This window comes from Caballeronia telluris, assembly GCF_001544495.1.
Lineage (GTDB): Bacteria > Pseudomonadota > Gammaproteobacteria > Burkholderiales > Burkholderiaceae > Caballeronia > Caballeronia telluris.
Window position 1 is genome coordinate 57,672 of record NZ_FCNZ02000004.1, and the last position, 57,184, is coordinate 114,855.

At 65.6% G+C, this 57,184-nt stretch carries 52 protein-coding genes (1 of these 52 running past the window's edge); 30 read left to right on the forward strand and 22 right to left on the reverse strand.

Annotated features, from left to right (window positions below):
* Positions 1–2,127: a hybrid sensor histidine kinase/response regulator gene (locus AWB66_RS06520; RefSeq protein WP_235021013.1), complete on the forward strand. Its 2,127-nt coding sequence runs from the start codon at positions 1–3 to the stop codon at positions 2,125–2,127.
* A gap of 32 nt (positions 2,128–2,159) precedes the next feature.
* Here AWB66_RS06520 and AWB66_RS33600 read toward each other — a convergent pair whose 3' ends face one another.
* On the reverse strand, positions 2,160–2,297 hold the full coding sequence (locus AWB66_RS33600; RefSeq protein ID WP_159462883.1) for a hypothetical protein: 138 nt from the start codon (positions 2,295–2,297) through the stop codon (positions 2,160–2,162).
* Between the two features lie 39 nt (positions 2,298–2,336).
* Here AWB66_RS33600 and AWB66_RS06525 point away from each other — a divergent pair, with 39 nt between their 5' ends.
* From AWB66_RS06525 to AWB66_RS06545, 5 genes are all read left to right on the forward strand, one after another.
* Entirely contained in the window at positions 2,337–2,606 is a 270-nt protein-coding gene (locus AWB66_RS06525; RefSeq protein WP_087629468.1) for a hypothetical protein, read from the forward strand.
* Positions 2,607–2,834: 228 nt separating this feature from the next.
* Positions 2,835–3,929: an ABC transporter substrate-binding protein gene (locus AWB66_RS06530; protein WP_087629469.1), complete on the forward strand. Its 1,095-nt coding sequence runs from the start codon at positions 2,835–2,837 to the stop codon at positions 3,927–3,929.
* Complete coding sequence (locus AWB66_RS06535) at positions 3,926–4,852, forward strand: ABC transporter permease (RefSeq protein WP_087629470.1); 927 nt, start codon at positions 3,926–3,928, stop codon at positions 4,850–4,852. Before AWB66_RS06530 ends, AWB66_RS06535 begins: the two co-directional genes overlap by 4 nt.
* Complete coding sequence (locus AWB66_RS06540; protein ID WP_087629471.1) at positions 4,849–5,718, forward strand: ABC transporter permease; 870 nt, start codon at positions 4,849–4,851, stop codon at positions 5,716–5,718. The genes AWB66_RS06535 and AWB66_RS06540 overlap by 4 nt, the downstream gene beginning before the upstream one ends.
* A 35-nt stretch (positions 5,719–5,753) precedes the next feature.
* The gene (locus AWB66_RS06545; protein WP_087629472.1) at positions 5,754–6,827 is read left to right on the forward strand and encodes an ABC transporter ATP-binding protein; all 1,074 of its coding nucleotides are present in this window, start codon (positions 5,754–5,756) and stop codon (positions 6,825–6,827) included.
* 480 nt (positions 6,828–7,307) lie between these two features.
* Here AWB66_RS06545 and AWB66_RS06550 read toward each other — a convergent pair whose 3' ends face one another.
* The 6 genes from AWB66_RS06550 to glcC all read right to left on the reverse strand — a co-directional run bounded on the left by AWB66_RS06550 (position 7,308) and on the right by glcC (position 13,663).
* Complete coding sequence (locus AWB66_RS06550) at positions 7,308–7,715, reverse strand: DUF3331 domain-containing protein (protein WP_087629473.1); 408 nt, start codon at positions 7,713–7,715, stop codon at positions 7,308–7,310.
* Between the two features lie 239 nt (positions 7,716–7,954).
* Entirely contained in the window at positions 7,955–8,620 is a 666-nt protein-coding gene (locus AWB66_RS06555) for a response regulator transcription factor (protein ID WP_087629474.1), read from the reverse strand.
* On the reverse strand, positions 8,610–10,805 hold the full coding sequence (locus AWB66_RS06560; RefSeq protein WP_087629475.1) for a PAS domain-containing sensor histidine kinase: 2,196 nt from the start codon (positions 10,803–10,805) through the stop codon (positions 8,610–8,612). Before AWB66_RS06560 ends, AWB66_RS06555 begins: the two co-directional genes overlap by 11 nt.
* A gap of 204 nt (positions 10,806–11,009) precedes the next feature.
* Positions 11,010–11,390, reverse strand: a complete 381-nt coding sequence (locus AWB66_RS06565; protein WP_235021014.1) for a response regulator transcription factor — start codon at positions 11,388–11,390, stop codon at positions 11,010–11,012.
* Positions 11,391–11,558: 168 nt separating this feature from the next.
* Positions 11,559–12,614, reverse strand: a complete 1,056-nt coding sequence (locus AWB66_RS06570; protein WP_087629477.1) for an aldo/keto reductase — start codon at positions 12,612–12,614, stop codon at positions 11,559–11,561.
* A 281-nt stretch (positions 12,615–12,895) separates the two neighbouring features.
* The gene (gene glcC, locus AWB66_RS06575; RefSeq protein WP_087629478.1) at positions 12,896–13,663 is read right to left on the reverse strand and encodes a transcriptional regulator GlcC; all 768 of its coding nucleotides are present in this window, start codon (positions 13,661–13,663) and stop codon (positions 12,896–12,898) included.
* 233 nt (positions 13,664–13,896) lie between these two features.
* On the opposite strand from glcC, the gene glcD reads away from it, so the two are divergent.
* The 4 genes from glcD to AWB66_RS06595 all read left to right on the forward strand — a co-directional run bounded on the left by glcD (position 13,897) and on the right by AWB66_RS06595 (position 19,143).
* The gene (gene glcD, locus AWB66_RS06580; protein ID WP_087629479.1) at positions 13,897–15,396 is read left to right on the forward strand and encodes a glycolate oxidase subunit GlcD; all 1,500 of its coding nucleotides are present in this window, start codon (positions 13,897–13,899) and stop codon (positions 15,394–15,396) included.
* Positions 15,396–16,463, forward strand: coding sequence for a glycolate oxidase subunit GlcE (gene glcE / locus AWB66_RS06585; protein WP_087629480.1), 1,068 nt, complete (start codon positions 15,396–15,398; stop codon positions 16,461–16,463). Before glcD ends, glcE begins: the two co-directional genes overlap by 1 nt.
* A 12-nt stretch (positions 16,464–16,475) precedes the next feature.
* Positions 16,476–17,693, forward strand: a complete 1,218-nt coding sequence (glcF, locus tag AWB66_RS06590) for a glycolate oxidase subunit GlcF (RefSeq protein WP_087629481.1) — start codon at positions 16,476–16,478, stop codon at positions 17,691–17,693.
* A 133-nt stretch (positions 17,694–17,826) separates the two neighbouring features.
* Complete coding sequence (locus AWB66_RS06595) at positions 17,827–19,143, forward strand: MFS transporter (RefSeq protein ID WP_087629482.1); 1,317 nt, start codon at positions 17,827–17,829, stop codon at positions 19,141–19,143.
* Between the two features lie 67 nt (positions 19,144–19,210).
* Here AWB66_RS06595 and AWB66_RS06600 read toward each other — a convergent pair whose 3' ends face one another.
* Positions 19,211–19,717, reverse strand: coding sequence for a CBS domain-containing protein (locus AWB66_RS06600; protein ID WP_087629483.1), 507 nt, complete (start codon positions 19,715–19,717; stop codon positions 19,211–19,213).
* Between the two features lie 98 nt (positions 19,718–19,815).
* Positions 19,816–20,127 (reverse strand): TFIIB-type zinc ribbon-containing protein, encoded by a 312-nt coding sequence (locus tag AWB66_RS06605; protein ID WP_087629484.1) that lies wholly within the window; start codon positions 20,125–20,127, stop codon positions 19,816–19,818.
* Between the two features lie 130 nt (positions 20,128–20,257).
* Between AWB66_RS06605 and nhaR the strand changes: the two genes are divergently transcribed.
* The 8 genes from nhaR to AWB66_RS06645 all read left to right on the forward strand — a co-directional run bounded on the left by nhaR (position 20,258) and on the right by AWB66_RS06645 (position 29,576).
* Positions 20,258–21,151: a transcriptional activator NhaR gene (nhaR, locus tag AWB66_RS06610; RefSeq protein WP_087629485.1), complete on the forward strand. Its 894-nt coding sequence runs from the start codon at positions 20,258–20,260 to the stop codon at positions 21,149–21,151.
* Positions 21,152–21,757: 606 nt separating this feature from the next.
* Positions 21,758–22,780 (forward strand): glycosyl hydrolase, encoded by a 1,023-nt coding sequence (locus AWB66_RS06615; RefSeq protein WP_087629486.1) that lies wholly within the window; start codon positions 21,758–21,760, stop codon positions 22,778–22,780.
* Between the two features lie 206 nt (positions 22,781–22,986).
* Complete coding sequence (gene fae, locus AWB66_RS06620) at positions 22,987–23,520, forward strand: formaldehyde-activating enzyme (protein ID WP_087629487.1); 534 nt, start codon at positions 22,987–22,989, stop codon at positions 23,518–23,520.
* Positions 23,521–23,611: 91 nt separating this feature from the next.
* Positions 23,612–24,115, forward strand: coding sequence for an SLATT domain-containing protein (locus AWB66_RS06625; RefSeq protein ID WP_087629488.1), 504 nt, complete (start codon positions 23,612–23,614; stop codon positions 24,113–24,115).
* A gap of 19 nt (positions 24,116–24,134) precedes the next feature.
* Complete coding sequence (dinB, locus tag AWB66_RS06630; RefSeq protein WP_087629489.1) at positions 24,135–25,307, forward strand: DNA polymerase IV; 1,173 nt, start codon at positions 24,135–24,137, stop codon at positions 25,305–25,307.
* 215 nt (positions 25,308–25,522) lie between these two features.
* Positions 25,523–26,470: a histone deacetylase family protein gene (locus AWB66_RS06635; RefSeq protein ID WP_087629490.1), complete on the forward strand. Its 948-nt coding sequence runs from the start codon at positions 25,523–25,525 to the stop codon at positions 26,468–26,470.
* A 351-nt stretch (positions 26,471–26,821) separates the two neighbouring features.
* Complete coding sequence (locus AWB66_RS06640) at positions 26,822–27,865, forward strand: ABC transporter substrate-binding protein (RefSeq protein ID WP_087629491.1); 1,044 nt, start codon at positions 26,822–26,824, stop codon at positions 27,863–27,865.
* Between the two features lie 43 nt (positions 27,866–27,908).
* On the forward strand, positions 27,909–29,576 hold the full coding sequence (locus AWB66_RS06645; RefSeq protein WP_087629492.1) for a GMC family oxidoreductase: 1,668 nt from the start codon (positions 27,909–27,911) through the stop codon (positions 29,574–29,576).
* 24 nt (positions 29,577–29,600) lie between these two features.
* Here the strand turns inward: AWB66_RS06645 and AWB66_RS06650 are convergent, their stop codons facing one another.
* Positions 29,601–30,587: a LysR substrate-binding domain-containing protein gene (locus AWB66_RS06650; RefSeq protein ID WP_087629493.1), complete on the reverse strand. Its 987-nt coding sequence runs from the start codon at positions 30,585–30,587 to the stop codon at positions 29,601–29,603.
* A 101-nt stretch (positions 30,588–30,688) separates the two neighbouring features.
* Between AWB66_RS06650 and AWB66_RS06655 the strand changes: the two genes are divergently transcribed.
* The 6 genes from AWB66_RS06655 (at position 30,689) to AWB66_RS06680 (ending at position 37,055) form a co-directional block, all read left to right on the forward strand.
* Positions 30,689–31,765, forward strand: coding sequence for an ABC transporter ATP-binding protein (locus AWB66_RS06655; RefSeq protein WP_087629494.1), 1,077 nt, complete (start codon positions 30,689–30,691; stop codon positions 31,763–31,765).
* A gap of 79 nt (positions 31,766–31,844) precedes the next feature.
* Positions 31,845–32,558 (forward strand): HAD-IA family hydrolase, encoded by a 714-nt coding sequence (locus AWB66_RS06660; RefSeq protein WP_087629495.1) that lies wholly within the window; start codon positions 31,845–31,847, stop codon positions 32,556–32,558.
* Between the two features lie 4 nt (positions 32,559–32,562).
* Positions 32,563–33,882 (forward strand): NAD(P)/FAD-dependent oxidoreductase, encoded by a 1,320-nt coding sequence (locus AWB66_RS06665; protein ID WP_087629736.1) that lies wholly within the window; start codon positions 32,563–32,565, stop codon positions 33,880–33,882.
* 20 nt (positions 33,883–33,902) lie between these two features.
* Positions 33,903–34,808, forward strand: a complete 906-nt coding sequence (locus AWB66_RS06670; RefSeq protein ID WP_087629496.1) for an ABC transporter permease — start codon at positions 33,903–33,905, stop codon at positions 34,806–34,808.
* On the forward strand, positions 34,805–35,602 hold the full coding sequence (locus AWB66_RS06675; protein WP_087629497.1) for an ABC transporter permease: 798 nt from the start codon (positions 34,805–34,807) through the stop codon (positions 35,600–35,602). The genes AWB66_RS06670 and AWB66_RS06675 overlap by 4 nt, the downstream gene beginning before the upstream one ends.
* Before the next feature lie 25 nt (positions 35,603–35,627).
* A complete protein-coding gene (locus AWB66_RS06680; protein WP_087629498.1) occupies positions 35,628–37,055 on the forward strand; it encodes an aldehyde dehydrogenase family protein in 1,428 nt (475 codons plus the stop codon).
* A 56-nt stretch (positions 37,056–37,111) separates the two neighbouring features.
* Here the strand turns inward: AWB66_RS06680 and AWB66_RS06685 are convergent, their stop codons facing one another.
* The 11 genes from AWB66_RS06685 to AWB66_RS06735 form a co-directional block, all read right to left on the reverse strand.
* Positions 37,112–37,444, reverse strand: coding sequence for a helix-turn-helix domain-containing protein (locus AWB66_RS06685; protein ID WP_087629499.1), 333 nt, complete (start codon positions 37,442–37,444; stop codon positions 37,112–37,114).
* A complete protein-coding gene (locus tag AWB66_RS06690; protein ID WP_087629500.1) occupies positions 37,444–38,595 on the reverse strand; it encodes an NAD(P)/FAD-dependent oxidoreductase in 1,152 nt (383 codons plus the stop codon). The genes AWB66_RS06685 and AWB66_RS06690 overlap by 1 nt, the downstream gene beginning before the upstream one ends.
* On the reverse strand, positions 38,592–39,974 hold the full coding sequence (locus AWB66_RS06695; protein WP_087629501.1) for an FAD/NAD(P)-dependent oxidoreductase: 1,383 nt from the start codon (positions 39,972–39,974) through the stop codon (positions 38,592–38,594). Before AWB66_RS06695 ends, AWB66_RS06690 begins: the two co-directional genes overlap by 4 nt.
* Positions 39,959–40,270, reverse strand: a complete 312-nt coding sequence (locus AWB66_RS06700; protein ID WP_087629502.1) for a (2Fe-2S)-binding protein — start codon at positions 40,268–40,270, stop codon at positions 39,959–39,961. Before AWB66_RS06700 ends, AWB66_RS06695 begins: the two co-directional genes overlap by 16 nt.
* The gene (locus tag AWB66_RS06705) at positions 40,267–42,096 is read right to left on the reverse strand and encodes an ABC transporter ATP-binding protein (protein WP_087629503.1); all 1,830 of its coding nucleotides are present in this window, start codon (positions 42,094–42,096) and stop codon (positions 40,267–40,269) included. The genes AWB66_RS06700 and AWB66_RS06705 overlap by 4 nt, the downstream gene beginning before the upstream one ends.
* A complete protein-coding gene (locus AWB66_RS06710; protein WP_087629504.1) occupies positions 42,096–43,049 on the reverse strand; it encodes an ABC transporter permease in 954 nt (317 codons plus the stop codon). The genes AWB66_RS06705 and AWB66_RS06710 overlap by 1 nt, the downstream gene beginning before the upstream one ends.
* Complete coding sequence (locus AWB66_RS06715) at positions 43,046–44,002, reverse strand: ABC transporter permease (RefSeq protein WP_087629505.1); 957 nt, start codon at positions 44,000–44,002, stop codon at positions 43,046–43,048. The genes AWB66_RS06710 and AWB66_RS06715 overlap by 4 nt, the downstream gene beginning before the upstream one ends.
* Before the next feature lie 67 nt (positions 44,003–44,069).
* Positions 44,070–45,689, reverse strand: coding sequence for an ABC transporter substrate-binding protein (locus AWB66_RS06720; RefSeq protein ID WP_087629506.1), 1,620 nt, complete (start codon positions 45,687–45,689; stop codon positions 44,070–44,072).
* A gap of 73 nt (positions 45,690–45,762) precedes the next feature.
* Complete coding sequence (locus tag AWB66_RS06725; protein ID WP_087629507.1) at positions 45,763–47,037, reverse strand: NAD(P)/FAD-dependent oxidoreductase; 1,275 nt, start codon at positions 47,035–47,037, stop codon at positions 45,763–45,765.
* A 25-nt stretch (positions 47,038–47,062) separates the two neighbouring features.
* Positions 47,063–47,731, reverse strand: coding sequence for a haloacid dehalogenase type II (locus AWB66_RS06730; RefSeq protein ID WP_087629508.1), 669 nt, complete (start codon positions 47,729–47,731; stop codon positions 47,063–47,065).
* A 195-nt stretch (positions 47,732–47,926) separates the two neighbouring features.
* Entirely contained in the window at positions 47,927–49,405 is a 1,479-nt protein-coding gene (locus AWB66_RS06735; RefSeq protein WP_087629509.1) for an aldehyde dehydrogenase family protein, read from the reverse strand.
* 241 nt (positions 49,406–49,646) lie between these two features.
* On the opposite strand from AWB66_RS06735, the gene AWB66_RS06740 reads away from it, so the two are divergent.
* The 4 genes from AWB66_RS06740 to AWB66_RS06755 all read left to right on the forward strand — a co-directional run bounded on the left by AWB66_RS06740 (position 49,647) and on the right by AWB66_RS06755 (position 53,733).
* Positions 49,647–50,528, forward strand: coding sequence for a GNAT family N-acetyltransferase (locus tag AWB66_RS06740; protein WP_235021015.1), 882 nt, complete (start codon positions 49,647–49,649; stop codon positions 50,526–50,528).
* Positions 50,529–50,531: 3 nt separating this feature from the next.
* On the forward strand, positions 50,532–51,458 hold the full coding sequence (locus AWB66_RS06745; protein ID WP_087629510.1) for a 2-hydroxyacid dehydrogenase: 927 nt from the start codon (positions 50,532–50,534) through the stop codon (positions 51,456–51,458).
* A 308-nt stretch (positions 51,459–51,766) separates the two neighbouring features.
* Complete coding sequence (locus AWB66_RS06750; RefSeq protein ID WP_087629511.1) at positions 51,767–53,176, forward strand: aspartate aminotransferase family protein; 1,410 nt, start codon at positions 51,767–51,769, stop codon at positions 53,174–53,176.
* 59 nt (positions 53,177–53,235) lie between these two features.
* Positions 53,236–53,733 (forward strand): Lrp/AsnC family transcriptional regulator, encoded by a 498-nt coding sequence (locus AWB66_RS06755; RefSeq protein WP_087629512.1) that lies wholly within the window; start codon positions 53,236–53,238, stop codon positions 53,731–53,733.
* Positions 53,734–53,752: 19 nt separating this feature from the next.
* On the opposite strand, the gene AWB66_RS06760 is transcribed toward AWB66_RS06755, so the two are convergent.
* On the reverse strand, positions 53,753–54,667 hold the full coding sequence (locus AWB66_RS06760) for a LysR substrate-binding domain-containing protein (protein ID WP_087629513.1): 915 nt from the start codon (positions 54,665–54,667) through the stop codon (positions 53,753–53,755).
* Positions 54,668–54,761: 94 nt separating this feature from the next.
* Here AWB66_RS06760 and AWB66_RS06765 point away from each other — a divergent pair, with 94 nt between their 5' ends.
* Positions 54,762–55,844, forward strand: coding sequence for a tartrate dehydrogenase (locus AWB66_RS06765; protein ID WP_087629514.1), 1,083 nt, complete (start codon positions 54,762–54,764; stop codon positions 55,842–55,844).
* Between the two features lie 16 nt (positions 55,845–55,860).
* A protein-coding gene (locus AWB66_RS06770; RefSeq protein ID WP_087629738.1) for an NAD-dependent succinate-semialdehyde dehydrogenase crosses the window boundary here: on the forward strand, positions 55,861–57,184 show its 5' portion. Its footprint extends 149 nt past the window's final position; the window shows 1,324 of its 1,473 coding nt (coding positions 1–1,324); it begins with the start codon at positions 55,861–55,863; its stop codon lies off the right edge, out of view.

Below are 57,184 nucleotides of genomic sequence, written 5' to 3' on the forward strand. Positions count from 1 at the left end.
ATGTTGATGGCCGCACTGGTTGCATCCATTGTCACACCCCTGCTTTTTCTGGTGACTTACGGTTATTTCGGTTATCAGACGCGCGTCGCCGATTCGTCGGAGGTAATCGATCGCCTCGCACGGGTCGCCGAAGAGCAAGCGGTAAAGATTCTGGACGTCGATCAGGAAATGTCGTTGCGCGTCATGTCCATGCTCGGAACGGACGGCGACGCGCAAATTCGCGCGCGCCAACAGCAGCTTCACCACTTTTTGCAGGAAACGGCGCAGCGCCTGCCGCCGGTTGCGTCGATCGCCCTGTTCGGCAAAAAAGGCGATTTGCTCGTCAGCAGCGGCACCTATCCGGTCGGGATTCTGTCGATCGGCGATCACGCCGAGTTTCGCCCCGCGCAAGTTCCCGATGCCGCCGCGATCGAGGTTTCACTGCCGGAGCGCGCGCCGGCCACGAGTGTCGACGTGTTCAATACGAGCACGCCACGCTACGACGCGAATGGCCGCTTTCTCGGCGTCATCTATATTTCGCTGCGCCGGGATGCCTTTCTCTCTTTCTATGAACAACTCACGTCGCACGACCGCGCGCTGACGCTCGGATTGTTCAGGAAGGACGGCGCGATTCTCGCCCGCTCGCCGCCGCCCAAGGCCCGCCGCGCACCGACGAACAATCAGCCGCTCGTCGACGCCATTCGCGTCAGCAACCGCGACGGCCGAATCAGGATCAATTCGACGCTCGATGGCGTCGAAAAGCTCCTGGTCTATCGGAAAGTCGGCGCTTACCCGCTCTACGTGACGGCCGGCATTCCGGTCTCGGCCGTCACTTATCGCTGGATCAAGCAAGACGGGCTCATTGCCGTCGCTACCTTGCTTCCCTGCTGCGGTATCTGGCTTCTCGTGCTCTTCAGCTTGCGCCGCCTCAAAGCGGAGCGAATCGCGTGGGAAAGATGGCGGGCCGAGTTCGGAATGCGATTATCGGCGGAGGCGACCGGCCGGCAAATGAAGCGAATGAGCGCGCTCGGCAATCTCGTGGCGAACGTCGCGCACGACTTCAATAATCTGCTCATGGTCGTCAAGGCCAATATGGAACTCGCGCGGCGCAAAGGCTTCAACGGACTGGAAAAGGAAGTGATGGCCGTCGAACGCGCGTCCGCCGGAGCGGAAGTGCTGGCTCGCAGGCTCTTGAGCGTCGCTCGCAAGCAGCCGTTGCGACAGGAGGAAATCAACCTGCAGCGCTGGTTCGAAGACGACGCCGCGCTGATCCGCACCTCGCTCGGCGACCGTGTCAGCCTGAGCATCTCGTCGTTCGCGGACATCTGGCCCGTCCACGTCGATGCCAGCGAGTTGCAGTCGGCCTTGATCAACCTCGCGGTCAACGCCAAGGATGCGATGCCCGATGGCGGCGAGTTCATCATTCGCGGGGAAAATATCGAGGTGGCGCACGCGTCGGGCGGCCTCAAGGCGGCTGAATACGTGGTCATAGCCTGCACGGATACCGGCGTCGGCATGACGCGTTCCGTCGCGCAGCGCGCTTTCGAGCCGCTCTTCACGACGAAGACCGCGAGCGCCGGGACGGGGCTCGGTCTCGCACAGGTCATCGCGATGTGCGAGCAGGCGGGCGGCACGGCGCGGATCGAAAGCGTCGTCGGCGAAGGCACGACGATTCGCCTCTATCTTCCAAGACGGGCCGCACAGACGGAGACCGGAACGCGCGTCATGCCCCCGTCGCAGGCTCCGGCGAAGGCGTCGGGAAAAGGCTCGATCCTGCTTGTCGAGGACAACGAGGAAGTCGCAGCCGGGCTCGCGGCCGTGCTGGAAGTGTTCGGCTGGCGAGCGCAGCATGAACTGACCGGCGATGCCGCGCTCAGGCTGCTGGACGACGGAAAGACCTTCGACCTCATTCTCTCGGACATCCAGATGCCGGGCGTGAACAATGGCATCGACGTCGCGGAAAAAGTCCGGCGCCGGTGGCCCCGGCAAGCCGTTGCCCTGATGACGGGCTACGCGGATGAACTGGAAAGAGCGAAGCACGCGGGCGTCGCGATCCTGTCCAAGCCGTTCAATATCGACGATCTGCAGGCGCTGCTGCAAAGCGTACACGTCGCGGCGTCGCCCGTGGCCGGGTCGGGCAAGGCCTGACGCTCACGGCGATCCCGGCTAAAACCGGAAGCTCAATCGACGGGCGGCGCCCGATCCACCTCTTCCGGTCCGCGCAGCATGTCCAGAAACGCGCGCACCTTCGCGCTCAACAAGCGGCGCGAACTGTAGAGCGCCCAGACCTCGACGGGCGGCCCCGCATCCCTTCCCAATACGCGCGTCCCGACGCCGACGCACTCGATGCCACGAGCATGTGCGCCATCTGGAGCGAAGTGCTGAAGCGGCCGATCCGCTACGCGGGCAATGATCTCGACGCGCTCGAAGACGGCCTGAAGCACGCCGCGCCCGCCTGGCTCGCCTACGACATGCGACTCATGATGCGCCGCTACCAGCAGGACGGCGCAGTGGCGAAGGCGGCGGACGTCGAACGGCTCGCGGCATTGCTCGGCCGGCCGTTGCGCTCGTATCGCGAGTTCGCGACGTCGATGGCGGCCGAGTGGGCGGATCAGCCGGCGTCGTGACGGCGACGGCAGTTGCAGCAGGCGCATCGTTCGGGGAACGGGCGGCGGCATCGCACGGCGCCCGACAGCAGGCGCGGGCGTCGTTCATCGAATGCCGGCGCCGCGCGCTCGTATGAGCGCCACACATGCCTCCCATGCAGAGATTTCGTTGGTGACGGTATTTTGACGCGCCTACAGTGCATTCACGCGCATCAGTGAACGTTCCTTCGATCACCACGGGAGACCGCCATGCAGCACATCAAGAAAAGCAGAAGGCAGGCCATCAAGGCAATCGGTACGGCGCTCGCGGCCTCTGCCCTCCCGATGCCCTTCGTCAATCTGAGGGCGCAGGAACAGAACTTCTCCGGCAAGACGCTGCGCCTCTTGACGTGGTCCGACGATACGGGCGCCGCCGCGCTGCGCAATATCGCGGGGACCTTCTCCGCCAAGACCGGCGCCAAGGTGATCGCCGACCGCGCCGACGGTACGTCCGGCATGGTCGCCAAGCTGAAGGCGGCGGGTGACCGTCCGACCTACGACGTCATCACGCTGGCGGGCGTGGGCGCCGCGGGCCTCGCGGATGCGGGCCTCCTCGTCAAGCCCGATCTCGACAAGCTGCCGAACCTCAAGGAAGTCGCGCCGCAGTACCGCACGGGCGCCAACGGCTTCGGCGTGGGTTATCTGCTGTGGTCCGACGGGCTCATCTACAACACGTCGACCGTCAAGACGCCGCCGTCGTCCTACGAAGCGCTGTGGGATCCGAAATACGCGGGGCGCCTGTTCCTGCCGCCGCCCGAGTGGGCCGAAGCGGTCGACCTCGCGATCATCGCCGCGAAACTGGCGGGCGGCTCGCAGCAGAACATCGAGCCCGGCTTCAAGAAGCTGATGCAGCTAAAAGACCACGTGATGACGCTGGGCGAAAACCCGAACCAGGTGGCCGACCTGTTCCGGACCAACTCGCTCGATATCGGCGGCATCTATTCGCCCGCGTTCTTCCCGGCCCAGATTCGCAAGCCCGAGTACAAGATGGGCGTGACCTACGGGATGAAGGAAGGCTTCGCCACGCAGTTGATGTTCACGGTGATCCCGAAGTCGCATCCCGGCGACAGCGACCTGATCCATGCCTTCATCAATCATTCGCTCGATGCCGGCGTGCAGGGCCGCATGGCCGCCGACGTGCTGAACGGTCCGGTCAATTCGAAAGCCGTGATTCCGGCCGAAAGCCGCGCGTTCGTGCCGAGCGCACAGCAGATCGCCGAGAAGGCCGTGCTGCACGACGACAAGGCGCTCGCCGCTGTACAACCCGCCTGGATCAAGCGCTACACCGAGATCTTCTCGGCATGACCACGATGCGCACGCGCTTTTCGCGGCGCCCTTCCGGCACGTTCGACGAACTCGCGTCCGCGCCGCCGGGCGCGGCGCTGGCGAAGGCGCGTCCGTGGCTGTTGCTCGCACCGATCCTGCTGTTCCTGCTGATCCTCGCCGCGGCCGCGCTCGTCGTGCTGCGCATGAGCTTCGGCACGCCGGGCGCCGAATGGCGCGGCTTTACGCTGCACAACTACGTCGAACTGGGCGATGGCTATTTCCTGAAGTCGCTCTGGCTGACGCTGCGGCTCGCGTTCCAGAGCATGATCTGCGCCGTGTTGCTGGCGATTCCCGTCGCGCTTGCGATGGCGCGCACCGAATCGCGTGTCGCGCGGCGGCTGTTGCTGGCAGGCGTGCTGTTGCCGCTGCTCGTCAATCTGCTGCTGCAGGGCTATGGGTGGCTCATCATCCTCGGGCCGGCCGGCCTGCTCAATCACGGGCTGCTTGCGAGCGGCCTCGTCGAGCGGCCGGTCATGTGGCTGTATCGCGAGCATGGCGTGCTGCTCGGCCTGATCCAGACGGCCTTCCCGCTCGCGGTGCTGCCGTTGTCGAGCGCGATGCGCGCCGTCTCGCGTTCGTATGAGGAAGCCGCCGCGACGCTCGGCGCGAGCCGCTGGCAAATCCTGCGCGACGTGATGCTTCCGCTCGCGATGCCGGGTCTCGTCTCGGGTGCGTTGCTCGTGTTCGCGTACAACGCGAGCGCCTTTGCCGTCCCGCTGCTGCTCGGCGGACGCCGCGTGCCGATGCTCGCGGTACTCGTCCACGATCAGGTCGCGCCGCTCTTGAACTGGCCTGCCGCATCGGCATCGGGCATCGTGCTGATGGCCGCGACGCTCGCCGTGATGGCGATTTCACAGCGTCTGGTACGCCGCACGCGCCGTATCGAGGAGCCGTCCGCATGAGTACGCCCGCCCCCCTGCTGCGCCCGCGCGCGTGGCGCCTGCCCGCGTCCATGCCCGGCCAGCTCGGCAAGCCCACGGCACTGCTCGCCGCGATCGTCCTGTTGCTCGCCGCGCTGCCGATCCTGACGATGATCACGATGTCATTCAGCGCCGCGGGCACGCTCGAATTCCCGCCGCCGAGCTACAGCCTGCAATGGTATCGGGCGGCCTGGCACACCTTCATCGCGCCCGATGCGAACGGTGCGCTCTCGATGGGCGATGCGCTCGCGAACAGCATGATCGTCGCGGTCTCGACGATGCTCATCGCCACGCTCGTCTCGGTGCCTGCCGCTTACGCGCTTTCCCGTTACCGGTTCCGGGGCAAGTCGGCGGTCGAGCAACTGGTCGCGCTGCCGCTCGTCTATCCGCTCGTGATGCTCGGGCTGTCGCTGCTGCTGGTGTTCAACGTGCTGCCGGTCGAACTCGGCCTCGTTCGTTTGATCATCGCGCACGTGATCCTGGCGTTGCCGTTCACCGTGAAGAACTGCGCGGCGTCGGTGGCCTCGATCGGCCCGGAATTCGAGGAAGCGGCCTGCGTGATGGGTGCAAGCCCGGGGCGCGCGCTCATCGACGTGGTGCTGCCGCTGATGCGTCCAGGCATTCTCGCGGGCATGCTGTTCGCGTTCATCGTGTCGTTCAACGAGTTCACCGTGACGTTCTTCCTGTACGGCATCGACACGATGACCTTGCCGGTCTGGCTCTATAGCCGCACGGTTTCGTCGCTGGACCCGACCGTGTTTTCCTTCGCGGTCTTCATCGTCGTCATCGACTTCGCGCTGATCTGGATGCTCGAAAAGCTCGTCGGCGATGCGGGCGTGGCGCTCTGACTTCGCATCCGCATTCGTATTTCCAGGGGCATTCGATGACTCATCTGACCTTGCAGGCCGTCACCAAGCGTTTCAATGCGGCATACGCCGTCGATCACGTCGACCTGAGCGTCCCCGACGGCAAGCTCGTCTCGTTCCTGGGCCCGTCCGGCTGCGGCAAGACCACGCTGCTGCGCATGATCGCCGGGCTTGAGACGCCGACGTCGGGCAGCGTGACGTTCGCGGGCCGCGACATCACGCACGTGCCGGCCAACCGCCGCGACTTCGGCATGGTGTTCCAGTCGCTCGCGCTCTTTCCGCATATGACCGTGGCCGAGAACATCGCCTATCCGCTGCGGCTGCGCAAGACCGACAAGGCCGCGCGCACGCGCCGCATCGCCGAGTTGCTCGAACTGATCCAGTTGCCGCACATGGCGAACCGGCCGGTGACGCAACTGTCCGGCGGGCAACGTCAGCGCGTTGCGATTGCACGCGCGATCGCGTCGTCGCCGAAACTGCTGCTGCTCGACGAACCGCTGTCCGCGCTCGACGCCAAGCTGCGCGAAGCGATGCAGGTCGAGATCCGCCTGCTGCAACAACGTCTCGGCATCACGACGATCATGGTCACGCACGATCAGCGCGAAGCCATGACGATGGCCGACGAGATCGTCGTGATGGAGAAGGGCCGCATTGCGCAGGTGGGCAAGCCGCTCGACATCTATCGTGAACCCGTCAGCGAGTTCGTTGCGGACTTCATCGGCCTCGGCAATATCCTGCCCGTGACCTACGACGGAAGGGACAGCGTGAGCCTGCCGGGCGGCCAGCAGATCGTCGTCACGCGGCCGGCACGCGCGCCCGATGCGAGCACGGACATCCGGCTGCTGATCCGTCCCGAGGACGTCTGCGTAAAGCCTGTTTCGATGGGCGCCGGCCCGAACCGGCTGAGCGGCACGGTAACGTTCATACGCGATGTGGGGGCATCGGTCGAAGCGACCATCGACTGCGCGGGCTTTACGCTGACTGTCGCGACCACATCGCGCGAGACGCCGGGGCTCGTGCCCGGCATGGCGGTCCTCGCGGAATTGCCCGCCCAGGCGTGCAAGCTCGTGGCGGCGCGTCAGGCACATTGAAGTCTGGTTCGTTAGCGGTACGCCCACGCACGCGACGGCGGATCACACCCAGGTATGAGTGCGTCATGCGATCGGCTGGCGCATCGAGTCGTTCGTAGAATGGTCCGCGCGCCTCGTCTCTTCTAAGCTGACTCCATCGCCCCGTCACTTCGATGAGGCGCAAGGAGCGCACATCATGAACGTCATACGAGCGATACGGTCCCGATCGGGTTTGGCAGCGGTCGCCGCTTGCCTCGCAATGACCGCATGGTGCGGCGCAAGCGCGCCGGGCTATCGGCACGCACTCGACGACGTGGGCCGCGACGCCCAGTTGCCGCTGGAACGCATCGCCGTATCCGGCACCGACCGCGCCAAGCCTGAATCGGCCGCGCACGTCGTAACGGCGGTGAGGCTTCTATCTATCGATCCGACATGCGAAGTACTGCAAAACAAAATCCGCTGCATGATTCATGCAGCGGATTTTTTTATCGCACGAGCAGATCAAAGCGTGGGTGCTTCTTCGAGCACGGAGCGAAGGATCATCGCGTCGCTATTGATCGGCATCGGGCGGCACGCACGCGGCCTGTAGATCGCATCGCCCGGGCGGATCGGGCGCCCGCTCATCGCGCACACGCCCGCCACGTGCGCACGGCTCGTGCGCCAGAGCTGATCGCCATAGCAGCAATGCCTCGGGTCGCGCCACTCGATCGTCGCGGTCGAGCGCGATGGACGGTCGATCAGGCGGACCTGCACGCCCTCCAGCCGTGTCGCGACCTGCGGCCGGCAAGCCGGCTGCCGTCCTTCGCTCGCCGCAGCGCGCCTGCTGCCGGCACCGCTGGCACTCGACAGGAGCGAGAGCAAGCCGATGGTCTGCATCCACGGATCAATGAAATTCGCGTTCGGCTGCATCTTCGCACTCCTTGTACTCGGTCAGAAATCCGGTTGGTCTTCGAGTCATCAGCGCTTCGAAGCGAGCGCCGCATGACTCGAAGTTATCGCGCCGCCACGCGCCCGACCAGCCGTACATAGGGTTGCGCTTTGTATCCGATGGTTGGGTCGTCTCATATCAAGGTTTAAGAGCGCCGTGCGACGGACGCGCGCTCGCAAGGCTCATGCATGCGCATGAGCCTGCAGTCATCGTGGGATATTCAGTTGCGCTGCGTGCGCGCTGGCGTCGTGGCGCCTTCCGGCATCTTCACGCCGAGCGCTTCGGCCTTCAGCACGAAGTCGGCAAGCGAGCGAGCACCCATCTTCTTCATCGCCTGTCCGCGATGAATCTTCACGGTGATCTCGCTCAGGTTCAGCTCGGCGGCGATCTGCTTGTTCATCAGGCCGGAAGCCACGTAAGCCATCACCTCGCGTTCACGCGGCGTGAGCGACTCGTAGCAACGGCGCAAGTCGGCGACGGAGCGGCTGGCCGCGCGCCGTTGTTCGTCGCTCGCGAGCGCATGCTCAACGGCATCGAGCATGTCCTGGTCGCGAAAGGGCTTTGCGAGAAAATCCTTCGCACCCGCCTTCATGGCCTTGACGGTCATCGCGATGTCGCCGTGCGCGGTCATGAAGACGATCGGCAGGCCGAGCTCGCTCGCGGCAATCTGTTCCTGCACCGCAAGCCCGCTCTGCCCCTTGAGGCGAACGTCGAGAATCAGGCAGCTCGGCACATCGGGCATGTCGAACGCGAGGAACTCGTGCGCGGACGCGAAGGTCTCGACGCTCAGTCCCACCGAGCGCAACAGCATGCGGACCGCGTCGCGCATCGACTCGTCGTCGTCCACCACGTAGACGATCGCGTTGCTGATCTTGTCACTGCTCATCACATGTCTCCCCGACCGGCAGCACGAACTGCAGCCGCGCGCCGCCTTCTTCCGGCGATTCGGCCCAGATCCGTCCGCCATGCGCCTCGACGATCGACCGGCAGATCGACAGCCCCATGCCCATGCCTTCGGCCTTCGTCGTAAAGAACGCATCGAAGAGCCGGCTCGCGTTGTCTTCCCGGATGCCCATGCCCGAGTCCTGCACGATCACCTGCGCGTGCCGGGCATCGAAGCGGCGCGTCGCGATAGAGAGCCTGCGCGGACCGTTCACCTCGGACATCGCCTGCGCGCCATTCATCAGCAGATTGATGAGGACCTGCTGCAACTGCACGCGGTCGCAGCACACCACAGGCGTCGGCGTCGCGAGATCGACCTGCACCTCGACGCGATGACGCTCCAGTTCGCGCCGCACCAGTTCGACCGATTCGCCGACGATCTCGTCCAGATCGAGCGTCGCGGGCAGACTGTCATGCTTCTTCGCCATCGCCCGGATGCGCCGGATCACATCGCTCGCGCGCTTGGCGTCGCGGATCATCTGCGCAATGGATTGCTGCGCTTCGGCCAGTTCCGGGCTCGGGCGGTTGAGCCAGCGCAGCGCGGCGTCGCCGCACGTCACGATCGCGGCGATCGGCTGCGTGACCTCGTGCGCAATCGACGCCGCCAGTTCGCCGAGCATTGTGATACGCGTCACGTGCGCGAGTTCGGCGGTCGATCGCGCGAGCGCTTCTTGCGCGCGCTTGGTCTCGGTGACGTCCATCAGCGCGCCGACATACTCGATGCCCTCCGCCGCCGGCACCGCGAGATGCGCGACGTAGTGCACATACTTGACGCTGCCATCGGGCATCGCGAGGCGGTGTTCGACATCGACGTGCATCGCGCCGCCGATCGACTGCCGGTACGCGCCCTGCACGATCGCGAGGTCGTCGGGATGGGTGCGCGCAAGGATCAGTTCCATCGACGGCACGACGTCGCGCGCGTAGTCGAAGATCCGGTAGGCTTCGTCGGACCACCACATGTCGCCGTCGGGCAGGCGCATCGCGATGCTGCCGGTGCGGCTCAGGCGCTGCGCGTCGAGCAGAAACGCCTCGCTGCGTTCGAGTGCCTGCTCCGCCTGCTTGCGTTCCTCGATGTCGGTGTTCACGCCGTACCAGCGGCAAATCGCTCCCGTGCTGTCGCGCAACGGCTCGGCGCCGATATGCATCCAGCGATAGACGCCGTCGCTGCCACGGATGCGCGAGACGTTCTCGAACGACGCGCCCGTGTCGATGGCCGTGCGCCAGTCCTGCTGCATCTTCGTCAGATCGGACGGATGGACGATCGTCGGCCACACGTCGGTATTGCCTTCGCCGAGTGTCACGCCCATGTCGTTCCAGCGCCGGTTGATGAACGTGAGCCGCCCGTCGCTCGATGAACTCCACACCATGCCCGGGATCGCGTCGATCGTGTTGCGAAGCTCTTCGCGCTGACGCTGCAATTCGGCTTCCATCCGCTTGCGCGCGGTGATGTCGTTGCTCGTCGCGAGCACGGCGCGCGGCGTGCCCTTCTCGTCGCGCCACAGCGCCAGGCGGCTCGAAATAACGACCGCGCTGCCGTCGTGCCGCACGCGCTCGAGTTCGCCGTCCCAGCGGCCCGAGCGCAGCAGTTCCTGGCGGATCTGCGCGAACGGCACGGGAAAGGCGGTCTGCGTCAGACGGTGGATCGGCTGCCCCATCGCTTCCTGCGCGCTCCAGCCGTAGAGCGCTTCGGCGCCGCGATTCCAGAACGTGACGCGCTCGTTCATGTCATACGCGACGATCGCGTCGTGGGCCAGGTCGAGCAGTTCGAGTTGCTCGTGCAGCGTGGTCGTCGCGGTGAGATTCCTCAGTGTGAGCACCGAAGTCGTGGCGATCGCGAGCAGGCTCACCACGCAACGCGCGACCGCCGCGTTCGAATAGTTCACGTCGTGCGACAGCACGAAACCCGCGAGTGTGAGCGCGACGCAGCCCCAGGCGGTCGCCACCGTCGAGGGGCGGTTGCCGGTCGATGCCACGAGCAGCACCACGACGACATAAAGGACGGCGATCGCGATGTCGAGCGGCGTCAGCGCATCGATCAGGAAGACGGCGAGTGCGATCACCGAGGCGAGCGTCAGGGCGACGCGCGCGTCGCGGCGCACGGTGCGGGGCGCGCTGCTGAGGGTATCCATCGGGCTCACGTCAGCCGCGCGACATGCGGACGACGACACGAAGCGGAAAGAGCGGCACGGACATGGACGTTCGATAGGGTTCGTTGGCGAATACCGGCGATCTGCGTGCCGTGACGGAGGTCGCGGTACGGCTTCAGCGTCCGGCGGCTTTGAGTCTGAACGTCATCCTGCGCGAGTGCGTCGGGCCAAGGCACGCAACTGATTCTAATCCTCCGAAAATCCGAGCCTCACGCGGTCCATGCATTCCGATACGGCCGCACCGTCGACCGGTTTGCTGAGAAAACACATCGCGCCGCCGTCCAGCGCCTGTCTGCGCGCGGCCTCGGATGCAAACGCCGTGATGAAGATGACCGGCAGCGCCAGCCCCAGTTCGCGCAAGCGCTGCTGCAACTGCAGGCCCGTCATGCCCGGCATCTGCACATCGGTGATCAAGCAGTCCATGTCGTCGATCTGTCCCGATTCGAGAAACGATTCAGCAGACGCATAAAGACTCACCTCCCAGCCGAGCGAACGCAGCAGGCTGGACGTGGCGACGCGAACCGATTCGTCGTCGTCGATGACTGAAACTCGTGAACGGGGCTGCACTCGCTTGTCCTCGACCGTGCGTGAAATGGGGGCGGGCATCGTGGACTGGCTCACCGCTTGGATGAACCCATGTTACGGATAACGGGCGCGGCCGGAAATCATATGTAGGTATAGGAGACGGCGCCCTCGGAGAACGGCGCCGTGCATCAGAACGGCCAGCGCGTCGGGCTACTTCGTCAGATGCGGCCGCAGCAGCGAAAGGTCCGCCGCGCTGAGCCGGTCGCTCGCCGTCTGCACCTGATGCCAGTACGGGTAGAGCAGCGGCGGCGCGCTCACCTTGTCGAGCCGTTCGCGCTGCTCGGCGGAGAGCGTCAGGTCGGCCACGCCGAGGTTGTCGCGCAACTGCGCCTCGTTGCGCCCGCCGATCACGACCGACGCCACCGCCGGACGCCCGAGGGTCCAGGCAAGCGCGACCTGAGCCGCCGACACATTCAGTTCGCCCGCGATCTCCACGAGCACGTCGACGATCGACCACAGGCGATCCTCGTCGCGGATCGGCGGCTCGGTCCAGCCCGCGAGTTGCCGTGTGCCTTCGGGCGTCGTGTCGCGCCGGTGCTTGCCCGACAGCAATCCGCCCGCGAGCGGGCTCCAGACGAGAATGCTCAAGCCCTGATCGAGCGAGATCGGGACGAGTTCGTATTCGGCCTCGCGCGCTTCGAGCGTGTAGTGGATCTGCTGGCTCACGAAGCGCGGCAGGCGGTCGCACTCGCTCACATGGAGCGCCTTCATCAGGTGCCAGCCGGCATAATTCGAGCAGCCGACATAGCGGATCTTGCCCTGCCGCACGAGCAGGTCGAGCGCGTCGAGCGTCTCTTCGAGCGGCGTCAGGCCGTCCCATTCGTGCACCTGATACAGGTCGATGACATCGGTCTTCAGGCGCCGCAGGCTCGCCTCGCAGGCCGCTATCAGATGATGACGCGACAGTCCGCGATCGTTCGGGCCATCGCCCATCGGAAAGCGCGCCTTGGTGGCGATCAGCACGCCGCCCTTACGCTTGCCGCCGAGCGCCTCGCCCACGATCTCCTCCGACGCGCCGCCCGAATAGACATCCGCCGTATCGATCAGGTTGACGCCTGAGTCGGTGCACATGTCGATCTGGCGACGCGCATCGTCGAGGCCGACGTTGCCGACACTTGCAAACTTGCCCTTGCCGCCCATCGTCATCGTGCCCAGCGTGATGGTCGATACCTTGAGGCCCGAGCGGCCCAGTTGACGATATTCCATTGCGAAAGCGCCCCGTAAGAGTGAGTGAAATGCGGGGACTGCGCGGCTGTCCCCGCCAGGCATGCAGCCGACAGATTACGCTCAAGTGCCGATCGACGTGCCGTAGCCAAACCTCTGCATTGCGCGCCGCGATGCGGGCAGCAATCGCGAAAGACCTGCACGCGACCGGATCGAGCCCTCCCAATCGCTCGATGAACAGGGACGGCGGCTGACGCAGGCGGTGGCGTTTTTCAAGCTGACGACGGCGTAACTTCGCTTCTGCGGCGGCGCGCGCCACCGCTTCAGCCCCATCCTTCGAGCCGCAACGTCGACCTGACGAGCCGCTGTTCCTCCTGCTCGATCTCCGTAAAACTCTCACGCACGCTCTTGATGTGCTGGCTTGCGGCCCGGCGCGCCTGCTCGGGCAGCTTGCCCGTCACCGCGTTGAAGAGCCGTGCGTGCTGCCGGTCGATCACCCGCTTCTGCGCCTCGCGGTGATACAGATTGTTCACCGACGCGAACACCGAGCTCAGCATCAGATCGTTCAGTGTCGCGAGCGTGTGCACGAGCACCGGATTGTGCGACGCCTCGCAGATCGCGAGATGGAACGCATGATCGAGCCGCGCGTGGGTCGACGCATCGGTTTCCTGGGGATGCGCGGCCACCATTTCGTCGTAGCGGCGGGTAATCAGAATGTAGTCGGCGGGCGTGCCGCGCAGCGCCGCCAGCCGCGCCGATTCGGCTTCGAGCATCTCGCGCACTTCGAGCAGATCGTAGAGCGTGCGCGGTTGCGATCCGAGCAGATGCATCATCGGCGTCTGGGCCGGCTCGGCCGTCAGCTTGGCGATGAAGGAGCCCTTGCCCTGCGATGTCTCGATCAGTCCGCGCGCGCGTAGGATCTTGAGGCCTTCGCGAAGCGCGGTCCGCGATACGCCCAGCTTTTCCGTCAGGCGCCGCTCGGAAGGCAGCGTCTGCCCCTGCTTCAGCACGCCATCGACGATCAGTTTCTCGATGCGCTCGGCGACCACGTCCGCGAGTTGCCGTTTCCCTGCCTGTCCTGTCTCTTCCATGACGTCCACCGCTGGTATTACCACTGTTCGATCGTAGCACGGAGGCGAACCGTCGTTCGCGCAAAAGCCCTATGCGCCCGAGGTTCCTTCGGTTTTCACCGAATAACCGTACTGAAAAAAACTGGTATTACCACTTAAAAACGATTCGACAGCGCCATTTCGTCCCGGAACAATTCAAAACACACGCGGCATCCGACGCTCACAAGAAGCCGCGGCCCCACCGGAGACAACGCATGACCTACGCCTACGACGAGCAGCTCGACGGCCCGCTTCGCGATCACGACAAAGCCGCGATTGTGCGCGATCTGCAGTCGCTGCTGCCCGACCTTCAGCTTCTGCATACGAACGAAGACCTGCGTCCTTTCGAATGCGACGGCCTGTCCGCCTATCGCATCACGCCGATGCTCGTCGCGCTGCCCGGCAGCGTCGAAGAAGTTCAGGCGCTGATGAAGTACGCGCATGCGCACGGCGTGCCCATCGTCGCGCGCGGTGCGGGCACCGGGCTTTCGGGCGGCGCGCTGCCGCTCGAAAAAGGCATCCTGCTCGTGATGGCGCGCTTCAACCGCATCCTCGCAGTCGATGCCGAAGCCTGCATCGCGCGCGTACAGCCGGGCGTGCGCAACCTCGCGATCTCGCAGGCGGCCGCGCCTCACGGCCTTTACTACGCGCCCGATCCGTCGTCGCAGATCGCGTGTTCGATCGGCGGCAACGTCGCGGAAAACGCGGGCGGCGTGCATTGCCTCAAGTACGGGCTGACCGTCCACAACATCCTGAAGGTCGAGATCGTGACCATTGACGGCGAGCGGCTCACGCTCGGCTCGGAGGCGCTCGATTCGCCCGGCTTCGACCTGCTCGCGCTCATCACCGGCTCCGAAGGAATGCTCGGCATCGTGGTCGAAGTCACGGTGAAGCTGCTGACCCGGCCGCAGAGCGCGAAGGTGCTGCTCGCAAGCTTCGACGACATCGAAAAGGCCGGCGATGCGGTCGCGCAGATCATCGGCGCGGGCGTGATTCCCGGCGGCCTCGAAATGATGGACAACCTCGCGATTCGCGCCGCCGAGGATTTCATTCACGCGGGCTACCCGGTCGATGCCGAAGCGCTCCTGTTATGCGAGGTCGATGGCGCCGAATCCGACGTGCAGGAAGATTGCGAGCGCGTCGAGTCGCTCCTGCGCGCCGCGGGCGCGACCGATATCCGGCTCGCGGCGAACGAAGCCGAACGCCAGCGCTTCTGGGCGGGCCGCAAGAATGCGTTTCCGGCCGTGGGCCGGATCTCGCCCGACTACTACTGCATGGACGGCACGATTCCGCGCCGCGAACTGTCGCGCGTGCTGCGCGGCATCGCCGAGTTGTCGGCGCAATACGGGCTGCGGGTCGCGAACGTGTTCCATGCCGGCGACGGCAACATGCATCCGCTGATCCTCTTCGACGCCAACGCGCCCGGCGAGATGGAACGCGCCGAAACGATCGGCGCACGCATCCTCGAACTGTGCGTCGAGGTCGGCGGCAGCATCACGGGCGAGCACGGTGTCGGCCGCGAGAAGATCAACCAGATGTGCGCGCAGTTCAACGGCGACGAGCTGACGTTCTTCCATGCAGTGAAGGCCGCCTTCGATCCCGACGGCCTGCTCAATCCCGGCAAGAACGTGCCGACGCTGCATCGCTGCGCCGAGTTCGGCTCGATGCACGTGCATCACGGCGCCCTGCCCTTTCCCGAACTGGAGCGCTTCTGATGCGACGCGACCCTCTCTCCATCGACGACAGCGCGCGCCTCGTCGAACAGGTTCGATCCGCGCTCGCCGACAAGCAACCGCTCTCGATTCGCGGCGGCGACAGCAAGGCGTTCCTCGGCCGCCCCGTCGACGCTCAGGCCATCGACACGCGCTCGCATCGCGGGATCGTGAGCTACGACCCGAGCGAACTCGTGATCACCGCACGCGCCGGCACGCCGCTCGCCGAGATCGACGCGATCCTCGACGAAGCCGGCCAGATGCTGCCGTGCGAGCCGCCGACCTTCGGCGGTGCCGCCACCGTCGGCGGCGCGGTCGCGAGTGGCCTGTCGGGTCCGCGCCGCCCGTGGGCGGGTTCGGTGCGCGACTTCATCCTCGGCTGCCGGATCATCACGGGCGAGGCGAAGCATCTGCGCTTCGGCGGACAGGTCATGAAGAACGTGGCGGGCTACGACGTCTCGCGTCTCATCGGCGGCAGCTTCGGTTGCCTCGGGCTCATCACGGAAGTCTCGCTGAAGGTGCTGCCGAAGCCGCGTGAAGCGCGATGCCTCACGCTTGCGATGGAAGCGAGCGAAGCGATGCGCGAACTGTCGGCATGGCGCAAGGCGTCGCTGCCCGTGAGCGGCGCATGTCATCTCGACGGCACGCTGCATGTGCGTCTCGAAGGCGGAACCGGTTCGGTGCGCGCGGCGCTCGACCGCATCGGCGGCGAGCATCTGGACCCGGCGTTCTGGACCTCGCTGCGCGAACAGCGCCTTGCCTTCTTCGACGATCCGCGCCCGCTCTGGCGTCTGTCGCTGCCTAACGACACGCCGCTCGTCGCCTTGCCGGGCGACGCGCTGCTCGACTGGGGCGGCGCGCAACGATGGTTGAAGAGCGACGCACCCGCGGCCACGATCCGCCAGATCGCGAGCGCGGCCGGCGGCCATGCGACCTGCTTCACGCAAGCGCCGGGCATCGAACCGTTTCATCCGCTTGCCGCGCCGCTGATGCGCTTTCACCGGCAGTTGAAGCAACGCCTCGATCCGCACGGCGTCTTCAATCCCGGACGCATGTACTCCGATTACTAAGCGATCACGATCATGCAAACGAATCTCAGCGACGAAGCAAAAGCACTCCCGCGCGCCAAGGAAGCCGAAGACATCCTGCGCTCATGCGTGCACTGCGGCTTTTGCAACGCGACGTGCCCGACGTATCAACTGCTCGGCAACGAACTCGACGGCCCTCGCGGACGCATCTATCTGATCAAGCAGATGCTCGAAGGCGAGCCGGTCACCGAGAAGACCCAGTTGCATCTCGACCGCTGCCTCACCTGCCGCAACTGCGAGACGACGTGTCCGTCGGGCGTGACCTATCACGCGCTCCTCGACATCGGCCGCCAGATGCTTGAGCGCCGGGTCGAGCGGCCCGTCGCGCAACGCGCATTGCGCGCGAGCCTGCGCCACGTGATCCCGCGTGCGACGACCTTCGGTGCGCTGCTGAAGGCCGGGCGCATGATGCGGCCCGTGCTTCCCGCCGCGCTCGGCGCGAAGATTCCCGAGCGCGCGCCGCTCGCCGGCGCGCGTCCCGCTGCGCGTCATGCACGCCGCATGCTGATGCTCGAAGGCTGCGCACAGCGCTCGCTGTCGCCGAACACGAATGCAGCCGCCGCGCGCGTGCTGGACCGGCTCGGCATCAGCATCGAGGCGGCACCGGAAGCCGGCTGCTGCGGCGCGACGGACTATCACCTGAACGCGCAGGAAGCGGGACTGGCTCGCGCGCGCCGCAACATCGATGCATGGTGGCCGAAGATAGAAGCCGGCGCCGAGGCGATCATCCAGACCGCGAGCGGCTGCGGGGCGTTCGTCAAGGAATACGGCCACCTGCTGCGCGACGATCCGCTTTACGCAGACAAGGCCCGTCGCATCAGCGAGATCGCGCGCGACCTGGGCGAAGTCCTCGCGGATGCGCCGCTCGGCGAGTTGCAGATCCGCGCCGGCCAGCGCGTTGCGTTCCATTGTCCGTGCACGCTGCAGCATGCACAGAAGCTCGGCGGTTCGGTGGAAGGCGTGCTCGGCCGACTGGGTTTCGACCTTGCGCCGGTTCCCGACGCGCATTTGTGCTGCGGCTCGGCGGGCACCTATTCGTTCACGCAGCCCGAACTCGCCCGCAAGCTGCGCGACAACAAGCTCGATGCGCTCGAAAGCGGCCAGCCCGATGTGATCGCCACGGCCAACATCGGCTGCCAGACCCATCTCGGCGCGGGCGGGCGTACACCGGTGCGTCACTGGATCGAGATCGTCGACGAAGCGATCGCCTGAACGGCGCACAACGAAACACCAGCGGCGCACGCCCTTCTCTAGCAGGCGTTCAACGAAGCCTTCCCAATTTGCCGCACGGCGCACGCCGTGCGCTGCGGCATTCCTTTATGCATCGAAAAGAGAGACTGGAGACATGGAGATCATCGCCAAACCCCACGACGCCGCGCTCGACCGCGCCACGGTCGAATCACGCGCCTATGCCAAAGCCACCGTCCGGCTCCTGCCGTTCCTGTTCCTGTGTTATGTCGCGGCGTACCTCGACCGCGTGAACGTCGGCTTCGCCAAGCTGCAGATGCTCAACGACCTCGCGTTCAGCGAGACCGTGTACGGCCTCGGCGCAGGCATCTTCTTCATCGGCTACTTTCTGTTCGAAGTACCGAGCAACATCATCATGCATCGCGTGGGCGCGCGGGTCTGGATCGCGCGGATCATGATCACGTGGGCGGTGATCTCGGCGGCGTCGCTGTTCGTGAAGACGCCGACCGCGTTCTACGTCATGCGCTTCCTGCTCGGCGTCGCGGAGGCGGGTTTCTTCCCGGGCATCGTGCTGTACCTGACCTACTGGTTTCCGGCCAAACGGCGCGGCCGCATGAACGCGCTCTTCATGATCGGCATTCCGATCGCAGGCGTAGTGGGCGGCCCGGTGTCCGGGTGGATCATGAACGCATTCCAGGGCGTGGGCGGCTGGTCGAACTGGCAATGGCTCTTCCTGCTCGAAGCGATTCCCTCCGCGGTGCTCGGCGTCGTGACGCTCTGCTATCTGCCGAACGGCATCCGCGCGGCAAGCTGGCTCTCCGATGAAGAAAAGGACGTGCTGGCAGCAAACATCGAGCGCGACAACACGGGCAAGACGCACGGAACGCTAGCGGGCGTGTTTGCCGATGCACGCATCTGGAAGATGGCCGCCATCTACTTCTGCTGCATGATGGGCCTCTACGGCATCAGCTTCTACCTGCCGACGCTCGTCAAGGCGACCGGCGTGAAGAACGCGCTCGACGTGGGCCTTCTGACCGCCATCCCTTATCTATGCGCGGTCGCGAGCATGTTCTTCGTGGCGCGCAGCGCGGACCGCACCGGCGAGCGGCGCTGGCACTTCGCGGTGCCGGCCGTGCTCGCGGGCGCCGGTCTTTTCGCCAGCACGCAGTTGACCGGCAACATCCCGCTCGCGATGGTCGCGCTGACAGTCGGCACGGCCGGCATGCTCGCGACGATGCCCGTCTTCTGGACCTACCCGAGCGCGATTCTCGCGGGAGGCTCGGCGGCCGCGGCCATCGGCATGATCAATTCGATCGGCAACCTGGCCGGATTCGTCAGCGCGTCGATCATCGGCTGGATGAAGGACGTGACGCACAGCACGAACGCGGGAATCTATTGCGTCGCGGGCGCGCTGGTCTTCGGCGCGGTGCTGGCCCTGCTCCAGCCGCGTAAGCTGGTGAACAGGGCGGACTGAACGACCGGGCTGCATGGCACGCCGCCCATGCGGCCCGGTCCACGATGACCAACCGTCACGCGCGCCATTACGACAAGGCCGTCGCGAACGCATCGGGCAGCGACGCGCGCCGCGTCAGCGTGGATGCACCCGGATCGTGGCTGCCGCCGCTCACGTAGCGTTCGAGCTGCTCGATGGCGAACTGCTGTTCATCGATCAGGTTCTTCACCAGGTCGCCGATCGACACCATGCCGACCAGTTGCCCGCCGTCGATCACCGGCAGATGGCGGATGCGATACTGGTTCATCAGCGTCATACACTCGTCGGCGGTCTGTCGCGGCCGCACATAACGCAGCGCGCGCGACATGATCTCGGATACGTATGTGCTCTTCGAGGACCGCTCCTTCAGCACGACTTTCCTCGCATAATCGCGCTCGGTCACGATGCCGCGCACTGCCGAACCTTCCGTGACGATCAACGCGCCAATGCCATGCCGGGACATCAACGCGATGGCGTCGTACACGCTCGCGCCGACGTCGATCGTATGAACCGACGCATCGGTTTTGGCGTTCAGCAGTTGCATAACAGTTGCCATTGCACAGCTCCGTATCGATGACCCGCCGCCGGGCACATGCCGGCAGTCGGGATGCAGCAAACCAGCCTCAATCGCTCGCTTCGGCTCAGGGTAGATCCTCAGCCAAAATCGAACAATTCCCCAAGCAGCGATTTCTTCTTCCTTTGCGTGTGACGCCGGTCGTGGTGACCGTTGTATCCCTCGTCGCGCGTGCCCCAGTCCGCACGCCGTTCGCGTTCGTTGTAATCGCCGCGCTCGGGCGGAGCATGCCGGCGGCCGTCGGCCACCGCATGTTCTTCGATGCGCACCAGCAGTTTGTCGAGCTCACCGCGATCCAGCCAGATGCCGCGGCACGTCGCGCAATAGTCGATCTCGACGCCGTCGCGCTCGCTCATCAGCAAATCGGGTGTCTTGCAGACAGGACACTTCATATCCGTGGTTCCTTTCATATGGCCTACGATATGCATCAATGTAGCGAAGAAGCGCGTGATATAAAACTCGTATTTTCTGTTGGTTTCATTCGAGAAAACCGAATGGTTCGTGTCCACACGGAGGGGCGTCGTGAACTTCAAACATCTGTATTACTTCTGGGTATCGGCGCGGGCCGGGAGTCTCGCGCGCGCGGGTGCGCAACTGCACATCACGCCGCAGACGTTGAGCGGGCAGATCAAGTTGCTGGAAGAAGCGCTCGACAAGAAGCTCTTCAGAAAGAGCGGACGCAACCTCGAAGTCACGGACGCGGGCCGTCTCGCGCTCGACTACGCCGACGAAATCTTCTCGCTCGGCGCCGAACTCGAAAGCGCGGTGAAGCGCGATCAGGCGCTTGCGCAAACGCAGCTACGCGTTGGACTGGCGGACTCCGTGCCGAAAGCGGTCGCCTATCGTCTGCTCGAACCGGCGCTCAATCGCTCGGATTCGCTGCGGCTGATTTGCCATGAGGGCAACCTGCATGCGCTGCTCGGGCAACTGGCCGTGCATCGTCTCGACATGATCATCGCCGATGCGCCGATTCCGCCGGGCGTGAACGTCAAGGCGTTCAATCATCTGCTCGGCCGCTCGACGCTCAGTTGCTTCGCACCGAAATCGCTTGCCAAACGTGCGGAGCGCGATTTCCCGGCGTCGCTGGAAGGCATGCCGGTGCTCTTGCCCGGCACCGAGTCTGCCGTGCGCCGCAAGCTGGATCACTGGCTGAAGGCACAGGGCGTGTCGCCGCGCATCGTCGGCGAATTCGACGACAGCGCGCTTGCCATCGCGTTCGGACGCGAGGGGCGCGGCGTGCTGTTCGCGCCGACCGTGCTCGCGGCGCAACTCAGGCGCGAGCATCTGCTCACCGCGGTCGGACATATCGACACGATCGTCGAGGAGTTCTTCTCCATCTCGATCGAGCGGCGCATCAGTCATCCGGCGATCGCGTCCATTCTCAGCGCGGCGCGCAGCGAACTCTTCGGCACGTGAGCAACGACGCAAGCTGCCAGTAAAGTCATTGCGTAGCTAACTTGTTTTGCCGAATACGTGCGGCTTGGATCAATCAAAAGAATCCCTAAAGACCACCGCACGTTCTTTAACGGTTAGAGATAGGAACACGCTAAATCCGCCTTTCAGAATTGCAATGCGGTTTATTTAACCGGCAGCTTAGGGCGTCTATTCGTGCTTATCCGACACGTCTTATCGACTTCACTAAGAATTACCGAGCGACAATGTCTTGACGGTAAGACTTATACCCAGCAAGCCGTGCGGTATTTATTTTTTGTTTTTTCCGGGAATTTCGGGCCTATTCGATCGACTAGGCCCGCGTGATCGAGGTCATACATTCCATATCGGTCCATAAAAAGCAAAACCCGGGAATGATCTTAAACGACACAAGAACAATTTCCTTAACGTTCACGTTGTTACGTGACGTTACAGGTTCAGGCATATAGCTCCGACTATACTTTTTTCGCCTGACAAACCCTTGACCATTTACCTATGTCTAAACGAAACCCTTATCCACACGAGCAACAATTCCCCGATATCGATGCCGAGGCCCACGCTCGCTTGCCGCGTCGGAAATTTCTTTCACTCATGGCGGCCGGCGCCGGTAGTGTTGCGCTATCGACGTACGGAGAAGCGGCGAGTGCAGCAACGAGCGTCGATGCGACAGCAAAAGCGGCCACCGGCCAGAAGCTGTTCTATGGCATGAACGGCCATATCGCCTGGAACGAAGGCATCTACAGCACGCTGTCAGCCGCCGTGCAGCTCGCGCAGTTAAGGGATCTGGGATGCACGATGTACCGTGCGGACACGGCAAGCGACGGCATGTCGGAAACGCTCGCGCGCCTGCTGACCGGCGTATTCAAGGCAGGCGGCGTATCGATTCTTCCCGTGCTCAATGCGCAGTCCGCCGGATGGGACTACACGAGTTCCGAGTCCACCGCCTATTCGCTTGGCTACAAGCTGGGCGTCGATTGCACAAGACCGCTCAAGGGCCTCGTCAACTACATCGAATGCGGCAACGAACTCGATGTGCAACTCAAGATGCACGGTGACGGCAGCAGTTCCGCCGACTGGAACCCCGCGTGCTGGGGCTCGTTCCGTGGCGTGATTCGCGGCATGATCGACGGCGTGAAGGCAGTCGATCCGTCGATTCAAGTCGGCGTCAACGTCGGCATTCCGATGGCCTATCGCGCGCTCCAGATGCTCTGGAACGGCATTTCGCCGAACGGCACGGAAAACGGCGCGGGCGGTGCGAGCGCCTTGCGCTGGGACTTCACGACCTATCACTGGTACAAGAGTTCATACGACATTCAACGCGCCGGCAGAACCGCTTCGATCGACGTGCTTCAGATCCTCAAGGATTCCTTCGGCGTGCCGATCTGGTTGACCGAATGGGGCTGGTCCGGTTCGAAGGACTCGCCGGAATCGGCGGCCGAGTACGTGACGAGCGCACTCACGCAGTACAAGTCGATCAAGGACAAGTACGACATCCAGTGCATCATGATGTACTGCATCATTGACGACAAATACGGCCTGATCCGCCCGGACGGCGTCTCGCGCAATCCCGCCTATTCCGCGTTCAAGCGATTCGTCGAAGCGAATCCAGTCTGAGCATCGCGAGGCGTGAAGCGTCGGCGAGCGTCGCCGGCGCTTCACGTCCGGCCAATGTGTCACGACTCGCTGACACTCTGTTCCGCGCGACGCGTCGCGAGTGGCCATCGTGCGCGCTGCCTGCGTCATTGGCATTGTCCTTGCATCGCTTGCCCTTTCGATCAGCGGGTCATCGAAGCCGCACGTGAAGGACACAGGAGCCATCCATGAGTAACGATCTGACATTCCGCGCTGGCGAAGCCACCGTCTTTGCCGCGCCCGGACAGGCGACCGACGCCATGCCGGAGATCCTGATCGGCCGCGTCGACGGTCCGGTCGGTCACGCTTTCGCCAACATGATGGCGCAGAGCAAGGGACACACGGCGATGTTCGCGATCCGCGCCTGCAATCAGATGGTGCGCCCCGCGACGATGATCGTCCCGAAGGTCACGCTTAAGGACATGGCGACGATCGAACTGTTCGGCGGCGTGGTGCAGTCGGCGACGGCGGACGCCGTGGTCGATTGCCTGATCGAGGGCATCCTGCCGAAGGATCAGGCGAACGACCTGTGCATCATCAGCCTCGTGTGGATCGACCCGCTTTGCGTGACGGACCCGAATCTCGACAAGAAGGACATGTACAGCACGAACTACGAGGCGACCAAGCTCGCGATCCAGCGCGCGATGAACAACGAGCCGAGCGTCGATACACTGATCGCAAACCGCCATAGCATCAAACACGACATGGACGACTGGAGTTAAGCGAGCGCGCGCCACGATTGCGCTGGTGTTGATACCATATCCATCCTGCCGGACCGCCGGTCCGTGAACAGGCTGCATCGCGTATCGACACATGACCCAATCCACCGACTATCACCCGCCCACCGACGAAGCCGAACTGCTGCTGAAATGGATCCGCCGCGCGCGCGAGTCGCAGGCGAGCCATTACGACATGGCCGACCGCCTGCACCGGCGCGGCCGCTGGCTCGGCATTGCGGTCATCGCAATTACTTCGCTCATCGGCACGTCGGCGTTTTTGTCGCTGGTCGCGACGGCGGTGTCGTCGTTGCTGCGGGCGGCCGTCGGGCTGACGAGCGTCGTGGCGGCCGTGCTCGCCGCGCTCCAGACCTTCCTGCGCTATGAGGAACGCGCCGAGCAGCATCGCGCGGCGGGCGCCCGTTATGGCGCGGTGCGTCGCAAGCTGGAAGCGATCCATGCCGGCGACGCCGATGCCCGCGACGGCCACTATCTGAGCTCGATCCGCGAGGAACTGGACCGGCTTGCCGAGGATGTGCCGAACGTGCCGACCGCGTATTTCCAGCGTTCGTGCGCGAACTTGCCGAGCGTCGCGCAATAGCATCGCGGCAAATCCGGACATGAGCGCCCCGACCCGCCGCATCGCGCATCTCGACATGGACGCGTTCTTCGCGTCCGTCGAATTGCTGCGCTATCCCGAGTTGCGCGGCGAGGCCGTCGTCGTCGGCGGCGGCCACCGCGCCACGCCGACCGTCGATGAAAACGGCACGCGCCATTTCGTGCGGCTGCGCGAGTACGCGGGCCGCGGCGTCGTGACGACCTCGACCTACGAGGCCCGCAAGCTCGGCGTCTTCTCCGCGATGGGCATGATGAAGGCAGCGCAACTCGCGCCCGACGCGTTCCTCTTGCCGAGCAACTTCGATTCGTACCGCCATTACTCGGAGCTGTTCAAGGACGCGGTGGCGAGCGTCGCGCCGCGCATCGAGAACCGCGGCATCGACGAAATCTACATTGATCTCACCGACGTGCCCGGCGAGACGCGCACGCTCGCGCAGCGCATCAAGCGCGTGGTCGCCGATGCAACGGGGCTCACGTGCTCCATCGCCGTCGCGCCGAACAAGCTGCTCGCGAAGATCGGCTCGGAACTCGACAAGCCGGACGGGCTGACCCTCCTCACGATGGACGACCTCGAACCGCGCATCTGGCCGCTTGCCGCGAAGAAGGTGAACGGCATCGGCCCGAAGGCAAACGAGAGGCTCGCGGCACTCGGCATCCACACGGTCGGCGACATCGCCGCCGCCGATCCCGCGTTCCTTCAGGAGCACTTCGGTCTGAGCTACGCGAGCTGGCTCACGCGCATCGCGGCGGGCATCGACGAGCGCGAGATCGAGACCGAGTCGGTGCCGCGCTCGAAGTCGCGCGAGACGACCTTCTCGCGCGACCTGCATCCGCGCCGCGACCGCGCAGAACTCTCGGAACGCTTCACCGCGCTCTGCATGCGGCTCGCCGAAGACCTCGAACGGCGCAATCTCACGTCCGCGTGCATCAGCATCAAGGTGCGGTTCAGCGACTTCCACACGGTCACGCGCGACCACACGCTGGAGCGCGGCGTGACCGACGGCGCATCGATCCGGCGCGCAGCCACCGAATGCCTGAAGCGCGTCACGCTCGATCGCAGCATCCGGCTGCTCGGCGTGAAGGCGAGCGCGCTATCGCAGCAGAGTGCCGATGGCGGCGCGCCGAAGTGGGTGCAGGCGGAAATGAAGTTCGACGCATCCGCCGATCTCGGCTAACGCTGGCCGTCTTTGCATGCTCGGTCTCGCATAAGAGATCGTCTATGCTGTGCCAAAGTTTGTCTAACTATCCCGGCGAGTCACCGGACGCTAAGCTCGGCAATGCGGCGCGCAACGACTGGCGTGTCGCGACGCGCGCGGACGCAGGCCGTCCGCGCACACGACCAGAAAGCGACGACAGCCGGACCATGCCCCGGCTGCGATAGGCGACCCTCATGAACACCACCCTTGTTTATTCCCACGCTGCCTGTCTCGAACACCGGCCCGGCCCGAATCATCCGGAGTCGCCGGAACGGTTGAAGGCCGTGCTCGGCGCGCTGCGCTCGCCGGCGTTTTCGTCGCTGCAATGGCGCGAAGCGCCGATGGGCACGCTCGACCAGCTCGCGTTGATTCACGAGCGCGACTTCATCGACGACATCGCGGACATCGCGCCGAAGCAAGGCTACGTGCCGCTCGACGGCGGCGATACCGTCATGTCGCCGGGCTCGTGGGAAGCCGTGATGCGCTGCGTCGGCGCGGCGTGCGCGGGCGTCGATGCCGTGATGAACGACGAGGCGCGCAACGTGTTCTGCGCAACGCGCCCGTGCGGCCATCACGCCGAACCGGCGCGCGCGATGGGCTTCTGCATCTTCAATCAGGCGGCGATCGCGGCCGCCTATGCGCACGACGTGCACGGGCTGGAGCGCGTCGCGGTCGTCGATTTCGACGTCCATCATGGCAACGGCACGCAGGCCGCGTTCTTCAGCCGGCCCCAGTTGCTCTATGCGTCGAGCCATCAGTCGCCGCTCTATCCGGGCACGGGCGCCGCGTCCGAAACGGGCGTCGACCACAACATCGTCAATGTGCCTTTGCCGCTCGGCTGCGATTCAGACCTGTTCCGCACCCGCATCGGCGCTGAAATGCTGCCGGCGATTCGCGAATTCGCGCCGCAGCTCATCGTCGTTTCGGCCGGCTTCGATGCCCATCGCCTGGACCCGCTCGCGGGCCTGCGCCTCGAAGACGACGACTTCCACTGGATCACGCGCGAGCTGATGAGCATCGCCGATGCGACATCGGAAGGACGCATCGTGTCGATCCTCGAAGGCGGCTACAGCCTCGAAGGACTCGCCAGCGGCACGGCGGCGCATGTCCGCGCGCTGATGGGTCTCGACGCCGCCGCCTGACGAAACACCTCTGTGTTTGAAGGGTGGAACGGCCTCGTTCCACCTTATCCCTTCGCGCCCTCCGCCCGTCGTCGATTCATGTGATCTTTTTGAATCGGCTCTCACTCGCGCTACCATTCAGTCCCGCCTCATCGCCGTGTCATAACCTGATGTCATGGGCGCTCCAACAATTCGGGCGTTGTCGCGGCGAATTTGACTCACTATATTTTTTGCTGAAGGCGCATCATCGAAGGGCCGAGGCTCCGGTGCGCGCCTTCCCTGCGCCGCCGCTCTCGCATCCGGCGACGCGGCGCGACGAACATCGCATTACATCGACGATCTCTTTCGCATAACCGTCTCGAGGACAAAGTCGTGATCAAAAAGCTAACGTTGCGCCCGCTTGCCGCTCTCCTGATTCTGAGCGCCGCGAGCCTCGCGCCCGCCTTTGCCGCCGGGAAGATTACCTTCGTCTCGCAGGGCGGCACGTATCAGGAAGCGCAGACCAAGGCCATCCTCGACCCCGCCGCCAAGCAGCTCGGCATCACCATCAACCAGGAAAGCATTCCCGACGCGTGGCCGCAGATCAAGGCGCAGGCGGCGACCGGCAAGCCGATCTGGGACGTGGTCGACACGCCGACCTCGAACTGTCTGCGCGGCGGCCGGGAAGGCCTGCTCGAAAAGCTCGACTTCTCGAAGATCCCGAATGCGGCCGCGATGCCCGAGAAGTACCGCACGCCCTACTCGGTGGCTTACGAGTTCTATTCGACGGTCATCGGCTACAACAAGAAGACGCTGAAGAAGGTGCCGAAGAGCTGGGCCGACTTCTGGAACGTGAAGGACTTCCCCGGCACGCGCGCGTTGCGCAACGACCCGATGACGGTGCTCGAAGCCGCGCTGCTCGCCGATGGCGTGCCGCGCGACAAGCTGTACCCGCTCGACGTCGACCGCGCGTTCAAGAAGCTGCAGCAGATCAAGCCGGACGTGACGGTGTGGTGGACGTCGGGCGGGCAGTCGGCGCAACTGCTGCACGACGGCGAGGTCGACATGACGATGATCTGGAACGGCCGCGCGAGCGCCGTGCGCAAGGACAATCCCGACGTCGACTTCACGTTCAACGACGGCATCCTGCAGAACACGCAGTTGTGCGTGCTGAAGAACGCGCCGAATCTCCCGGAGGCGATCAAGTTCGTCGACGCGGCCATGTCGCCTGAATTGCAGGCGAACCTGCCGCTCTATATCGACTACGGCCCGGGCAATCCGGCGGCGTTCAAGACCGGCAAGATCGACGCGAAGCGCGCGAGCGAACTGCCGAGCTCGCCCGATAACGCGGCGAAGCAGGCGCTGATGTCGGAAGAGTGGTGGGCGTCGGATGCCGGTGTACAGGCGAAGGCGCGCTGGCTCAAGTTCATGCAGTAACGCTCGCCGTGCGGCTCGTGACGCGCCGGCGCATTCCTCGAACGTGATCGACTATCTGATTCTCGGCGGTGGCTCGGCGGGCTGCGTGCTCGCCGCGCGCCTGTCCGAAGACGCCGGCAAGACCGTGTGCCTCGTCGAAGCCGGCCGCAACATCTCGCAGGCCGACATGCCCGCGGCCATTCGCAGCCGCTATCCCGGCCGCGCGTATCTCGACACCGCCAACATCTGGCAGCGGCTCACCGCGCGCATGAGCGCGACGGCCGCGATGCGCCGCTACGAGCAGGCGCGCGTGCTCGGCGGCGGCTCGGCGATCAACGCGCTGATGGCGAACCGCGGCGCCCCCGCCGACTACGACGAATGGCACGCGCTCGGCGCGCACGGCTGGAACTGGACCGCGTGCCTGCCGTACTTCCGCAAGCTCGAAACCGATTGCGATTTCGGCGGCGAACTGCATGGCACGAGCGGCCCGCTGCGCGTGCAGCGCGCAAGCTGGGCGCGCGTCTCGCCGTTCGTGCGCGCGGTGCTCGGCACGCTCGACGCGCGCGGCCACCGACGTCGCGACGACCAGAACGGCGCGTGGGAAGACGGCACGTTCATCGGCGCGATCGGCGTGAGCGAAACGGGCGAGCGCATTCCAACCTCCGTCTGCTATCTCGACGACACCGTGCGCGCCCGGACCAATCTCACGATCGTGACGGACACGGCTGTCGAGCGCGTCGTGTTCGATGGCAAGCGCGCGGTCGGCGCGCTCCTCGCGAATCGCGAGGAATGGCGTGCGGCGAACGTGATCGTCTGCGCGGGCGCGATCCATAGCCCGGCGCTCCTGATGCGAAGCGGCATCGGCCCGGCCGCCGACCTCGCCGCGCTCGGCATCGACGTCATTGCGGATCGCGGCGGCGTCGGCGGCAACCTGATGGAGCATCCGTCGATTGCGGTCTCCGCATTCCTGCCGCGCGCGGCCCGCACGCCCTTTCCCGACGAGCATCACGAACAGGCCGTCGTGCGCTTTTCATCGGGCCTGCCCGGCACCGTCCCCGGCGACATGCACGGTGCGATTCTTTCGCGCTCGGGCTGGCATTCGGTCGGCCACCGGCTGGGGACGATCTTCTTCTGGGTGAACAAGTCGTACTCGCGCGGGCGCGTGAAGCTCACGTCGGCGAATCCGCTGGACGAGCCCGCCGTCGACTTCGACATGCTCTCCGATCCGCGCGATCTGGAGCGCCTGAAGCTCGCGCTGCGCTTCGGCGCAGAGACGCTCGCCGATCCGCTGATGGCGCGGCATCGCGCAACGGTGTTGCCGACGAGCTATTCGCCGCGCGTCGCGAGCGTGGCCGTGCCGGGCATGTGGAACGCGTTCCAGCGCGGCATGCTTGCTGCGTTGCTGGATATCGCGGGACCGCTGCGGGCGTGGCTCGTGAGGCGCGTGGTGACGCAGGGTGTGACGCTGGATCGACTGCTCGCCGACGATGAGGAACTGACGCGCTTCGTCACGCGTTCGGTGGGCGGCACGTGGCATGCGTCGGGAACTTGCCGCATGGGCGCGGCGGACGATCCGCTCGCGGTTTGCGACGCGCGCGGCGCAGTGCTTGGCGTCGATGGGCTCTACGTGTGCGACGCGTCGCTGATGCCGTCGATTCCGTGCGCGAACACGAATGTGCCGACCATCATGATCGCGGAGCGCATCGCCGATATGTTGCGGGGACGTGCGTGATGCGATGCTTCGGGTATCCGCGCATCACGACGGCGTGACCGCGTCCAACACGAGCCCGGTCCCGCCAAGCGCGTCGCGCAACTTCAACCCGGGATACGCACGATCGACGATCGCCATGTCGGAGCGCGTCTCCTCGATGATCCAGTCGCGCAGATCGGCGACGACTGGCCGCAGCGGCCGATTCTCCGGCCAGACGAGGCAGCACCGCCGGTTCGTCACGACGACTTCCTGTTCCGCCGGCAGCAACGCGCCTTGCGAAAGCCAGTGCGACACCACGTTGAGCCATCCCAGCGCGATGCCCTGACCCAGCAGCGCGGCCTGCACGACGATCGCGTAGTCGTTGAAACTCAGCATGCCCGCCGCGCGCCGTCCGTGCGCGGCGAAGCTGGCGAAGCGCTCGTGCCAGCCGCGCTCGCCGTCGTCCATCACGATCACCGTATCGCCCTGCTCGCGGCCCGCCGCGGTCGCCGACGTCTCGTGATAGCGCGGGTTGCAGACCGGCAGCAGCGTTTCCGGCATCACGAGCACGCTGTTGTCGCCGATTTCGTCCTCGCGCATGAAGCGCATGCCGAGATCCACGTCGACGAGCGGCCCGCCGATGCGCCCCGAAATCAGTTGAAACCGCAGATCGACCGACGGAAACGCCTGGTTCAGCCGGCTCATGCGCGGCATCAGCCAGTGCGTGGTGAACGCGGTGGACACCGAGAGCGTGACCGATTCCACGCCCGTCGCCCGCGCCTCGATTTCGCGGATCGCGCTTTCTATCCCGTTGAAGCCTTCGGAAATCTTCCGGTAGAGAATCCTGCCGTTCTCGGTCAGTTCGATGCCGCCGCGCACGCGCTCGAACAAACGCACGCCCAGATGGTCTTCCATCCGTGACAGCATACGGCTCACGGCAGGCTGGCTGACATACAGTTCCTGTGCCGCGCGCGTGAAGTTCCCGCAGCGCGCAGCGGCCTCGAAGACGAAGAGCGCATTGGCGCTCGGCAGTTTTTTGCGAAGGTTCGGCATGACCTGATGTTATGCCTGATCCAACAATTTGGGAATTGCCGCCAAAAAAGACGCGGCCTATATTTTCTTCAACGCAGGCTTCTCAGCGAGACAAAAACGCAATGGACGCACGAGCGAAAACAGGTGTTTCGATCCGATCGGCAGCGAAGCGTTACGGCCCGGTCGTGGCCCTCGACGACGTTTCGCTCGACATCGCCCCCGGCGAATTCGTGTCGCTGCTCGGGCCCTCGGGATCGGGCAAGACCACGCTGCTCGGCATCCTCGGCGGCTTCGTGCAGCCGAGTTCCGGCGCGGTCTGGGTCGGCGAGCGCGACATTACATTTGCGCCGCCGCACAAACGCGACATCGGCATCGTGTTTCAGAACTATGCGCTGTTCCCACACATGAGCGTCGGCGAGAACGTCGCGTTTCCGCTGCGCGCCCGGCGCCAGCCGAAATCGACGTGGGCCAAGAAGGTCGCCGATGCGCTCGCGATGGTCGAACTCGCGGGCTACGAGAACCGCGGCATCGGCCAGCTTTCCGGCGGCCAGCGTCAGCGCGTGGCGCTCGCCCGCGCGATGGTCTTCGAGCCGCAACTGATCCTGATGGACGAACCGCTTTCCGCGCTCGACAAGCAGTTGCGCGAGACCATGCAGATCGAATTGCGCAGGCTGCACCGCAAGCTCGGCGCGACGATCGTCTATGTGACGCACGACCAGCGCGAGGCGCTCACGATGAGCGACCGCGTCGCCGTGCTGAAGAACGGCCGGCTCGTGCAGATCGACACGCCCGAGCGGCTTTACGACCGTCCGTGCGATGCGTTCGTCGCGAGCTTCATCGGCGAGGCGACGCTGCTTGACGTGACGCGCGCCGGCGACGATGCCGTGCGTCTCGGCGATACCGTTTTGCGTACCGCGCATCCGCTGCCGCGCGGCGAGAAGCTGCTGCTCGCGGTGCAGACGGAAAAGCTCGTGATCGACAGCGGCGATGCGATGAACGGCGTGAACCGTCTCTCATGCCGCGTGACCGAGGTGCTGTATCAGGGCGAAAGCTTGCGCGTGTTCGCCGTGCTCGCCGACGGCACGCCGATCAGTCTCAGGCAGCCGGGCAGCCACGAAGCGCGCCGGCGCATTCCGGAACCCGGTGCGCAGATGAGCGTCGTGCTCGATCCGCAGGACACGATCGTCGTGCCTGCCTGAAACCTTTTCCGCATTTTTAGCCGCCCGCGCTTCGGGCATTCCTTTCCCGATTCATAGCAAACTGCACAAGGATGATTTCATGAAGCTCACCGATTTCAAGGTCCTGACGTTCGACGTCGTCGGCACGCTGATCGACTTCGAGCGCGGCGTGCTCGCCTCCGTGCGCCGTCTCGGCGGCGCGGCGGCGAAGGACCTGACCGACGACCAGATCTTCGAGCCGTACATGCGCGGCCGCGCCACGTATCCCGGCCGTTCGAGCCACGAGATGGCGAACGTCTACTTGTCGCTCGCAAAGGAACTCGGTCTGCCCGACGATCCGCAATCGGCCGCCGCCTTCCAGCGCGACGTGCTCGAATGGCCCGCGTTCGCGGATTCGGTCGCCGCGTTGAAGCGCCTGCGCAAGCACTATCGCCTGGTCGCGATGACGAATGCGGACCGCGTGGCGTTGTCGGCGTATGCGCACACGCTCGGCGACCCGTTCGACGACACCGTGTGTTGCGACGAAACGGGCGTCGCCAAGCCCGATCCGCAATTCTTCGCGTACAACCGCGGCCGTCAGGCGGCGTTCGGCTACAAGTTCGGCGAGATCCTGCACACGGCGCAGAGCCAGTACCACGACATCGGCATCGCGACGCAGCTCGGTTATTCGACCTGCTGGATCCAGCGCCGTCAGAACCAGAAGGGCTTCGGCGCGACGCCGGTCCCCGAGGCCGTCACGACGCCGAGCTTCACGTTCGCGACGCTCGCGGCGCTCGCGGATGCGGTCGAAGCCGAAGCGCGTCAGGCCGCCTGATCCCATGCTCGCGCCGACTCCGAAACGACCGCTCCCGGACACGCTCTGGCGCGCGCTCGCCTCCGATGCGCCGTTCAGCGCGGGCGCTACGCTTGCGCGCGACCTCGATGTCGAGGTCGCGATCATCGGCGCGGGCTATTCGGGGCTCTCCGCCGCCTATGCGCTGCAAAAGCGCGGCGTCGAGTGCGTCGTGCTCGATGCGAACCCGGTCGGCTGGGGCGCGAGCGGGAGGAATGGCGGCGTGGTGTCGTCGAAATTCAGGCTGTCGTTTCCCACGATCCACACGCTGCACGGCCTCGATACCGCGAAGCGCATGCACCGGCTCGCGCACGAGGGCGTGCGGGTGGTCGAATCGTTCGTCGACGAATTCGGGATCGGCCGCGCGCGCTTCGAACATACGGGCAGCCTGCGCTGCGCGCATACGGAACGCGCGCTTGCGGCGATCTGCGCCGAGGCCGACTGGGTGCGCACGACGCTCAACGATACGTCGATGACCGTGCAATCGCGCGCCGAAGTCGAGCGCGAGACGGGTTCGAAGGGCTTCGTCGGCGGCGTGCTGAGCGCGGATGCCGGCACGATCCTGCCGCTCGAATACGTGCGCGGGCTCGCGCGCGGCATGACGGCCCGCGGCGTGCCGATCTGCGAATCGACGCCGGTGCTGAAGATGCATCGCGCGTCGGGCGATGCGCGGGTCACGCTCGTCACGCCGGGCGGCACGGTGCGCGCGAAGCAGGTGATCGTCGCGACCAACGCCTACTCCGACCTCACTTCGGCGACCGCGCCTTATCAGCGTGAACTCGTGCCGTTTCGCAGCGCGATGATCGCGACCGAGCGCCTTCCCGCCGATCTCGACGCGCGCCTGATGGTCGAGCGCCGCAGTTACACCGAGACGCGGCGCATGATGAAGTGGTTCCGCAAGGTGGACGGGCGCATGCTGTTCGGCGGACGCGACGCGTTCGGCAAGGAAGGACAGATGACCGGCTTCGATGCGCTGCAGCGCGCGATGGTGTCGCTCTTTCCCGATCTCGCGGAGGTGCGGATCGACTATCGCTGGTCGGGTTATGTCGGCATGACGTTCAATTCGCTGCCGCATGTTGGACGCAGCGACGATGCCACGACCTTTTGTCTGGGGTATAACGGCGCGGGTGTCGCGATGGCGAGCCTGCTCGGCCAGCATGCCGCCGCGCTCGCGCTCGGCGAGACACCCGAGCTTTCCCTGCTCGGTGCGCCGGGGCTCAGGCCGGTGCCGTTTCATTCGCTGCGCGCGCCGGGTGTGAGGCTCGTCGCCGCGTGGTATCAGATTCTCGACGCCATAGGTGCGTGACCCATGCTATCAGGTGCATCATGACGACTGCCAAGCGGATATTCGAAGGACCCACACTGATGCAGGCCACCGAGTCCGATCCCGGGCTGCGCTACCAGCGCCGCGAGGACCGCACGATGCTTCTCCTGATGACGCCCGCGCTCCTCGTGATCGTCGTGCTGCTGCTCGTGCCGCTCGCGTGGCTGTCGTGGCAGTCGATCTATCACGACGGCTTCACGCTCGAAAACTATCGGCGCATGTTCACGGGCGCCTATCTCGACACGTTCCTGCTGACCTTCAAGCTGAGCATCATCGTGACGGTCATCACGCTGCTGCTCGGCTATCCGGTCGCGTACTTCGCGGCCTCGCTGTCACCGAAGCTGAGCGCACTCGTGCTCGGCATGGTGATCCTGCCGTTCTGGACGAGCGTCCTCGTGCGCACCTACGCGTGGCTCGTGCTGCTGCAACGCACCGGCATGATCAACAAGTCGCTTCTGGCGATGGGCCTGATCGACCGGCCCGTGCAGCTTGCCTACAACCAGTTCGGCACGATCATCGCGATGGTGCACATCCTGTTGCCGTTCATGGTCCTGCCGCTCTATTCGGCGATGCAAAAAATCCCTTCGAATCTTTCGCTGGCGGGCGCGAGCCTCGGCGGCTCGCCGCTGCACGTGTTCATGCGCGTGTTCCTGCCGCTCTCGATGAGCGGCGTGTTCGCGGGCGTCACGCTCGTGTTCGTGCTGTGCCTAGGCTTCTACATCACGCCCGAACTGATGGGCGGCGGCAAGTCGATCATGGTGTCGATGGTGGTGAGCCGCAACGTCGAGATCTACAACAGCTGGGGCGCGGCGAGCGCAGTGAGCGTCGTCCTTCTGATCTGCGTATTCGCGATCTTCTATGCCGCGAGCCGCGTCGTGCCGCTCGAAAAGACCCTGGGGGCGAAATGAAGCGCTTCTCGTTCGGACGCATCATGCTCGGCGCGACGGTCGCGCTGATTCTCCTCTTCCTGATGGTGCCGGTGCTGATCGTCGTGCCGCTGTCGTTCTCCGACACGCGCTTCATGACCTTCCCGCCGCCCGCGTATTCGCTGCGCTGGTATCACTCGTTCTTCGACAACCCCGCGTGGATCGACGCCGCGCGCACGACGCTCACCGCTTCCGTGTGCGCCGCGCTGATCGCGACCCCGCTCGGGGTCGCCGCCGCCTACGCGATCCAGAACGGCACGCACTGGATCATGCGCTATCTGCGCACGCTCCTGATGCTGCCGCTGATGGTGCCCATCATCATCGTCGCGGTGGGCGTGTTCTTCGTGTATTCGCAGGCGGGCTACGTGAATACGCTCGGCGGGCTGATTCTCGCCGATACCATGCTCGGCCTGCCGTATGTGCTGATTTCGGTCGGCGCGGACCTGCGTACCTTCGACCGCACGCAGGAGATGGTGGCGCGCAGCCTCGGCATGAACCGCTTTCGCAGCTTCATGACCGTCACGCTGCCGCAGATCAAGGCGAGCGTGATTTCCGGCGCGGTGTTCGTGTTCATCCAGGCGCTGGATGAGACGGTCGTCGCGCTGTTCGTCTCGGGCGGATCGAACCAGACGCTCACGCGCCGCATGTTCGTGACGCTGCGCGACGAAATCGATCCGACCATCGCCGCGATCAGCACGATGCTGACCGCGCTGACGCTATGCCTCGTGATGATCGTCGTCGTGAGCCGGCGTTCTTCTTCGGCGGCGCGCGCCTGAACCTTTCTGAGTGACACCCTTGCGCATGAACCATGCACTGAAGTTCTATATCGACGGCGAGTGGGTCGAGCCGTCCGGCCCGGCGCGCCTGCCCGTCATCGATCCCTGTACGGAAGAAGCCTTTGCCGAAGTGGCGATGGGCACGCCCGCCGACGTCGATCGCGCGGTGACGGCGGCACGGCGCGCGTTCGCATCGTTCTCGCAGACGACACCCGCTGAACGCCTGGCGCTGATCCGCCGCATCCTCGACGCCTTCATGGCGCGCCACGACGAACTGGGCGACACGATCTCGCGCGAGATCGGCGCGCCGCGTGCGCTCGCGCATGCATGGCAGGCGGGCATCGGGCGGCGTCATCTGGAAGAACTGATCCGCACGTGCGAGACGTTCCAGTGGCAGCGCAAAAAGGGCACGACGCTCGTCAATCACGAGCCGGTCGGGGTCGTCGCGCTGATCACGCCGTGGAACTGGCCGATCAACCAGATCGTCTGCAAGGCCGCGCCCGCGATCGCGGCGGGCTGCACGATGGTGCTGAAACCGAGCGAAGTGTCGCCGCTGAACGCCGTGCTGTTCGCGGAGATACTCGACGCGGCGGGCGTGCCGCCCGGTGTCTTCAATCTCGTGAACGGCGACGGACCGACCGTGGGCGCCGCGCTCGCGGCGCATCCGGAGGTCGACATGGTGTCGTTCACCGGGTCGACGCGCGCAGGCGTCGAGATCGCGAAACTCGCGGCGCCGACCGTCAAGCGCGTGCATCAGGAACTGGGCGGCAAGTCGGCGAACATCCTGCTCGACGACGTCGATTTCGAAGCGGCCGTGACTGCGGGCGTCAATGCGTGCTTCGGCAACAGCGGGCAGTCGTGCAATGCGCCCACGCGCATGCTCGTGTCCGAGGCGCGTCACGAAGAAGCGGTGGCGATTGCGCGTCGCGCGGCCGAGGCGCATCGCGTCGGTCCGGCCGACGATGAGCGCACGACGATGGGGCCGGTCGTCAGCGCGCTTCAGTTCGAGCGCGTGGAGCGGCTGATCGCGATCGGCATCGACGAAGGGGCGCAGGTCGTGGCGGGCGGACCCGGGCGTCCGGCGGGTCTCGAGCGCGGCTATTACGTGCGGCCGACGGTGTTCGCCGGCGTGCGTCCTTCGATGACCATCGCGCGCGAGGAAATCTTCGGGCCGGTGCTCGCGATCATGCCGTATCGCGACGAGGACGATGCCGTCGCGATCGCCAACGATACGCCGTTCGGGCTTGCGGCCTATGTGCAGTCCGGGAATCTGACGCGCGCGCGCGGTGTGGCGCTCAGGTTGCGCGCGGGCAGCGTCTATCTGAACTATCCGTCGTGGGATGCGGGTGCGCCGTTCGGCGGGTACAAGCAGTCGGGCAATGGCCGCGAGTACGGCGAATGGGGTCTGGAGGCGTTCCTGGAAGTGAAGGGAATCGTGGGGTATGGAGCGTAACCGGGGCGTGCTGAAACCTGCGCTTCCATAACAGCAACCACGCTCGTCCGATCTCCCTACCGCCCCGCGCTCTGCAAGAACGAACTCGGCGTCATTCCGCAAAACCGCTTGAAGTGCCTGGCGAAATGGCTCTGGTCGAAGAAGCCGACCTCGGCCGCAACGACCGACCCCGGCACGCCGGCGAGCAAGAGCGCTTGCGCACGCCGGATCCGCACGCCGCACAGATACCGATACGGCGACAAACCCACCTGCTGCCGGAACACGGTCGCAAACCGCGAAACCGAAAGCGCCGACAACTCGGCGAGTTGCGCAAGCCGCACGGGCTCGTCGAAATGCGCTTCGATGAAAGCGAGCGCTTCGTCGAGCGGAGCCGCCGTCCTGGTAGACATCATGTCGAAAGCACCGGTGTAGACGGTGCGAGGGCAAACCGCCGGATGGAAAACGAATCGAGCGGGATCGGCGTCGCGCCGGTATCGACGAGTTCGGCCAGCGTCTCGCCCACGCCCGGCCCGATCTGAAAGCCCGAACCGCTGAACCCGAATGCATAGAAGAGACCATCGACCTTCGAACTCGGCCCGATCACCGGCTCCGAGTCCGGCAGATAACTCTCGACGCCGCTCCACACCCGAATCACGTTGAGCGGCGCCATCGCGGGCACGAGGCGGCGCAATTGCGCGAGCTGGCCCACCGTGTTGTGCGGCAGCACCGACGCACGGCACGTGGCGGCATCGGCGGGACCGGGCGGGCCGCCGCCCACGATGATGTTGCCGCGCGGAATCTGCCGGAAATAGATGCTCTCCGCCTTCACCGACGTGTACACGCCCATCGAAGACCGGAACACGTAAGGGACCGGCTCGGTCACCGCCATCTGCGGCCCGCGCGCGACGAGCGGCACCGGCTCGCCGAATTGCTGCGTAAGCGCGCTCGCCCACGCGCCCGCGCAGATCACGAGCTGCGCCGCGCGATAGACGTCGCCCGCCGCGCTCTCGACGCGAAAGCCGCCGCCCTCGCGCTCCACGCGCACGATCTCCGTGTTCTCGACGATGCGCGCGCCGAGCCGCGCGGCCGCGCGCGCGAAGGCGGGCGCGGCGAGGCGCGGGTTCGCGTGGCCGTCGAACGGCGAGATCGACGCGGCGAGCACCTCGCGTCCGAGAAACGGAAAGCGCTCGAACATCGCCGCGCCATGCAGCACGTCGAGGTCGAGGCCATAGGCGCGCGCATCGGCCGCGTAACGGTCGAAGTATTCGGCGTCGTGCGCGTGATAGCAGACGCGCGTATGGCTCGACGCAAGGAACTCGACGTCCTCGTTGAGCAGTTCCTTCGAGCGCCGCCACGTGTCGAGCGCGCGATTCGCCATCGCGAGTTGCGGCAGCGCGCGTCCTTGCCGGCGAATGCCGCCGAAGTTGACGCCGCTGGCCTGCTGACCCGTGAGGCCGCGTTCGAGCAGGATCACGGAACGCTTGCGGCGCCTCAGGAAGAACGCCGTCGACGTTCCCATGATGCCGCCGCCGATCACGATCACGTCCGCTTCTGCGCTCATTGCGCGCTCTCCTCTTCGATGTCCGCTTCCAATGCCACGGGCAGTGGCTTGACGGGGGCCTGTCCGCGCAAGCGACCTACCGAGGACAAGGGCACGCGCGCTTCCGCTGCGATCACTTCGGCGCCAGCGTGAGCGCAGAAACGCCCCTGGCAACGTCCCATGCCGACGCGCGAAAACGCCTTCGCGCGATTCGCTTCCGCCGCGCCGGTCTCGCGCACGACGCGCCTCAGTTCTCCGGCCGTGATCGCTTCGCAGCGGCACACGATGGTGTCGTCGGGCAGACTCGCGGCGAAACGCGCAGGCCACGGAAACGCGGCGCGCAAGCCGGCGGCGAAGCGCGTGAAGCGCGCGAGATCGGCGCGCAAGGGCGCGAGGCTCGCGGTCCGGATGCCGAGGTCGGCGAGCGACGCCAGCGCCGCGAGACGGCCCGAGCGTTCGGCTGCATCGGCGCCGCGCACGCGTGCGCCGTCGCCTGCGAGATAGACGCCCTTCACGCTGCTGCGGCCGTCTTCGTCGATATGGGCGAGCCATTGCTGCGCGGCCTCGTCGAAGCGGAATTCGCAGCCGGCGAGATCGGCGAGTTGCGTCTCGGGACGCAGGTGATAGCCGAGCGCAACGGCGTCGCACGCGATGTCCAGCTTCGCACCGTTCGCGCGTGCCACCTGCACGCCCGCCACGCCATGTTCCGTCGTTCCGTCGATACGCACCGGCGTCACACCGCGATGGATCGGCACGCGCGCGCGCTTCAACACGCCAATGAGCGCGACGCCCTTTTTCAACGCGGCGGGAATCGCGAGCAATTGCGGCAATGCGCGGAAGCGCTGCATCGCGGTGGACGTATCGAGCACCGCTGCGACCGTCGCGCCCGCTTTCACGTACTGCGCCGCGACGAGGTAGAGCAACGGGCCGCTGCCCATCATCACGACGCGCGCACCGATCGCGCAGCCCTGCGACTTCAGCGCGACCTGCGCGCCGCCGAGGCTATAGGTGCCCGCGAAGTGCCAGCCGGGCACGGGCATCAGGCGGTCGGTCGCGCCGCTGCAGACGATCAGCGCGTCGAAGGCGAGTTCGCTGTACTGCGTGCCTGTAACGAGATGCACGTGCTTCGCGTCGATGTTCCAGACGAGCGTCTCCGGCCGATAGTCGATGCGGTCCTTGAGCGCGTCGAAGTCGCGATGCAATGCCGCAGCGCGCCCGGCTTCCGTGCCATAGAGCGTGTCGTACGAACGCGAAAAGCCGTCCGGTTGCCGTCGATAGATCTGCCCGCCGTCGCGCCGTCCTTCGTCGATCACGACCGGCACGAGCCCCGCCTCCACGAGCGCCTGAGCCGCGCGCACCCCCGCCGGCCCCGCCCCGATCACGACTACCCGCGCGGCCATACGCCCTCCCCGGCGGCAAGCCGCGTCACGATCGACATGCCGGGCGCGGCCGGCGTCGTGCAGGCGCGCACGCGGCGGCCGTCGGCCAGCCACACCCAGCAGTCCTGGCACGCGCCCATCAGGCAGAAACCGGCGCGGCGGCCGTCGCCGAATTCGGAGTCGCGCAAGGTGTCCTGCGCCGTGAGGAGCGCGACCATCAGCGTGTCGCCCTCGGCGGCCTGCGCCATGACGCCGTCGATCTGGATCGCGAACGTCTCGCGGCCCTGTTCCGCGACCCGCACGAAGCGTCCGCTCATACCGCCACCGGATCGGCGGTCTGCATGCGGTTCAGGTCCGCAGCCGAGTGATGGCACAGGATCTCCGCGCCCGAAGGCAGCTTTTTCATCAATGGCGGCGTGACGTTGCACTTGCCGTCGATGCGCACCGGACAGCGCGCGCGGAAACTGCACAGTTCGCCCAGACCGCTGCTTGCGCCCATCGGCGGCAGCACGGCGCTTGCGATCTCGCGGCGCGCGTCGAGCCATCCCGGCTGAAGCGCGGGCACCGAATCGACGAGCAGCCCCGTGTACGGGTGATACGGCGGCGCGGCGAGCACGTCGCGCTGGCCCGCTTCCACGCGCTGGCCCGCATAGAGCACGATGACTTCGTCGCAGATCGCGCGCACCGTCGAGATGTCGTGACTGATGAACATGTACGACACGCCCAGTTCGCGGCGCAGCTCGGCGAGCAGTTCGAGGATCGCGGCGCCGACGACCGTATCGAGCGCCGACGTCACCTCGTCGCAGAGGATGAGCGCCGGATCGGCGGCGAGCGCGCGGGCGAGATTCACACGTTGTTTCTGTCCGCCCGACAGGCCGCCCGGCTGGCGCTTCGCAATCGACGCGGGCAGCTTCACCAGATCGAGCAGTTCGAGCATGCGCTTGTGCGCGGCGTTGCCCCGCAGGCCGTGATAGAAGTTCATCGGCCGCGCGAGGATATCGGCGATCGTGCGGCTCGGGTTCAGCGCGGTATCGGCGTTCTGGAACACGATCTGGATGCGCCGGTACTGGTCGAGCGTGCGTTTGGACAACTGCGCGGGCAGCGGCTTGCCGTCGAGCAGCACCTCGCCGCGCGCGCGATCGACGAGACCCGCGACCACGCGCGCGAGCGTCGTCTTGCCCGAGCCCGATTCGCCGATCACGCCGAGCGTGCTGCCGCGCACGATCTTCAGGCTGACGTCGTCGAGCACGCGCACGGCGGGCACACCCTTGCTGTCGATGCGCCCATAGCCCGCGCTCAGCCCGCGGATTTCGAGCAGCGGCGGCACCGTGTCCTTCGATACAGCTATCGCTTCCGGCTCGGGACGACGCGTCGCCGCGAGCAGCTGGCGCGTGTAGGCATCGACGGGGGCATCGAGCACTTGCGCGGTCGTGCCGTTCTCGCGCACCGTGCCGCCGTTCAGCACGACGATGCGGTCCGCCATCTGCGCGACCACCGCGAGATCGTGCGACACGTACACCGCCGTCGTGCCGAGTTCGCGGATCACCTTCTTGAACGCCGCGAGCACTTCGATCTGCGTGGTGACATCGAGCGCCGTCGTCGGTTCGTCGAACACGACGACGGCCGGATCGGTGATCAGCGCCATCGCCGCCATCAACCGCTGCAACTGGCCGCCGGACACCTGATGCGGATAGCGCGCGCCGATCGTCTCGGGCGCCGGCAGCGCGAGCGCGCGAAAGAGCGCGATGGCCTTCTCGCGGGCGGCGGCGGGCGTCATCAGCTTGTGCAGGAGCGCGGGCTCGGTCACCTGATCCATGATCGTGCGCGCGGGGTTGAAGCCCGCCGACGCGCTCTGCGCCACATACGCGACGATGCGCGCACGCAGCGCGCGCCGGCCGCGCTCGTCGAGCGAGAGCACGTCGAGGTCGCCGATGCGCACCGAGCCGCCCGAGATCGCGCATCCGGGGCGCGCATGACCGAGCAGCGACAGCGCGATGGTCGTCTTGCCCGAACCCGATTCGCCGATCAGCGCGAGTACCTCGCCTTTCTTCACCGAGAAATCGACGCCCTTCACGATCTCGACGACCGCATCCGGCGACACGCCGCCGGTCACGCGCAGGCCCTTCACTTCGATCATGCTCATCATGCGGCTCCCCCGCGCCCGCTCTTGCGGCGCAGATTGTCGATCAAGAGATTCACGCCGATGGTCAGCGTCGCGATCGCCACGGCCGGCATCAGCACGGCGGGCGCGCCTTCCGAGAGACCGCCGATGTTCTCGCGCACGAGCGAGCCCCAGTCGGCGTTCGGCGGTTGCACGCCGAGGCCGAGGAACGAGAGTCCGCTCAGGAGCAGCACGATGAACACGAAGCGCAGGCCGAAGTCCGCGAGCATCGGATGGATCATGTTCGGCAACACCTCGACGCGCGCGATGTAGAACAGCCCTTCGCCGCGCGCCCGCGCGACCTGCACGTATTCGAGCGTCATCAGATTGACCGCGAGCGAGCGCGAGATGCGGAACGCGCCGGGGATATAGGCGAGCGCGGCCACCATCGTGAGCATCGGAATCGACGAGCCGAACGCGGCGATCACGACGAGCGCGAGCACCTTGCTCGGAATCGAGATCAGCGCGTCGAAGAGACGGCTCAAGATCTCGTCGACCCAGCGGCCCGACACGGCCGCGATCAGCCCGAAAAAGATGCCGATGCAGCTCGCGAGCACCGCCGCCGCGAGCGCGAGCCCGACCGTGTAGCGCGTGCCGTAGAGAATGCGGCTCAGCATGTCGCGGCCCAGATAATCGGTGCCGAGCGGATAGGCGGCGCTATACGTGCCGAAGATTTCCGTCGACGTGAGCACGCCGCCCTTGTACGGCGCGACGAGCGGCCCGATGAACGCGACGACGAGCCAGAACACGACGATCACGAGGCCGATGAGGCCGAGCACGGAAAAGCGGCGCGTGAGGCGGCGCAGCATGCCGGGCCGCACGGCGACGGCCTCGGGCAGCGGCTCCTGCAATGCGGGCGCGGCCACCTCGGCTTCGTTCTCCGAGACCGCATAGAGAACGGTGGTGGCGTGGGGCGTGGTGGCGGGTCGGATCATCGTTGACGCAGCCTCGGGTTGGATACGATTTGACACAGGTCGGCAATCAGCACGAGCGCCAGATACGCGACGCAGAACACCATCACGCAGCCCTGCACGAGCGGCATGTCGCGGTTGGTAACGGCATCGACCATCAGGCTCGCGAGGCCCGGATAGTTGAAGATCGACTCCACGATCACGACGCCGCCGAACAGATACGACAGCGAGAGCGCAACCGCGTTGGCGATCGGACCGATGGTGTTCGGCAGCACATGGCGCAACACGATGCGCATCGGCGAGGCGCCCTTGAGCAGCGCCATCTCCACATACGACGCGTTCAGCTGGTCGAGCACGGCGGCGCGCGTCATGCGCGCCATTTGCGCGACGATCACGCAGCAGAGCGTCATCACGGGCATCGCGTAGATGCGAAGGAGCGCGCCGAACGACGACACCTCCGACAGATACGACAACGCCGGCAGCCAGCGCAGCTTCACCGCGAAGATCAGCACCGCGACCGTCGCGATCAGGAACTCGGGCACGGCGACCGTCGAGAGCGTGAGCACGTTGAGCGCGCGGTCGAGGAGCGAGCCGCGGAACATCGCCGATGAGATGCCGATCAGGAGCGCGATCGGCACGGAGACGAGCGCGGTCAGTCCGGCGAGCACGAGCGAATTCGGCAGGCGCGTGGCGATCAGTTCGCTGACCGGCAGGTTGTTCGAGAGCGACGTGCCGAAGTTGCCGCTCACGATATGAACGAGCCACTGGAAGTAGCGTTGCAATGCCGGCTGGTCGAGCCCGAACTGATGCCGCAGCGCAGCCACCGCTTCAGGTGTGGCCGCCTGGCCGAGCGCCTGCTGCGCGGCATCGCCGGGAAGCAGCCCGGTGATCGCGAACACGACCGCCGACACCAGCAGCAGCGTGAGCAGCGCGAGTCCGAGGCGCGCGGCGATGAGTCGTTGCGCGTGTGCTTTCATCGGTATCGCCTCCTGGGTTGGGGACGCACGCCGCATGCGTGCGGCGTGCTTCCTGGCGCGTCGGGCGTCAGGCTTCGAGCCAGACGTTCTCCGCGAATGCGAAGCCCATCAGACCCGCGAGCGGCACCGAGCCGAGGCCCTTGAGCTTGGTCGTATGCGCGTCGATCGAGCTCTGGAAGAGCGGAATGCCGACGCCGCCCGTCTGGTTCACGAGCACCTGCATGTCGCCGTAGATCTTCTTGCGCTTCGCGTCGTCGGGTTCGCCGCGCGCGGCGACGAGCATCTGGTCGAACTGCGGGCTCTTCCAGTTCGCCTCGTTCCAGGGTGCGTCGGACTTGAAGAACTGCGTGAAGATCACGTCCGCGCTCGGACGGCCGTTCACCGAGCCGAAGCCGAGCGGATGCTTCATCCAGTGATTCGACCAGTAGCCGTCGGCGGGCACGCGCGTCACCTGCAGGTTGAGGCCCGCCTGCGGCGCGACCTGTTGCAGCAACATCGCCATTTCGATGGACCCGTCCGCCGCCGGCGACGCCACGATCTGCACCGGCGCGCTGCCGAGCTTGGCCTTCTGGAAGTGGAACTTGGCCTTGTCGGGATCGAAGCCGCGTTGCGGCAGGCCCGCCATGTAGTACTTGTTGGTCGGATCGATCGGCTGGTCGTTGCCGATCGCGCCGTAACCGCGGAACACCGCGCGACGGATCTGCTCGCGGTCCATCAGGTACATCATGCCGCGGCGGAAATCCTCGGTGCCGGTGATGCCGCCTTCGTCGCGCACGATGAGGTCGGTGTAGGTGCCCGTCTTCGTTTCGAGGATCGTGTAGCCGCTCGTGCCCTTGATGCGTTCGGTCGAGCGCGGGCTCACCGCGTTGATGAGCTGCACGTCGCCGGAAAGGAGCGCGTTCACGCGCGCGGGTTCGTCGCCGATGCCGATCAGTTCGATCTCGTCCAGATGCGGCATGCCCGGCTTCCAGTACTTCTCGTTTCGCACGCCGACCGTGCGCACGCCCGGCGCGAACTCCTTGACCTTGAACGGGCCCGTGCCGATGGCCGTCTTGAAGTCCTTGGTGCCGTCCTTGACGATGAGGAAGTGCGAGGTCGCGAGAATCACCGGCAGGTCGGCGTTCGCGCCTTCGAGCGTGATCGTCACTTCGTTCGGGCCGGTCGCCTTCACGTCCTTCACCTGATCGGCGAGCGTCTTCGCCTTCGAGGCGGTCGCCGGGTCCTTGTGGCGCATGATCGAATAGACCACGTCCGCGGGCGTGAGCGACTTGCCGTCGTGGAACTGCACGCCGCTGCGAAGCTTCACGACCCACACGGTCGCATCCTTCGTTTCGAGCGACTCGGCAAGCGCCATCCGCGCGCCGAGATGCGAATCGAGTTCGGTCAGGCCGTTGTAGAACATGTTCGCGCGCACGTAGTCGGTGCCGAGCGCGCCCTTGGCCGGATCGAGCGTGTCGGCGGCGGAAGCGGACTGCGTCGCGACGCGGATGCGGCCGCCCTGCTTCGGCTTCGCGTCCTGGGCGAGCGCGGCGCCGCTCGCGGCGAGAAGGCCCGCGCCCGTCATCGACATTAGACCGCCCGCGGCCAGCGCGCGCAGGACGTCGCGGCGCGAGGCCCCGCGGCGAGTCAGCTCTTCGAGACGGATGCCGGCGTTGGCGACAGCGTCCAGCGATTTGTCGTGGGTCATGGAAACTTCTCCGCGTGAGGATGACGTGGGGTGCGCAGTTCTGAGTCTGCGATCGGGTCTTTGGGTCAGTCAGTCAATAGAAAACGTCTTTGATGCGGTAGTACGTGCCGACGAGCGGCAGAAACCAGGGCTTGCCGGTATGTCCGGGAATCGCGGGCCAGTCGAACTCGCGCCACGGATTCGCTTGCGCGTTGCCGCCGATCACCTCGGCCATCATCTGGCCCATGTGCGTTGCCATCTGCGTGCCGTGGCCGCTGTAGCCCATCGAGAAATAGAGGCCGTCGTGCTGGCCCGCGCGCGGCAGACGGTCCGCCGTGATGTCGACGAGACCACCCCAGCAGTAGTCGATGCGCGCACTCGCGAGACTCGGGAACATCTGCGCGAGATTCGCTTGCAGAATGCGGCCGCTCTTCTCGTCGGAAGGACGCTCGGACGCGGTGAAGCGCGCGCGTCCGCCGAAGAGGAGCCGCGCATCCGGCGTCACGCGAAAATAGTTGTGCATCAAACGACTTGTCGTGTACGAACGGCGCTTCGGCAACAGGCGCGCGAGTTCGGCCGGCGGCAGCGGCTCGGTCACGACGATGAACGACCCCACGGGCGCAAGCCTTCTGCGATACCAGCCGAACGGACCATGTCGCGACGGGCCGGTGGCGATCAGCACCTGCTGCGCGCGCAGTTCGCCGCGCGAGGAAGCGATGCGATAGGCGCCGCCGTCCTTCTCGATCGACGTGACTTCGGCATGTTCGAAGAGCCGCGCACCGTAGCGTGCGGCGGCGTTGGCGAGGCCCATGCCGAACCGGCCCATGTGCATCTGCCCGCCGTGCTTGTGCAACAGGCCGCCGTAGAAACGGTCGGAGCCGACTTCGCTCGTGATGCGCTCGCGTCCGATCAGTTCGATGTCGGGATCGACTTCGCGCCGGATCAACTCGGCGGTCTTCTCCAGATGTTCGAAGTGATGCGGCTTCGAGGCGAGCTTGAGCTTGCCCGAGGCCACGTAGTCGCAATCGATCGCTTCTTCGCGGATCAGCCGCTCCACAGTTTCCACCGCCGCCGCATACGCGCGATAACAGCCGCGCGCACGCTCGGCACCGAGTTGCGCGTAAAGCGCCGCATAGTCCTGCGCGACGCCCGTGTTGCACTGCCCGCCGTTACGGCCCGACGCGCCGCCCGCAAGACGCCCCGCATCGAGCACGACGACCGACGCGCCGCGCTTCGCGAGGGCGAGCGCCGCCGACAGGCCGGTGAAGCCGCCGCCGATCACGGCGACATCGTCATGGCCTTCGACCGGCCCCTCGCTCGCGAACGAACACGTGGGCGCGGTGTCGAGCCAATAGGAATCGAGCTTCATCGGGTGTCCTCGGGCCGCGGGCGTCTTACAGTCCGAGCAGCGTCGCGACGCCGCCGATGTCGTCGACTTCGTGGTACTCGTAGTACGGCGTCGACGGCTCGTGACCGCGCTTGACGAACGCCTTGTGCTTGATGCCCATGTCGTGCGCGGTCATGAGGTCGTAGCGCAGGCTAGACGACACGTGCAGCACGTCCTCCGGGTTGCAGTCGAGCTGATCGAACATGTACTCGAAGCCCTGCATGCGCGGCTTGTACGACTGCGCCTGCTGCGCGGTGAAGACCTTGTGAAACGGCGCGCCGAGCTTGTCGACGTTGCTCTGGATCTGGTCATCCGACGCATTCGAAAGGATCACGAGCTTGTACTTCTTGGCGAGCCGCGACAGGCCTTCCGGGACATCCGGATGCGGGCCCCAGGTCGGCACGGCGGTGTAGTACTTCTCGGCTTCGGCTTCGTTGAATGCCACGCCCATGCGCTCGCACGCGCGGCGCACCGCGTTCACGATCACGTCGCGATACGGCTTCCATGCGCCGAGCACTTCGTCGCGCCGATAGCCCGAGAAGAACGCGACGAACTTTTCCATATCCGCGCCCTGCAGGCGGTCCGCGTACAACTCGCGCGTCATGTCGGCCATGCGGAACTTCGTGAGCGTGCCGTAGCAGTCGAACGTGATGTACTTCGGCTCGAAATCGATCATGATGATGGTCCTATCGTTGGTGTGAACTCGTGGCGAGTCCAGTGGCGAAAACAGGGAAGCTCGTTCCTGTTGAAGATTTAAACAGCGCAAAAACCGCGGGTGTCGCTGATTCGTGGCGCTCAAAAACACAACCGCTGCGTTTTGGGGGGCCTTCACAGCAGAGTCTGCGGTGCAGGCGATCAGTGCATGAGGCGCTTAAGACCGTAGGTCGATCAACACGCTCTTGAAGCGCAGATTCGCCTCGTAGGCCTGCCGTCCGAGATCCTTGCCGATGCCCGAACGCTTGTAGCCGCCCGTCGGGATCATGAAGTCGCTGGTGCGCCCGTACCGGTTCACCCACACCGTGCCCGCCTCGATGCCGCGCACGAGCCGCAGCGCCCGCCCGATGTCCGCGCTATGGACGCCCGCCGCAAGCCCGTAGTCGGGATGCTGCGCGAGGGCGAGCGCTTCCTCTTCGGTATCGAAGGTCTGGACCGTCAGGACCGGGCCGAACACTTCCTCGCGCACCGCTTCCGATTGCGCCGTCACGTTCGAGAGAATCGTCGGCGAATAGAAGGCGCCGGGCGCTCCGCCGTCGGCGCGCGCGCCGCCGCACTGGAGATGCGCGCCGCTCGCGACCGTCCGTTTCACGATGGCCTCGATGCGCGCGGCCTGCGGCTCGGAGATGATCGGCGGCAGCGTCGTGCCGCGCGTCCAGGTCGTGCCCGGCTTGAGTTCGGCGAAGATGTGGCGAATGCGCGCCGTGAGATCGTCGGCGACCGAGCGTTCGACGATCAACCGCGAGCCCGCGTTGCAAACCTGCCCCGCATTGCCCGCGATCGCGCCCGCGATGCGGCGCGCGACATCGTCGAGGCGCGGCGCATCGGCGAAAACGAGTTGCGGGCTCTTGCCGCCGAGTTCCAGCGTGACCGGCTTGGTGCCGGTCTCGGCGCACGCGGCCATGATCGCCGCCCCTGTTCTCGTCGAGCCGGTGAACGTAACCTTGCCGATGCGCGGATGCCGCACGAGCGCGTCGCCGGTCGTGCGGCCGTCGCCCTGCACGACGTTGAAGATGCCCTTCGGCACGCCCGCTTCGACCGCGAGTTCGGCAAGGCGAAGGACCGAGAACGGCGTCATCTCCGAAGGCTTCAGCACGACCGCGTTGCCTGCCGCGAGCGCGGGCGCGATCTTCCACGACGCCATCACGAGCGGGAAATTCCACGGCGCGATGGCACCGATCACGCCATACGGCTCCGCGATCGTCATGCCGAGATGATCGTGATCCGTCGCGATCACTTCGCCGCCGAGCTTGTCGGCGAACTCCGCGTAGAAGCGGATGCCTTCGGCCGTATAGGGGACGTCCCAGGCGAACGCATCGCCAACCGGGCGCGTCGAGCCAAGCGCTTCGAGCGGCGCGAGCGTCGCGGCGTCGGCGGCGACGAGATCGGCGAAGCGCCGCAGGATGCGCGCGCGTTCGCGCGGCGCCATGCGTGCCCAGCCGCTCGTTCGATACGCGGCAAAGGCGTTGTCCACGGCGCGGTCGATCATGGCGGCGTCGGCGACCGGCACCGACGCGTAGACGACGCCATCCGAAGGCCGCGCAACGTCGATGCGCGCCGCATCGTCGTCTACATACTCGCCGCCGATGAAATGTCCGCCGCGCACGACGATGCTGGCCGGATCGAAACTGTCCATTGCGTGGGTCCTTGACTCGTGCCTTGTGATGCCTCAAATCGTAGGCCTGCTGGGTCGGCATATGTCGCTGACAAAAAAGACGATTCAGCACAACGCGCTCGTTGTGGAGCGGCCGACTTCCTGTTTTGCGTCGAATCGCATCGAGCACGGCGAACGCCGATGCGATAGAAAGATCGTCCTAGTCAACGCTGCACTGCAATGCGAGAGTGACGGCGTGAGTCTTTAGACAAAGGAGGCCGGCGTGTCCGACCTGAGAGAGAAGGAAGCGCAATCCGAAGCGCCCGCGTACAGACCGTTCACCGCCGACGACATCGGCGCCGCGCATGCGCTCACGAGCGAACTGAACTGGCCGCATCGCGCGGACGACTGGCGCTTCGTCGCCGAAGCGGGCAAGGGATTCGTCGCCGAGGATGCGAGCGGCGTGGTCGGCACGGCGTTCTGCTGGAAATACGGACGCGATACGGCGTCGCTCGGCATGGTGATCGTGTCGCCTTCGCGGCAGGGTAGCGGCATCGGACGGCGGCTGATGGAACTGCTGCTCGACGAACTCGGCGAGCGCACGACCATCCTGCACGCGACGCCCGCGGGCAAGCCGCTCTACGAGAAGCTCGGCTTTCGCGAGATCGGCACGATCCATCAGCATCAGGGCGCCGCGTTCCAGCCGCCGCTGGTTTCGCTGCCGCCCGGCGAACGGCTGCGCCCGATCGGCGCGAACGATGCGCCGCGCCTCGTCGAACTGGCCTCGCGTGCGAGCGGACTGGATCGCAGCGCGTTGCTGCCCGCGCTGCTCGACGCGGCGAGTGGCATCGCGCTCGACCGTGACGGCGAACTGCTCGGCTTCGCGCTCTTCCGCCGCTTCGGTCGCGGCTATGCGATCGGACCGGTGGTCGCGCCCGACTCGGCCGATTCGAGCCGCGCGAAGGCGCTCATCAGCCACTGGCTGGCGCTCAACGCGGGCGTGTTCGTGCGCATCGACACGCCCGGCGACAGCGGTCTTTCGGAATGGCTGGAGGGCCTTGGCCTTGCGCGCGTCGACACGGTCGTGAAGATGGCGAAGAACGGCGTGCTGGCGGTGGATCGTGAAGTCAGACAATTCGGCATCATCAATCAGGCGATCTGTTGAACCATGACGTTTCTCTATAAAGCCGATCCCGCGCGCGGCGAACAATGGGCGCGGCTCTTTGCGCAGAAGGCGCCGGAACTCGCGTTTCGCGTGTGGCCGGACGTGGGCGATCCTGCGACCGTCCGCTATCTCGCCGCGTGGATGCCGCCCGACGATCCGACGCGCACGCTGCCGAATCTCCAGGTGATCTTTTCGGTGGGTGCGGGCATCGATCAGTTCGACCTGTCGGGGGTGCCGGCGCATGTGCCGGTGGTGCGGATGATCGAGCCGGGCATCGTCGAGGGAATGGTCGAGTATGTGACGCAGGCGGTGCTCACGATCCACCGCGATCTCTTCGACTACGCCGGGTTTCAGCAGAAGCGCGAGTGGCGCGAGATGCCGGTGCGTGCGGCGGCGTCAAGGCGTATCGGCGTGCTCGGGCTGGGCGTGCTGGGGACGGCCGTCCTCGAGCGGCTGCGTCTGTTCGGGTTTCCTTGCGCGGGATGGAGCCGTTCGGAGCGGGTGATCGACGGGGTCGATTGTCACGCGGGCATCGATTCGCTCGATGCGTTTCTCGGGCGCACGGACGTGTTGATTTGTCTTTTGCCGCTGACGGACGCTACGCGCGGCATGTTGAATGCGCGGGTTTTTTCTGCCTTGCCGCAGGGCGCTTCTGTCATCAACGTCGGGCGCGGGGCCCATCTGGATCAGGAGGATCTACTGGCGGCGCTCGTGAGCGGGCAGCTCGATAGCGCGATTCTCGATGTGACCGAGCCGGAGCCTTTGCCCGCTGATCATCCTTTGTGGACGCATCCGCGCGTGCGCATCACGCCGCATATCGCCAGTGCTACCCGGCCCGAGAGTGCCGTCGATGTCGTGATCGAGAATATTCGATTGCATCGGGCGGGGTTGCGGATGATCGGACAGGTTGATCGGGCGCGTGGGTATTGAAGGGGGTGGTTTTTTGCGGTTGCGCGGGGATATCGTTGGACGTATCTGCGCTTCTATGGGACTTGCTTTCGCGTCGGTCTTTTTGCTCTGCCCCTGTCCGGGGCAGTGCTCATAGACCGACGCGAAAGCAAGTTCCACAAAAGCAGAAGCGTCCAAAGCCCCCAAACCACCCAACCCCAGCACAAAATGCTGTAGAGCAAGAAAAAACGCATCGTCCAAACGGTTTAGCGATTTTTTTACCACCAAGTGCGACCGAAACAACCCCGTACCATGGAATGGTAAAAACCTACCCCGTCCGAGGACCGTCCATGTCGACCCAATCGCTCATCGAAGCCGACCGCAAGCACCTGATCCACCCGGTAGTCAGCTACCGCGCCCACGAAGCCCGCGGTGTCACCGTGCTCGAATCGGCCCACGGCGTGTTCCTGCGCGACATCGACGGCAACGAACTGCTCGACGCTTTCTCCGGGCTCTGGTGCGTCAATACGGGCTACGGTCACGAGAGCATCGTCAAAGCCGCCACCGAACAAATGACGCGGCTCCCCTACGCCACCAGCTATTTCCACTTCGGCTCGGAACCCGCCATCGAACTGGCCGCAAAGCTCATCGACAAGACTCCCGCTTCGCTGCAACACGTCTACTTCACACTCGGCGGTTCCGATGCCGTCGATTCAGCCCTGCGTTTCATCACGCACTATTTCAACGCGACCGGCCGCCCGTCGAAGAAGCACATCATCGCGCTCGAACGCGGCTATCACGGGTCGTCGTCGGTCGGTGCCGGACTCACCGCGCTGCCCGCGTTCCACCGCAACTTCGACCTGCCGCTGCCGCATCAGCATCACATCGCGTCGCCCTATGCATACCGCAACGCATTCGCCGACGACAACGCGCTCATCGCCGCCTCCGTCGCCGCGCTCGAAGCCAAGGTGGCCGCGCTCGGCGCGGACAACGTCGCGGCCTTCTTCTGCGAGCCGATCCAGGGCTCGGGCGGCGTGATCGTGCCGCCCGCCGGCTGGCTGAAGGCGATGCGCGAGGCCTGCCGCAGGCTCGACATGCTCTTCGTCGCCGACGAAGTCATCACGGGCTTCGGCCGCACCGGTCCGCTCTTCGCGTGTGAAGGCGAAGGCGTCGAGCCGGACCTGATGACGGTCGCCAAAGGTCTCACCGCCGGCTACGCGCCGATGGGCGCCGTGCTGATGTCCGACGCGATCTACCAGGGCATCGCCGATGGCGGCGATCCGGCCGCCGCTATCGGTCACGGACACACGTATTCGGCGCATCCGGTCAGCGCGGCGATCGGTCTCGAAGTCATGCGCGTCTATCACGAGGGCGGCCTGCTCGCGAACGGCCAGGCACGCGCGCCGCGCTTTGCTCGCGGGCTCGATGCGCTGACCGCTCATCCGCTCGTCGGCGATTCACGTCATCGCGGGCTGCTCGGCGCGCTCGAACTCGTCGCGGACAAGGAGAGCAAGGCGAGCTTCGATCCGTCGCTCAAGCTCGCGGAGCGCATCGCGACCGCCGCCTATCAGAACCGGCTCGTGTTCCGCGCCTTCAACGACAACATCCTCGGCTTCGCGCCCGCGCTCTGCTATACGGAAAGCGAGTTCGACATGCTGTTCGAACGCCTCGAAAAGACGCTCGACGACGTGCTCGCGCAAGCCGACGTGCGCGCAGCGCTCAATGCGGCGGGCAAGGCGCCCGCACGCGCGGCTGCGTGAGAAATATCGCATGATAAGATCGGCGGACGTTTCTCCAAAGATGCCCTGCGATCCGACCAATGAGCAACGACAGCAAGCTTGACCGTATCGACCTGCGGATCCTTTCGCAATTGCAGAAGAAAGGCCGCATCACCAACGTCGAGCTTGCCGATGCGGTCGGTCTGTCGCCGAGCCCGTGCCTCATCCGCGTGAAGCGTCTGGAGAAGGCGGGCTATATCGTCGGCTACGGTGCGCAGATCGCGCTCGAAAAGCTCGGCGACGTGCAGATCGTTTTCACTGAAGTGACGCTCGCCGATCATCGCCGCGAAGACTTCATCAAGTTCGTCAACGCGATCAAGGATATCGACGAGATCGTCGAGTGCCATCTCGCGAGCGGCGGCTACGATTACCTGCTCAAGTTCGTGACGCGCAGCGTGAGCCACTATCAGAGCATCATCGAAGGGCTGCTCGAACGCGACATCGGCATCGAAAAGTACTTCAGTTACGTGATCATCAAGTCGCCGTTCGTGAAATCGCACTATCCGCTCGAAACACTCTTCTCGCAGCCTCATCCCTGAAGAGGATGGCGTGCCCGCCTCAGCCGGGCCAGCGCGCGAACTCCTCGCTCAGAAAATCCACGCACACCCTCACCTTCGCCGACGTCGCGAGCCGCTCCGGATAAACGGCCCACACGTTGGCGCTCTGCGTCGCCTCCGGCAGCACGTGCACGAGCGTGCCGTTTGCGAGCAACGGGCGCACGTCCCACATCGAACGCAGCACGATGCCGCGTCCCTCCACCGCCCATTGCACCGCCACTTCGCCGTGATTGGTCGAGAGCGGTCCCGTCACGCGGATCGAGGTGATTTCGCCGCGCACGGAAAGCCGCCAGACGCCGAACGGATGATCGCGTTCCTTGATCGCCAGGCACGGGTGCGCCGCGAGATCGGCAAGCGCGCGCGGCGCGCCGTGCCGCTCCAGGTACGCGGGCGATGCGCACAATACGCGGTGATTCGACGCGAGGCGCTTCGCGATCAGATGCGGCGCGATGTCGTCGCCGATGCGCACGTCGAGATCGAAGCCCTCGCCCGCCACATCGACGATACGGTCGAACAGTTCGAGCCGCACGTTCAGTTGCGGATAACGCTCGGTCAGGCGCGAGAGCGCCGGCGCGACGACATGCCGCCCGAAGCCGAAGCTGCTCGACACGGAAAGCGTGCCGCGCGGAAGGCGCCGGGTAGTCGAAACGTCCTCGACGAGGTGATCGACGTCGTCCAGAATCTTCTCGGCCCACGCGTAGACGCGCTCGCCCGCCTCGGTGATCGCGACGCGGCGCGTCGAACGATGCAGAAGGCGCGTGCCGAGATCGGCTTCGAGCACGCTCACGCGCTTGCTGACATACGCCGCCGATACCGCGAGCGCGTCCGCCGCCGCGCTGAAGCTGGCCTTGCGGGCGACGAGGCAGAACACGCGCAGGTCGTCGAGGTTCGGCGTGGGGTTCGGCGCTTTCTTCACGATTCGTGCATAGTGGCTTAACCAAAAGCCGAATTTTATGACGATCCAGCAGGAATAAACTAATCGTTATCGACATTTCGATCAGGAGACCCGCATGACCCGCAAAACGTATCGCATCGCCGTCATTCCCGGAGACGGCATTGGCCGTGAAGTCATGCCCGAAGGGCTGCGCGCGCTCGACGCGGTCAGCAAGCGCTTCGGCATCGCGCTGGAATACCGGCACATCGAGTGGGCGAGCTGCGACTACTACGCGAAGCACGGCCAGATGATGCCCGACGACTGGAAGGCGCAGCTCGCAGACGCCGACGCGATCCTGTTCGGCGCGGTCGGCTGGCCCGACACGGTGCCCGATCACATCTCGCTGTGGGGGTCGCTCCTCAAGTTCCGCCGCGAATTCGACCAGTACATCAACCTGCGCCCCGCGCGTCTCTTCGATGGCGTGCCTTCGCCGCTCGCGGGCCGCAAGGCGGGCGACATCGACATGATGATCGTGCGCGAGAACACCGAGGGCGAATATTCGTCGGTGGGCGGCACGATGTTCGAAGGCACGGATCGCGAGTTCGTGACGCAGCAGTCGATCTTCACGCGCAAGGGCTCCGAGCGCGTGCTGAAATTCGCATTCGATCTCGCCGAGCGTCGCAAGAAGAAGATCACGGTCGCGACGAAGAGCAACGGCATCTCGATCAGCATGCCGTGGTGGGATGCGCGTGCCGCCGAAGTCGCCGCGCTCCATCCGGACGTCAAGTGGGACAAGCAGCACATCGACATTCTCTGCGCGCGCTTCGTGCTGAATCCGGACCGCTTCGACGTCGTGGTCGCGACCAATCTCTTCGGCGACATTCTTTCGGACCTCGGTCCCGCCTGCACGGGCACGATCGGCATCGCGCCTTCCGGCAACCTCAATCCGGACCGCACGTTCCCGTCGCTCTTCGAGCCGGTGCACGGTTCGGCGCCCGACATCTCCGGCAAGAACATCGCCAATCCGATCGCGATGATCTGGTCGGCGGGCATGATGCTCGACTTCCTCGGCAACGGCGAAGGCCCGGAGCACGAAGCGCACGATGCGATCCTCGCCGCGATCGAAGCGGTGCTGAAAGAAGGCCCGCATACCGGCGACCTCGGCGGCCGCGCCAGCACGACGGAAGTCGGCAAGGCCATCGCCGAACGGCTCGCGTGATCAAAGGAGCATGGCGATGACAACCCGATTCGAACTGAAGGACCTGATCCGCGCGGACAATTTCATTGACGGCAAATGGGTCGCGGCCGCCAGCGGCAAGCGCTTCGGCGTGACGAACCCGGCGACGGGCGAAGTGATCGCCGATGTCGCCGACAGCGGTGAAGCCGACGCCCGCGCCGCCACCGACGCCGCCGCGCGTGCTTTCCCCGCATGGCGCGACGCGCTGCCGAAGGACCGCGCGGCCGTGCTGCACCGCTGGCACGCGCTGATGCTGGAGAACGCCGACGCGCTCGGCCGGCTGATCTCGCTCGAACAAGGCAAGCCGTTCGCGGAAGGACGCGGCGAGGTGCTGTACGGCGCATCGTATGTCGCGTGGTTCGCCGACGAAGCGACGCGCATCTACGGCGACATCATCCCGCAGCAGCAGCGCGGCAAGCGGATGAGCGCGATCAAGGAGCCGATCGGTATCGTCGCGGCGATCACGCCTTGGAATTTTCCGCTTGCGATGATCGCGCGCAAGATCGCACCGGCGCTCGCGGCGGGCTGCACGGTGGTCGGCAAGCCGGCCGAGGACACGCCGCTCACCGCGCTCGCGCTCGTGCTGCTCGCGCATGAAGCGGGCGTGCCGCCGGGCGTGCTGAACCTGATCTCGGCATCGCGCGAGAACGCGGTGCCCGCGGTGGCGGACTGGCTGCACGACGGCCGCGTGCGCAAGATCACGTTCACCGGTTCGACGCCGGTCGGCAAGTATCTCGCGCGCGAATCGGCCGAGACGCTCAAGAAGCTTTCGCTGGAACTCGGCGGCAATGCGCCGTTCATCGTCTTCGACGACGCCGATCTCGACGCCGCCGTCGCGGGCCTGCTCGCCTCGAAGTTCCGCAACGGCGGGCAGACCTGCGTCTGTCCGAATCGCGTGTACGTGCAGTCGGGCGTGTACGAGAAGTTCGCGGACCTGCTCGCGACGCGCGTCGCGGCGCTCAAAGTCGCGCCCGCCACCGATCCGGACGCGCAGATCGGCCCGATGATCAACGCCCGCGCGATCGACAAGATCGCGCGCCACGTCGACGACGCCGTGCAGAAAGGCGCACGCGTGGTCGCGGGCGGCAAGCGGCTGAGCGCGCTCGGACCGAACTACTATGCGCCGACTGTCCTCGCCGACGCAACGAGCGACATGCAACTGAGCTGCGAGGAAACCTTCGGCCCCGTGGTGCCGCTCTTTCGCTTCGACGACGAAGAAGAAGCGCTTCGCGCGGCCAACGACACGCCGTTCGGCCTCGCCTCGTACTTCTACAGCAACGACCTGCGCCGCATCGACCGGGTCGCTCGCCGACTCGAAGCGG

Excerpts from the sequence above, each read along its gene's own strand:
- AWB66_RS06595 (WP_087629482.1), top strand. The coding sequence starts at position 17,827 with ATGGAGATCATCGCCAAACCCCACGACGCCGCGCTCGACCGCGCCACG.
- AWB66_RS06550 (WP_087629473.1), bottom strand. The coding sequence starts at position 7,715 with ATGCAGCCGAACGCGAATTTCATTGATCCGTGGATGCAGACCATCGGC.
- AWB66_RS06680 (WP_087629498.1), top strand. The coding sequence starts at position 35,628 with ATGAACCATGCACTGAAGTTCTATATCGACGGCGAGTGGGTCGAGCCG.
- AWB66_RS06600 (WP_087629483.1), bottom strand. The coding sequence starts at position 19,717 with ATGGCAACTGTTATGCAACTGCTGAACGCCAAAACCGATGCGTCGGTT.
- AWB66_RS06690 (WP_087629500.1), bottom strand. The coding sequence starts at position 38,595 with ATGAGCGCAGAAGCGGACGTGATCGTGATCGGCGGCGGCATCATGGGA.
- glcF (WP_087629481.1), top strand. The coding sequence starts at position 16,476 with ATGCAAACGAATCTCAGCGACGAAGCAAAAGCACTCCCGCGCGCCAAG.
- AWB66_RS06765 (WP_087629514.1), top strand. The coding sequence starts at position 54,762 with ATGACCCGCAAAACGTATCGCATCGCCGTCATTCCCGGAGACGGCATT.
- AWB66_RS06730 (WP_087629508.1), bottom strand. The coding sequence starts at position 47,731 with ATGATCGATTTCGAGCCGAAGTACATCACGTTCGACTGCTACGGCACG.
- AWB66_RS06700 (WP_087629502.1), bottom strand. The coding sequence starts at position 40,270 with ATGAGCGGACGCTTCGTGCGGGTCGCGGAACAGGGCCGCGAGACGTTC.
- AWB66_RS06525 (WP_087629468.1), top strand. The coding sequence starts at position 2,337 with ATGTGCGCCATCTGGAGCGAAGTGCTGAAGCGGCCGATCCGCTACGCG.
- AWB66_RS06660 (WP_087629495.1), top strand. The coding sequence starts at position 31,845 with ATGAAGCTCACCGATTTCAAGGTCCTGACGTTCGACGTCGTCGGCACG.
- AWB66_RS06530 (WP_087629469.1), top strand. The coding sequence starts at position 2,835 with ATGCAGCACATCAAGAAAAGCAGAAGGCAGGCCATCAAGGCAATCGGT.
- AWB66_RS06715 (WP_087629505.1), bottom strand. The coding sequence starts at position 44,002 with ATGAAAGCACACGCGCAACGACTCATCGCCGCGCGCCTCGGACTCGCG.
- AWB66_RS06675 (WP_087629497.1), top strand. The coding sequence starts at position 34,805 with ATGAAGCGCTTCTCGTTCGGACGCATCATGCTCGGCGCGACGGTCGCG.
- AWB66_RS06555 (WP_087629474.1), bottom strand. The coding sequence starts at position 8,620 with ATGAGCAGTGACAAGATCAGCAACGCGATCGTCTACGTGGTGGACGAC.
- AWB66_RS06735 (WP_087629509.1), bottom strand. The coding sequence starts at position 49,405 with ATGGACAGTTTCGATCCGGCCAGCATCGTCGTGCGCGGCGGACATTTC.
- AWB66_RS06650 (WP_087629493.1), bottom strand. The coding sequence starts at position 30,587 with ATGCCGAACCTTCGCAAAAAACTGCCGAGCGCCAATGCGCTCTTCGTC.
- AWB66_RS06605 (WP_087629484.1), bottom strand. The coding sequence starts at position 20,127 with ATGAAGTGTCCTGTCTGCAAGACACCCGATTTGCTGATGAGCGAGCGC.
- glcE (WP_087629480.1), top strand. The coding sequence starts at position 15,396 with ATGCGACGCGACCCTCTCTCCATCGACGACAGCGCGCGCCTCGTCGAA.
- AWB66_RS06570 (WP_087629477.1), bottom strand. The coding sequence starts at position 12,614 with ATGGAATATCGTCAACTGGGCCGCTCGGGCCTCAAGGTATCGACCATC.
- AWB66_RS06755 (WP_087629512.1), top strand. The coding sequence starts at position 53,236 with ATGAGCAACGACAGCAAGCTTGACCGTATCGACCTGCGGATCCTTTCG.
- glcC (WP_087629478.1), bottom strand. The coding sequence starts at position 13,663 with ATGGAAGAGACAGGACAGGCAGGGAAACGGCAACTCGCGGACGTGGTC.
- AWB66_RS06705 (WP_087629503.1), bottom strand. The coding sequence starts at position 42,096 with ATGAGCATGATCGAAGTGAAGGGCCTGCGCGTGACCGGCGGCGTGTCG.
- AWB66_RS06615 (WP_087629486.1), top strand. The coding sequence starts at position 21,758 with ATGGCGGCCGGCGCCGGTAGTGTTGCGCTATCGACGTACGGAGAAGCG.
- AWB66_RS06625 (WP_087629488.1), top strand. The coding sequence starts at position 23,612 with ATGACCCAATCCACCGACTATCACCCGCCCACCGACGAAGCCGAACTG.
- AWB66_RS06540 (WP_087629471.1), top strand. The coding sequence starts at position 4,849 with ATGAGTACGCCCGCCCCCCTGCTGCGCCCGCGCGCGTGGCGCCTGCCC.
- AWB66_RS06710 (WP_087629504.1), bottom strand. The coding sequence starts at position 43,049 with ATGATCCGACCCGCCACCACGCCCCACGCCACCACCGTTCTCTATGCG.
- AWB66_RS06745 (WP_087629510.1), top strand. The coding sequence starts at position 50,532 with ATGACGTTTCTCTATAAAGCCGATCCCGCGCGCGGCGAACAATGGGCG.
- AWB66_RS06655 (WP_087629494.1), top strand. The coding sequence starts at position 30,689 with ATGGACGCACGAGCGAAAACAGGTGTTTCGATCCGATCGGCAGCGAAG.
- AWB66_RS06520 (WP_235021013.1), top strand. The coding sequence starts at position 1 with ATGTTGATGGCCGCACTGGTTGCATCCATTGTCACACCCCTGCTTTTT.
- AWB66_RS06535 (WP_087629470.1), top strand. The coding sequence starts at position 3,926 with ATGACCACGATGCGCACGCGCTTTTCGCGGCGCCCTTCCGGCACGTTC.
- AWB66_RS06685 (WP_087629499.1), bottom strand. The coding sequence starts at position 37,444 with ATGTCTACCAGGACGGCGGCTCCGCTCGACGAAGCGCTCGCTTTCATC.
- AWB66_RS06750 (WP_087629511.1), top strand. The coding sequence starts at position 51,767 with ATGTCGACCCAATCGCTCATCGAAGCCGACCGCAAGCACCTGATCCAC.
- glcD (WP_087629479.1), top strand. The coding sequence starts at position 13,897 with ATGACCTACGCCTACGACGAGCAGCTCGACGGCCCGCTTCGCGATCAC.
- AWB66_RS06635 (WP_087629490.1), top strand. The coding sequence starts at position 25,523 with ATGAACACCACCCTTGTTTATTCCCACGCTGCCTGTCTCGAACACCGG.
- AWB66_RS06720 (WP_087629506.1), bottom strand. The coding sequence starts at position 45,689 with ATGACCCACGACAAATCGCTGGACGCTGTCGCCAACGCCGGCATCCGT.
- AWB66_RS06545 (WP_087629472.1), top strand. The coding sequence starts at position 5,754 with ATGACTCATCTGACCTTGCAGGCCGTCACCAAGCGTTTCAATGCGGCA.
- fae (WP_087629487.1), top strand. The coding sequence starts at position 22,987 with ATGAGTAACGATCTGACATTCCGCGCTGGCGAAGCCACCGTCTTTGCC.
- AWB66_RS06560 (WP_087629475.1), bottom strand. The coding sequence starts at position 10,805 with ATGGATACCCTCAGCAGCGCGCCCCGCACCGTGCGCCGCGACGCGCGC.
- AWB66_RS06665 (WP_087629736.1), top strand. The coding sequence starts at position 32,563 with ATGCTCGCGCCGACTCCGAAACGACCGCTCCCGGACACGCTCTGGCGC.
- AWB66_RS06670 (WP_087629496.1), top strand. The coding sequence starts at position 33,903 with ATGACGACTGCCAAGCGGATATTCGAAGGACCCACACTGATGCAGGCC.
- dinB (WP_087629489.1), top strand. The coding sequence starts at position 24,135 with ATGAGCGCCCCGACCCGCCGCATCGCGCATCTCGACATGGACGCGTTC.
- AWB66_RS06725 (WP_087629507.1), bottom strand. The coding sequence starts at position 47,037 with ATGAAGCTCGATTCCTATTGGCTCGACACCGCGCCCACGTGTTCGTTC.
- AWB66_RS06695 (WP_087629501.1), bottom strand. The coding sequence starts at position 39,974 with ATGGCCGCGCGGGTAGTCGTGATCGGGGCGGGGCCGGCGGGGGTGCGC.